The sequence below is a fragment of the Streptomyces sp. NPDC094448 genome, from assembly GCF_044763775.1.
In the GTDB taxonomy this organism is placed as follows: domain Bacteria; phylum Actinomycetota; class Actinomycetes; order Streptomycetales; family Streptomycetaceae; genus Streptomyces.
The window spans coordinates 115,344-173,014 of sequence record NZ_JBIWGU010000008.1 but is presented as its reverse complement, the minus strand read 5'-3'; the positions used below and the strand labels follow the sequence as shown (position 1 = coordinate 173,014).

General features: G+C 73.0%; 46 protein-coding genes (2 of these 46 cut by a window edge). 33 read left to right on the top strand and 13 right to left on the bottom strand.

Features of this window, described 5'->3' with window-relative positions:
• The 5 genes from ACIQ9E_RS17260 to ACIQ9E_RS17240 form a co-directional block, all read left to right on the top strand.
• Positions 1-929: the 3' portion of an NAD(P)H-hydrate dehydratase gene (locus tag ACIQ9E_RS17260; RefSeq protein ID WP_403707675.1), read on the top strand. The gene continues 571 nt to the left of window position 1, outside the view; the window shows 929 of its 1,500 coding nt (coding positions 572-1,500); its start codon lies off the left edge, out of view; its stop codon occupies positions 927-929.
• Between the two features lie 194 nt (positions 930-1,123).
• Positions 1,124-2,332: an alanine racemase gene (gene alr, locus ACIQ9E_RS17255; protein ID WP_403707673.1), complete on the top strand. Its 1,209-nt coding sequence runs from the start codon at positions 1,124-1,126 to the stop codon at positions 2,330-2,332.
• A gap of 169 nt (positions 2,333-2,501) precedes the next feature.
• The gene (locus ACIQ9E_RS17250; RefSeq protein WP_403707671.1) at positions 2,502-3,755 is read left to right on the top strand and encodes an alpha/beta fold hydrolase; all 1,254 of its coding nucleotides are present in this window, start codon (positions 2,502-2,504) and stop codon (positions 3,753-3,755) included.
• The gene (gene tsaE / locus ACIQ9E_RS17245) at positions 3,730-4,326 is read left to right on the top strand and encodes a tRNA (adenosine(37)-N6)-threonylcarbamoyltransferase complex ATPase subunit type 1 TsaE (protein ID WP_403707669.1); all 597 of its coding nucleotides are present in this window, start codon (positions 3,730-3,732) and stop codon (positions 4,324-4,326) included. The genes ACIQ9E_RS17250 and tsaE overlap by 26 nt, the downstream gene beginning before the upstream one ends.
• 280 nt (positions 4,327-4,606) lie before the next feature.
• Positions 4,607-4,831 (top strand): hypothetical protein, encoded by a 225-nt coding sequence (locus ACIQ9E_RS17240; RefSeq protein ID WP_403707667.1) that lies wholly within the window; start codon positions 4,607-4,609, stop codon positions 4,829-4,831.
• 167 nt (positions 4,832-4,998) lie between these two features.
• Here the strand turns inward: ACIQ9E_RS17240 and ACIQ9E_RS17235 are convergent, their stop codons facing one another.
• A complete protein-coding gene (locus ACIQ9E_RS17235) occupies positions 4,999-5,544 on the bottom strand; it encodes a hypothetical protein (protein ID WP_403707665.1) in 546 nt (181 codons plus the stop codon).
• A 162-nt stretch (positions 5,545-5,706) separates the two neighbouring features.
• Here ACIQ9E_RS17235 and tsaB point away from each other — a divergent pair, with 162 nt between their 5' ends.
• The 7 genes from tsaB (at position 5,707) to ACIQ9E_RS17200 (ending at position 11,088) form a co-directional block, all read left to right on the top strand.
• Positions 5,707-6,399, top strand: a complete 693-nt coding sequence (gene tsaB, locus ACIQ9E_RS17230; RefSeq protein WP_403707663.1) for a tRNA (adenosine(37)-N6)-threonylcarbamoyltransferase complex dimerization subunit type 1 TsaB — start codon at positions 5,707-5,709, stop codon at positions 6,397-6,399.
• 56 nt (positions 6,400-6,455) lie between these two features.
• Positions 6,456-6,932 (top strand): ribosomal protein S18-alanine N-acetyltransferase, encoded by a 477-nt coding sequence (rimI, locus tag ACIQ9E_RS17225; protein ID WP_403708143.1) that lies wholly within the window; start codon positions 6,456-6,458, stop codon positions 6,930-6,932.
• 3 nt (positions 6,933-6,935) lie between these two features.
• Entirely contained in the window at positions 6,936-8,078 is a 1,143-nt protein-coding gene (gene tsaD / locus ACIQ9E_RS17220) for a tRNA (adenosine(37)-N6)-threonylcarbamoyltransferase complex transferase subunit TsaD (RefSeq protein ID WP_403707661.1), read from the top strand.
• Positions 8,079-8,113: 35 nt separating this feature from the next.
• Positions 8,114-8,380, top strand: coding sequence for a hypothetical protein (locus ACIQ9E_RS17215; protein WP_403708140.1), 267 nt, complete (start codon positions 8,114-8,116; stop codon positions 8,378-8,380).
• A gap of 283 nt (positions 8,381-8,663) precedes the next feature.
• A complete protein-coding gene (locus tag ACIQ9E_RS17210) occupies positions 8,664-9,020 on the top strand; it encodes a YciI family protein (protein ID WP_403707659.1) in 357 nt (118 codons plus the stop codon).
• An 88-nt stretch (positions 9,021-9,108) separates the two neighbouring features.
• Positions 9,109-10,416 carry an RNA polymerase sigma factor gene (locus ACIQ9E_RS17205; protein ID WP_403707657.1) on the top strand — a complete coding sequence of 436 codons (1,308 nt, stop codon included), beginning with the start codon at positions 9,109-9,111 and terminating at the stop codon, positions 10,414-10,416.
• Positions 10,417-10,425: 9 nt separating this feature from the next.
• The gene (locus ACIQ9E_RS17200; RefSeq protein ID WP_403707655.1) at positions 10,426-11,088 is read left to right on the top strand and encodes a hypothetical protein; all 663 of its coding nucleotides are present in this window, start codon (positions 10,426-10,428) and stop codon (positions 11,086-11,088) included.
• A 168-nt stretch (positions 11,089-11,256) separates the two neighbouring features.
• On the opposite strand, the gene ACIQ9E_RS17195 is transcribed toward ACIQ9E_RS17200, so the two are convergent.
• Positions 11,257-12,516, bottom strand: coding sequence for an SAM-dependent methyltransferase (locus ACIQ9E_RS17195; RefSeq protein WP_403708136.1), 1,260 nt, complete (start codon positions 12,514-12,516; stop codon positions 11,257-11,259).
• A gap of 95 nt (positions 12,517-12,611) precedes the next feature.
• Here ACIQ9E_RS17195 and ACIQ9E_RS17190 point away from each other — a divergent pair, with 95 nt between their 5' ends.
• The 3 genes from ACIQ9E_RS17190 to groL all read left to right on the top strand — a co-directional run bounded on the left by ACIQ9E_RS17190 (position 12,612) and on the right by groL (position 16,555).
• A complete protein-coding gene (locus ACIQ9E_RS17190; protein WP_403707653.1) occupies positions 12,612-13,625 on the top strand; it encodes a polysaccharide deacetylase family protein in 1,014 nt (337 codons plus the stop codon).
• A gap of 879 nt (positions 13,626-14,504) precedes the next feature.
• A complete protein-coding gene (gene groES / locus ACIQ9E_RS17185) occupies positions 14,505-14,813 on the top strand; it encodes a co-chaperone GroES (protein WP_006347174.1) in 309 nt (102 codons plus the stop codon).
• A 119-nt stretch (positions 14,814-14,932) separates the two neighbouring features.
• On the top strand, positions 14,933-16,555 hold the full coding sequence (gene groL / locus ACIQ9E_RS17180) for a chaperonin GroEL (RefSeq protein ID WP_403707651.1): 1,623 nt from the start codon (positions 14,933-14,935) through the stop codon (positions 16,553-16,555).
• A gap of 98 nt (positions 16,556-16,653) precedes the next feature.
• On the opposite strand, the gene ACIQ9E_RS17175 is transcribed toward groL, so the two are convergent.
• The 3 genes from ACIQ9E_RS17175 to ACIQ9E_RS17165 form a co-directional block, all read right to left on the bottom strand.
• The gene (locus ACIQ9E_RS17175) at positions 16,654-17,628 is read right to left on the bottom strand and encodes a hydroxyacid dehydrogenase (RefSeq protein ID WP_403708133.1); all 975 of its coding nucleotides are present in this window, start codon (positions 17,626-17,628) and stop codon (positions 16,654-16,656) included.
• 136 nt (positions 17,629-17,764) lie between these two features.
• A complete protein-coding gene (locus ACIQ9E_RS17170) occupies positions 17,765-18,538 on the bottom strand; it encodes an SDR family NAD(P)-dependent oxidoreductase (protein WP_403707648.1) in 774 nt (257 codons plus the stop codon).
• A 51-nt stretch (positions 18,539-18,589) separates the two neighbouring features.
• Entirely contained in the window at positions 18,590-19,291 is a 702-nt protein-coding gene (locus tag ACIQ9E_RS17165) for an MOSC domain-containing protein (protein ID WP_403707646.1), read from the bottom strand.
• Positions 19,292-19,372: 81 nt separating this feature from the next.
• Between ACIQ9E_RS17165 and ACIQ9E_RS17160 the strand changes: the two genes are divergently transcribed.
• The gene (locus ACIQ9E_RS17160) at positions 19,373-20,311 is read left to right on the top strand and encodes a LysR family transcriptional regulator (RefSeq protein WP_403707644.1); all 939 of its coding nucleotides are present in this window, start codon (positions 19,373-19,375) and stop codon (positions 20,309-20,311) included.
• 97 nt (positions 20,312-20,408) lie between these two features.
• On the opposite strand, the gene ACIQ9E_RS17155 is transcribed toward ACIQ9E_RS17160, so the two are convergent.
• The gene (locus ACIQ9E_RS17155) at positions 20,409-20,756 is read right to left on the bottom strand and encodes a WhiB family transcriptional regulator (RefSeq protein WP_040914804.1); all 348 of its coding nucleotides are present in this window, start codon (positions 20,754-20,756) and stop codon (positions 20,409-20,411) included.
• 418 nt (positions 20,757-21,174) lie between these two features.
• Between ACIQ9E_RS17155 and ACIQ9E_RS17150 the strand changes: the two genes are divergently transcribed.
• The 4 genes from ACIQ9E_RS17150 (at position 21,175) to ACIQ9E_RS17135 (ending at position 25,688) form a co-directional block, all read left to right on the top strand.
• On the top strand, positions 21,175-21,786 hold the full coding sequence (locus tag ACIQ9E_RS17150) for a response regulator transcription factor (protein WP_003948568.1): 612 nt from the start codon (positions 21,175-21,177) through the stop codon (positions 21,784-21,786).
• 289 nt (positions 21,787-22,075) lie between these two features.
• Positions 22,076-22,651 carry a sigma-70 family RNA polymerase sigma factor gene (locus tag ACIQ9E_RS17145; protein ID WP_006347167.1) on the top strand — a complete coding sequence of 192 codons (576 nt, stop codon included), beginning with the start codon at positions 22,076-22,078 and terminating at the stop codon, positions 22,649-22,651.
• 244 nt (positions 22,652-22,895) lie between these two features.
• On the top strand, positions 22,896-24,398 hold the full coding sequence (gene guaB / locus ACIQ9E_RS17140) for an IMP dehydrogenase (RefSeq protein ID WP_366256902.1): 1,503 nt from the start codon (positions 22,896-22,898) through the stop codon (positions 24,396-24,398).
• 165 nt (positions 24,399-24,563) lie between these two features.
• Positions 24,564-25,688 carry a GuaB3 family IMP dehydrogenase-related protein gene (locus ACIQ9E_RS17135; RefSeq protein ID WP_006347165.1) on the top strand — a complete coding sequence of 375 codons (1,125 nt, stop codon included), beginning with the start codon at positions 24,564-24,566 and terminating at the stop codon, positions 25,686-25,688.
• Between the two features lie 183 nt (positions 25,689-25,871).
• Here ACIQ9E_RS17135 and ACIQ9E_RS17130 read toward each other — a convergent pair whose 3' ends face one another.
• Positions 25,872-27,125, bottom strand: a complete 1,254-nt coding sequence (locus ACIQ9E_RS17130) for a nucleotide sugar dehydrogenase (protein WP_403707641.1) — start codon at positions 27,123-27,125, stop codon at positions 25,872-25,874.
• Positions 27,126-27,591: 466 nt separating this feature from the next.
• On the opposite strand from ACIQ9E_RS17130, the gene ACIQ9E_RS17125 reads away from it, so the two are divergent.
• From ACIQ9E_RS17125 to ACIQ9E_RS17100, 6 genes are all read left to right on the top strand, one after another.
• The gene (locus tag ACIQ9E_RS17125) at positions 27,592-29,298 is read left to right on the top strand and encodes a glycerol-3-phosphate dehydrogenase/oxidase (RefSeq protein ID WP_403707639.1); all 1,707 of its coding nucleotides are present in this window, start codon (positions 27,592-27,594) and stop codon (positions 29,296-29,298) included.
• 488 nt (positions 29,299-29,786) lie between these two features.
• Positions 29,787-32,360 (top strand): protein kinase, encoded by a 2,574-nt coding sequence (locus ACIQ9E_RS17120; RefSeq protein WP_403707637.1) that lies wholly within the window; start codon positions 29,787-29,789, stop codon positions 32,358-32,360.
• A 135-nt stretch (positions 32,361-32,495) separates the two neighbouring features.
• A complete protein-coding gene (locus ACIQ9E_RS17115; protein ID WP_403707635.1) occupies positions 32,496-35,501 on the top strand; it encodes a protein kinase in 3,006 nt (1,001 codons plus the stop codon).
• Positions 35,502-35,790: 289 nt separating this feature from the next.
• Positions 35,791-37,653: a serine/threonine-protein kinase gene (locus ACIQ9E_RS17110; RefSeq protein ID WP_403707633.1), complete on the top strand. Its 1,863-nt coding sequence runs from the start codon at positions 35,791-35,793 to the stop codon at positions 37,651-37,653.
• A 294-nt stretch (positions 37,654-37,947) separates the two neighbouring features.
• A complete protein-coding gene (locus tag ACIQ9E_RS17105; protein WP_403707631.1) occupies positions 37,948-39,564 on the top strand; it encodes a succinic semialdehyde dehydrogenase in 1,617 nt (538 codons plus the stop codon).
• A 42-nt stretch (positions 39,565-39,606) separates the two neighbouring features.
• Complete coding sequence (locus ACIQ9E_RS17100) at positions 39,607-41,592, top strand: GMC oxidoreductase (RefSeq protein ID WP_403707629.1); 1,986 nt, start codon at positions 39,607-39,609, stop codon at positions 41,590-41,592.
• 128 nt (positions 41,593-41,720) lie between these two features.
• On the opposite strand, the gene ACIQ9E_RS17095 is transcribed toward ACIQ9E_RS17100, so the two are convergent.
• On the bottom strand, positions 41,721-42,842 hold the full coding sequence (locus tag ACIQ9E_RS17095; protein WP_403707627.1) for a hypothetical protein: 1,122 nt from the start codon (positions 42,840-42,842) through the stop codon (positions 41,721-41,723).
• 710 nt (positions 42,843-43,552) lie between these two features.
• The gene (locus ACIQ9E_RS17090; protein ID WP_403707625.1) at positions 43,553-43,894 is read right to left on the bottom strand and encodes a chorismate mutase; all 342 of its coding nucleotides are present in this window, start codon (positions 43,892-43,894) and stop codon (positions 43,553-43,555) included.
• A 583-nt stretch (positions 43,895-44,477) separates the two neighbouring features.
• On the opposite strand from ACIQ9E_RS17090, the gene guaA reads away from it, so the two are divergent.
• From guaA to ACIQ9E_RS17075, 3 genes are all read left to right on the top strand, one after another.
• Positions 44,478-46,061: a glutamine-hydrolyzing GMP synthase gene (gene guaA / locus ACIQ9E_RS17085; protein WP_403707623.1), complete on the top strand. Its 1,584-nt coding sequence runs from the start codon at positions 44,478-44,480 to the stop codon at positions 46,059-46,061.
• A 146-nt stretch (positions 46,062-46,207) separates the two neighbouring features.
• Positions 46,208-47,086: a class II aldolase/adducin family protein gene (locus tag ACIQ9E_RS17080; protein ID WP_403707620.1), complete on the top strand. Its 879-nt coding sequence runs from the start codon at positions 46,208-46,210 to the stop codon at positions 47,084-47,086.
• 99 nt (positions 47,087-47,185) lie between these two features.
• Positions 47,186-47,734 (top strand): DoxX family protein, encoded by a 549-nt coding sequence (locus ACIQ9E_RS17075; RefSeq protein ID WP_403707618.1) that lies wholly within the window; start codon positions 47,186-47,188, stop codon positions 47,732-47,734.
• Here the strand turns inward: ACIQ9E_RS17075 and ACIQ9E_RS17070 are convergent.
• Both ACIQ9E_RS17070 and ACIQ9E_RS17065 read right to left on the bottom strand, forming a co-directional pair.
• On the bottom strand, positions 47,641-48,144 hold the full coding sequence (locus ACIQ9E_RS17070; protein ID WP_403707616.1) for a hypothetical protein: 504 nt from the start codon (positions 48,142-48,144) through the stop codon (positions 47,641-47,643). The genes ACIQ9E_RS17075 and ACIQ9E_RS17070 overlap by 94 nt on opposite strands.
• On the bottom strand, positions 48,131-49,504 hold the full coding sequence (locus ACIQ9E_RS17065) for a PspC domain-containing protein (protein WP_403707614.1): 1,374 nt from the start codon (positions 49,502-49,504) through the stop codon (positions 48,131-48,133). The genes ACIQ9E_RS17070 and ACIQ9E_RS17065 overlap by 14 nt, the downstream gene beginning before the upstream one ends.
• A 235-nt stretch (positions 49,505-49,739) precedes the next feature.
• Here ACIQ9E_RS17065 and ACIQ9E_RS17060 point away from each other — a divergent pair, with 235 nt between their 5' ends.
• Complete coding sequence (locus tag ACIQ9E_RS17060; RefSeq protein ID WP_403707612.1) at positions 49,740-51,071, top strand: PspC domain-containing protein; 1,332 nt, start codon at positions 49,740-49,742, stop codon at positions 51,069-51,071.
• On the top strand, positions 51,068-51,787 hold the full coding sequence (locus ACIQ9E_RS17055; RefSeq protein WP_403707610.1) for a LuxR C-terminal-related transcriptional regulator: 720 nt from the start codon (positions 51,068-51,070) through the stop codon (positions 51,785-51,787). Before ACIQ9E_RS17060 ends, ACIQ9E_RS17055 begins: the two co-directional genes overlap by 4 nt.
• A 50-nt stretch (positions 51,788-51,837) precedes the next feature.
• Here the strand turns inward: ACIQ9E_RS17055 and ACIQ9E_RS17050 are convergent, their stop codons facing one another.
• On the bottom strand, positions 51,838-52,890 hold the full coding sequence (locus ACIQ9E_RS17050; protein WP_403707608.1) for an NlpC/P60 family protein: 1,053 nt from the start codon (positions 52,888-52,890) through the stop codon (positions 51,838-51,840).
• A 305-nt stretch (positions 52,891-53,195) separates the two neighbouring features.
• Between ACIQ9E_RS17050 and ACIQ9E_RS17045 the strand changes: the two genes are divergently transcribed.
• On the top strand, positions 53,196-53,549 hold the full coding sequence (locus ACIQ9E_RS17045) for a hypothetical protein (RefSeq protein WP_403707606.1): 354 nt from the start codon (positions 53,196-53,198) through the stop codon (positions 53,547-53,549).
• Between the two features lie 114 nt (positions 53,550-53,663).
• Positions 53,664-56,171, top strand: coding sequence for a DNA helicase PcrA (gene pcrA / locus ACIQ9E_RS17040; protein ID WP_403707604.1), 2,508 nt, complete (start codon positions 53,664-53,666; stop codon positions 56,169-56,171).
• A 52-nt stretch (positions 56,172-56,223) separates the two neighbouring features.
• On the opposite strand, the gene ACIQ9E_RS17035 is transcribed toward pcrA, so the two are convergent.
• Positions 56,224-57,671: the 3' portion of a M23 family metallopeptidase gene (locus tag ACIQ9E_RS17035; RefSeq protein ID WP_403707602.1), read on the bottom strand. 142 nt of this gene lie beyond the right edge of the window; the window shows 1,448 of its 1,590 coding nt (coding positions 143-1,590); its start codon lies beyond the right edge, outside the window; it ends in the stop codon at positions 56,224-56,226.

Here is a 57,671-nt window from a genome sequence, read left to right as displayed (position 1 = left end):
TCGGTACGGAGAAACCGGGCCTGCTGGCCGGACCGGCGCGCGAATACGCGGGCACGGTACGGCTCGTGGACATCGGACTCGGCGGAATCCTGCCGTCCGTGCCCGCGCTGGAGGCGCTCCAGCACACCGATGTGGCACATCTGCTGCCCGAACCGAACGCGGCCAGCGACAAGTACCGCCGCGGGGTGGTGGGGATCGTCGCCGGTTCGGCCCGCTACCCCGGCGCGGCCGTCCTCGCCGTCGCGGGCGCGCTGCGCGGCGGCGCCGGAGCCGTACGGTACGTGGGGCACGCCGCCGACGCCGTCATCGCCCGCTTCCCCGAATCCCTGGTCCACGCGGGCCCGCCGGGGAAGGCCGGACGGGTCCAGTCCTGGGTCGTCGGGCCGGGCCTCGGCGACGACCTCGAAGCGGTCGCGGAGGTGCTCGCGGCCCCCGTACCGGTCCTGGTCGACGCGGACGGGCTGCGGCGCCTCGCCGATGACCCCGCCCTGCTGCGCGACCGCACCGCCCCGACCCTGCTGACCCCGCACGCGGGCGAGGCCGCCGCGCTCCTGAACGCCACCCGCGAGGAGGTGGAGGCGGCCCAGCTCGCCGCCGTCCGCGAACTCGCCGCGCGCTACGGCGCCACCGTGCTGCTGAAGGGGGCGGCGACCCTGATCGCGGACCCCGACCCCCGTACCCCCGTCCGGGCCAACACCATGGGCACCCCGTGGCTCGCGACCGCGGGCAGCGGCGATGTCCTCGCGGGCCTCGCGGGCTCCCTGCTGGCGGGCGGACTGCCGGCCCGCGACGCGGGCTCAGCCGCGGCCTACCTCCACGGCCTCGCGGCCCGCCGCGCGGCGGCCGACGCGGTCCCGGTGACGTCGTACGAGGTCGCGGAGGCGCTGGGCCGCGCCTGGCGGGACGTCCGGGAGACAACCGGCGGATAGGGCGCCGGGGTCCGGGCGAGCGGACCCGGAAGGCGGTGCCCCCGGCCCCGTACCCCCTTCCCCGTCCCCCGGCCCCGGACCCGTCCCCCCGCCCGGTTCCCCGTACCCCGCGTGAGGAAGTGCACAGGCTCCGGCCCCATGTGCGGGCGTCGCCGCAAGGGGCACACCGGGGGCCTCTGAGAGACTGGGCCACAATGAACACCACGCCGACCTCCACAGACCCCCGTCGCGGCCCCTCCTCCCGGGCCCGGGCCGAGATCGACCTCGACGCGCTGCGCGCCAATGTGACGAGCCTGCGCGCCCGGACCGGCCGTGCCGCGCTGATGGCCGTGGTGAAGTCGGACGGATACGGGCACGGCGCCCTGCCCTGCGCCAGGGCCGCCCTGGAGGCGGGCGCCACCTGGGTCGCCACCGCCACGCCCGAAGAGGCGCTGGCACTGCGCGCCGCCGGACTCGACGCACCGCTGATGTGCTGGCTGTGGACCCCCGGCGGCCCCTGGCGCGAAGGCATCGAGGCCGGTCTCGACATGTCCGTGAGCGGGATGTGGGCGCTGGCCGAGGTGACCGCCGCCGCCCGGGAGGCCGGCCGGCCCGCCCGGATCCAGCTCAAGGCCGATACGGGACTCGGCCGCAACGGCTGCCAGCCCGCCGACTGGGCCGAACTCGTCGCCGCCGCCCGCGCCGCCGAGGCCGAGGGCGCGGTCCGGGTCACCGGCGTCTGGTCCCACTTCGCCCGCGCCGACGAGCCCGGCCACCCCTCCGTACGGCAACAGCTCGACACCTTCGGCGACATGCTGGCCCACGCGGAGGGCGAGGGCATCGACCCCGAGGTCCGCCATATCGCCAACTCCCCGGCCACCCTCACCCTCCCCGCATCCCATTACGACCTGGTCCGCACCGGAATCGCCATGTACGGCCTCTCGCCGTCCCCGGAGGTCGGCACCCACCGGGAGCTGGGCCTGCGGCCCGTCATGACCCTCTCCGCGAACGTCGCCCTGGTGAAGGGCGTGCCCGCCGGACACGGCGTCAGCTACGGCCACACGTACGTCACCACCGAGGAGACCACCCTCGGTCTGATCCCCGTCGGATACGCCGACGGCATCCCGCGCCACGCCTCCGGCCGGGGCCCCGTCCTCGTCGCGGGCGAACGCCATACGATCGCCGGCCGGGTCGCCATGGACCAGTTCGTGGTCGACCTCGGGGGCCGCAAGGTCCAGGAGGGCGCGGAGGCCGTGCTCTTCGGACCGGGCGACCACGGCGAGCCGACCGCCGAGGACTGGGCGCGCGCCGCGGACACCATCGCGTACGAGATCGTCACCCGGATCGGACAGCGGGTACCCCGTATCCACCTCGGGGCCGCCGAAGGACACGGTTCCGGGGACGGGCCCGCACCGTCCGCATAGGAACGGGCTCCGCGAGGAAGAGGAAAGGGCCGGGGGGCGGACAGCGGCACGACCGCCCGCCGGTACCGCGATCCACGGATACGCCCGCGCCCGGCGGTGGCTGCGGCTGCGCACGGGTACGGACACGGGTACGGGTACGGACACGGGTACGACGACGAGGAGCGGCACGGTGAGCGAGACCAGCACGGGGGACGCCCTCGCCGGAGCGGCGGCCGCGGTCTCCGCCGCCGCGGACGCCGCGAGCGGCACCGGCACGCCCGGCTGGCGCCGCGCCGGGATCGCGGGCATCGCGATAGGCGTGATCGCCGCGGGCGCGGCGGCGGGCGTCGCCGTCGAACGCCTCACCGTCGGCCGCGGCGTACGGAAGAAGGCCCGGCTCGCCCTCGATGCGACCGGCCCGTACGGAGCCCTGCGCGGCACCCCCGGCAAGGCCGTCGCCGACGACGGCACCCTGCTCTACTACGAGGTCGACGAGGTCGACCCGGGGGCCGCCGCCCCCCGCCGCCGCAGGCTCTTCGGCCGCCGCGCCCCCGCGCCCGTCACCGTCGTCTTCAGCCATGGCTACTGCCTCAACCAGGACTCCTGGCACTTCCAGCGCGCCGCCCTGCGCGGACTGGTCCGTACCGTCCACTGGGACCAGCGCAGCCACGGCCGCTCCGCCCGCGGCGTTGCCCAGCAGGGCCCGGAGCGGGTGCCCGTCTCCATCGACCAGCTCGGCCGCGATCTGAAGGCCGTACTCGACGCCGCGGCACCGGAGGGGCCGGTGGTGCTCGTGGGGCACTCCATGGGCGGGATGACGGTCATGGCGCTGGGGGAGCAGTATCCGGAGTACGTCCGCGAGCGGGTCGCGGGCGTGGCCTTCGTCGGCACCTCCAGCGGCCGGCTGGGCGAGGTCGACTACGGGCTTCCGGTCGCCGGGGTCGCCGCCGTCCGGCGGGTCCTGCCCGGGGTGCTGCGCGCTCTCGGCTCCCAGGCCGAGCTGGTGGAGCGCGGCCGCCGGGCCACGGCCGACCTCTTCGCCGGGCTGATCAAGCGCTACTCGTTCTCGTCGCGGGACGTCGACCCCACGATCGTCCGGTTCGCCGAGCGGATGATCGAATCGACCCCGATCGACGTGGTCGCGGAGTTCTATCCGGCCTTCGACGAACACGACAAGGCGGAGCGGCTCGGGGTCTTCGAGGAGCTGCCGGTGCTCGTCCTGGCCGGGGACCGGGATCTGGTCACGCCCAGCGCGCACAGCGAGGTCATCGCGGACCGGCTCCCCGACGCCGAACTGGTGATCGTGCCGGACGCCGGCCATCTGGTGATGCTGGAGCATCCGGAGGCGGTCACGGACCGGCTGGCGGATCTGCTCGCCCGAGCCGGGGCGGTACCGGCAGCGGCTAACGTTGGCCCGTATGGAAGCACCGCACAACCCGGCTGACGCCCCCGGGGCCCCCAGCCTCCCCGGCACCGCCCCGCAGAACACTTCGCAGAGCGGTCCGCAGAACGGTTCGCAGAGCGGTTCACGGCCGACCCGGGAGGCCCGGATCGCCGTCGACTCGGCGGCCCGGATGACGGAGCTGGGCCGCCGGCTCGCGGTCCGGCTGCGCCCCGGCGACCTGGTGATGCTCACCGGTGAACTGGGCGCGGGGAAGACGACGCTCACCCGCGGCCTCGGCGAGGGCCTCGGCGTCCGCGGCGCCGTGACCTCGCCGACGTTCGTCATCGCCCGGGTCCATCCGCCGCTGGGCGGGGGACCGGCGCTGGTCCATGTCGACGCGTACCGCCTGGGCGGCGGGCTCGACGAGATGGAGGACCTGGACCTGGACGTGTCGCTGCCGGACTCCGTCGTCGTGGTGGAGTGGGGCGACGGCAAGGTCGAGGACCTGTCGGACGACCGGCTGCACGTGGTGATCCACCGGGTGGTGGGCGATACGGACGACGACCGGCGGACCGTGACGCTGACGGGGTACGGCGCCCGCTGGGCGGACGCGGATCTCGCGCTGGACTGAGCCCGCCGGACCGCGGGATCCGGCTGCCGTACGTCTCCGCGCCCTCCGCCGCCCGTCCGGCCCGTCCGGCCCGTCCGGCCCGTCCGGCCCGTCCGCCCGTTCGCGCCCTGTGTTCGGGATCCCGGTTCCGGATCCCGTAATCCACGGATTTTCCGACAAGGCGTCGGGAAGATGTTGCGCGGGGCGTGCCGTGCGTGGTCACATGGTACGGACGCTTGGTTAGGTCTACCTAACCATCCGACCGCCGACCGTTCTGGTCCCCGTGATCCAGGAGGCAGCCATGCCGGCATCCGAGCGCGCGTCCGTGCTGCGGTGGCCCCAGCCGCCGTCCATGCGGGATCTGCTGGCGTCCTGCGCCGCCGCCGCGGCGGTCTCCACCCCGCCGAGCGCCCGCGAAAACGCGGCGGAGGCGGCTGCCGCCGGGCCCGGCGCCGAGTCCGAGGCCGAGCGCGGTTCCGGGTACGCGCCCCGGCCGTCCGCCCGGCTCCGGCGCGACGCGGCATAACACCCGCCGGGCGTCGTTTCCGGGCGACGCCGTCCGCCGAAATGCCGCGAGCGGTGTACGGCGGGGGACGCGGGTCCTTCGTACGGGCGGTTTTCGCGCCCGGCCCCGGCCGGCCCCGCGGCCCGGGTCAGGGAAGGGCGACGACGGTCAGGGAAGGGCGACGACGGTCAGGGAAGGACGACGACCTTGGTGCCGACCGTCGCGAAACCCCACATCGCGTTCCCGTCCTCGCGGGCCATCCGGACCCCGCCCGTCTTCTTCTTCGGATCGGGTGCCGCCATGGAGCCGTTGACCGCCGCGCTGAAGCCGACCGTCACCCCGTCCGCCTTCGCGAACCGCACCACATGTTCGATCGCGACCCCGTCCGATCCGGGGATCTTCCCCGCGCGCGAGGTCACCGAGTGCGGCCCCGGCGCCGGGTTCACGGTCGACGGCATCACCGCGAACGTCCTGCGGACCTTGTTGCCCTTCGCCTCGACCAGCCAGACCCGCCGGGCCTGGAGCGCGTAGACGACCCGCTCACCGGTGCCCGAGTTCAGCGGCAGCGCCAGCGGGTTCACCGGAGCCTTGGGCGCGCTCTTCCCCGGGCCCGTGCTCGCGCCCGGCTTCGCCTTCAGTTCGGAGACACTGGCCTCCGCCTTGAACGCCAGGAAACCGACACCCGCCAGAGCGGCCGCCGTGAACCCGGCTACCAGTCCCGAGCTGCGTGCCACCTGCGCCACCTTTCGGATGTTCCGATGTCCGGATGTTCGGATCCCCCAGCCCGTCGGACTGAACGACTGTCGCATGGGATGTTTCCGTGGCGACGGTAGCAGCAGGCCTCCCCGTCCGAGGGTGAGCCGTGCCCGGGGGCGGGGGAGCCGTAGGCTGTTCGCGTGCTCCTGCTTGCCGTAGATACCGCCACGCCCGCCGTCACCGCCGCTCTCCACGACGGCACGAAAGTCCTCGCCGAGTCCAGCCGGGTGGACGCCAGGCGCCACGGCGAACTGCTGCTGCCCGCCGTCGACCGGGTGCTGGCCGAGGCCGGGGCCACCCTGGACGCCGTCACCGCCGTGGTGACCGGTGTCGGCCCCGGCCCGTACACCGGACTGCGGGTCGGTCTGGTGACCGCGGCCACCTTCGGGTCGGCGCTCGGCGTGCCGGTCTACGGGCTCTGCACCCTGGACGGCCTCGCCTACGCGGCCGGCCGGGACGCCGGGGTCACCGGCCCCTTCGTGGTGGCGACGGACGCCCGCCGCAAGGAGGTCTACTGGGCCCGGTACGCCTCGCCGCGCGAGCGCCTCACCGGCCCCGCCGTGGACCGGCCCGCCGATATCGCGGAGCAGCTCGCGGGCCTGCCCGCCGTCGGCGCCGGTGCCCTGCTCTACCCGGACGCCTTCCCCACCGTGGTGCCCGGCGCCCCGGAGCACGTCTCGGCCGCCGCGCTGGCCGCGCTGGCCGCCGAGAAGCTCGCCGAAGGCGGGGACGCGGGCCCGGCCGAGGGGGCGTTCCTGCCGCCGCAGCCGCTGTATCTGCGCCGCCCGGACGCGCAGGTCCCCAAGAACTACAAGGTGGTCACACCGCAGTGACCGCCGCGCCCGACCCGGCCGGGCCCCGGCCTCCGGACCAGCCCGTACTGCGCGAGATGCGCTGGTGGGACCTGGAGCAGGTACTGGCGCTGGAGAACGACCTCTTCCCGGAAGACGCCTGGTCCGCCGGGATGTTCTGGGGCGATCTCGCCCATGCCCGCGGACCGCGGGCGACCCGCCGCTTCGTCGTGGCCGAGGAGCCCGGCCCCCCGGGGGAGGACGGCCGGATCACCGGTTACGCCGGTCTCGGCGCGGCGGGCGGACTCGCGGACGTGCTGACGATCGCGGTCGCCCGGGAACGCTGGGGCACCGGGCTCGGCGCCGCGCTGCTCACCGATCTGCTCCAGCACGCCACCGCCTTCGAATGCGACGAGGTCCTCCTCGAAGTGCGGGTGGACAACATCAGGGCACAGAAGCTGTACGAGCGCTTCGGCTTCGAGCCCATCGGAATCCGCCGCGGCTACTACCAGCCCGGCTCCATCGACGCGCTCGTCATGCGCCACCAGGTGCACGGCACGGCAAGGGAATGTTGAGTGATGGCTGACGAACCGCTCGTACTCGGTATCGAAACGTCCTGCGACGAGACCGGCGTCGGCATTGTGCGCGGGACGACCCTGCTCGCCGACGCCGTGGCGTCCAGTGTCGACACGCACGCCCGCTTCGGCGGCGTGGTCCCCGAGATCGCGTCCCGCGCGCATCTGGAGGCGATGGTCCCCACCATCGAACGCGCCCTGAAGGAAGCGGGCGTCTCCCCGCGCGACCTCGACGGGATCGCGGTCACCGCGGGCCCCGGCCTCGCGGGCGCGCTGCTGGTGGGCGTCGCGGCGGCCAAGGCGTACGCGTACGCCCTGAACAAACCGTTGTACGGGGTGAACCACCTCGCCTCCCATATCTGCGTGGACCAGCTGGAGCACGGCAAGCTGCCCGAGCCGACGATGGCGCTGCTGGTCTCCGGCGGGCACTCCTCCCTGCTGCTGGCCCCGGATATCACCAGTGATGTACGGCCGCTGGGCGCAACCATCGACGATGCGGCGGGCGAGGCCTTCGACAAGATCGCCCGGGTGCTCGATCTGGGCTTCCCCGGCGGTCCGGTGATCGACCGGCTGGCGAAGGAGGGCGACCCGGCGGCGATCGCCTTCCCGCGCGGGCTGACCGGCTCGCGCGACCCGGCGTACGACTTCTCCTTCTCGGGGCTGAAGACGGCCGTGGCCCGCTGGATCGAGGCGAAGCGGGCGGCGGGGGAGGAGGTGCCGGTACGGGATGTGGCGGCGTCCTTCCAGGAGGCGGTCGTCGACGTGCTCACCCGCAAGGCCGTCCGGGCCTGTCTGGACGAGGGCGTCGACCATCTGATGATCGGCGGCGGTGTCGCGGCCAACTCGCGGCTGCGGGCGCTGGCCCAGGAGCGGTGCGAGCGGGCGGGCATCCGGCTGCGGGTGCCGCGGCCGAAGCTGTGCACGGACAACGGCGCGATGGTGGCGGCGCTGGGGGCCGAGATGGTGGCCCGCAACCGTCCGGCCTCGGATCTGGAGCTGTCGGCGGACTCGTCCCTGCCGGTGACGGACCCGCATGTACCCGGCGAGCACGCCCACGACCACAGTCCCGGCCATGGCCACAGCCACAGTCACTCCCATGACCACGACCATGTGCACGAGATCAGCAAGAAGAACCTCTACTCGTGACGGACGGCGCGCGGGAGGGCGGGGAGGCGGGCGGTATGACGACGGTCGCGCTGATGTGGGAGGCGAAGGCGGCCCGCGGCCGGGGCGCCGAGCTGCTGGAGTGGGCCCGGGGGCAGGCCCTGCCCCGGGAGCCGCTGCGGCGGGAGACCTTCGGTGCCGGGGACGACCGGGTGCTGGTGGTCACCTGGTGGGAGACGGACGGCGGCCCCGCGACCCGGCCTCCCGAGCTGCCCGATCCGGCGCCGGAGCTGCTCGACCGGCCCGTGCACCGCTGGCGGTTCACTTCGCTGGGGCTCGGCTGACGGACCCGGGAAACCCTCCCAGGACCCGGGAAACCCTCCCCGGACCCGTCCGGAGCCTGCGCAAAGCCTTCTCGGACCCGCACGGAGGAGCCTTCCCGGACCCGCCCGGACTGCCCGGAAAAAATTTCCGGAGAAAAGTCCGGCGGAGTGTCGAGACTGCCGTCGTCCGATCGACGGAAGGGTGAGAGGCGGGGAAACACCCCGCACCACCTCGCTCACCGAACCGCCGGACCAGCGCCGCCCACCGGGCCGCCCGGTACCGCGACCAGCACCAGGAGTTGTCATGCCCCGCTTTCTGACTCTCGTCCGCATCGACGAGAACAACCTGCCCGAGGACGGTTTCTCCCCCGAGATGGGGGAGCGGATGGACGCCCTGCTGAAGGAGATCACCGAGGCCGGCGTGATGCTGGACACCGCCGGTCTCACCCCCACCTCCCAGGGCCGCCGGGTCACCTACTCCGGCGGGAAGCTGTCCAGCACGGACGGCCCCTTCACCGAGACCAAGGAGGTCGTCGGCGGCTACTCCATCATCCAGGCCAAGGACCTGGCCGAGGCCGAGGAGTGGGCCGGCCGCTTCCTCAAGGTCCACGACGAGGTCTGGACGGTGACCTGCGAGATCCGGCAGATCGCCGAGAACTGAGCACCGGCGCCGGGAGACCCCGGAGGCACGGCCTCCGGGGTCCCGTCCGGCTTGCCGCCGCCGCCGTCTGTTGCTCTGATGGGTGGCCGTGACGACGGCAAGCGCAGTGGAAGCGGTGTTCCGGATCGAGCAGGCGCGAGTGATCGCGGCCGCCGCCCGGATCGTCAGGGATGTCGGTATCGCGGAGGAGATCGCGCAGGACGCGCTGGTCTCCGCGCTCGAAAAGTGGCCCGATTCCGGTGTTCCCGAGAAACCGGGCGCCTGGCTCACCGCGGTCGCCAAGCGCCGCGCGGTCGATCTCGTACGCCGCAGGGAGAACTACGCGCGGAAGCTGGCCGAGGTCGGCCGGTCCCTGGAGCACGCGGCCGAACCGCCGCCCGCCGAACCGTCGCCCGACAGCGGCCCCGAGGCCGATATCGACGACGATCTGCTGCGGCTGATCTTCACCGCCTGCCATCCGGTGCTGCCGACCCGGGCCCGGATCGCCCTGACCCTGCGACTGCTGGGCGGGCTGACGACCGAGGAGATCGCCCGCGCCTTTCTGGCCTCGGAAACGGCCGTCGCCCAGCGGATCGCCCGCGCGAAACGGTCCCTCGCCGCGGCGGACGTGCCCTTCGAGGTGCCGTACGGCCCCGATCGCGCGGCCCGGCTCGACTCCGTACTCGAAGTCGTCTACCTCGTCTTCAACGAGGGCTACTCGGCGACCAAGGGCGACGACTGGCTCCGCCCGGCGCTCTGCGAGGACGCGCTGCGGCTGGCCCGGGTGCTCGCGGCCCTGCTGCCGGACGAGCCCGAGGTCCACGGCCTCGCGGCCCTGCTGGAGCTCCAGGCCTCCCGGATCCCGGCCCGTACCGGGCCCGACGGCAGTCCGGTGCTCCTCGCCGACCAGGACCGGGCGCGCTGGAACCGGCTGCTGATCCGCCGTGGCTTCGCCGCGCTGGACCGGGCCGCGGTGCCGGGCGTACCGGCGGGTCCGTACGTCCTCCAGGCCGCGATCGCCGCCTGCCATGCGCAGGCCCTGCGGTACGAGGACACCGACTGGGCCGTGATCGTCACGCTCTACGGGCAGCTCGCGGCCGTCCGGCCGTCCCCGGTGGTGGAGCTGAACCGGGCGGTGGCCGTCGCCATGGCGGAGGGGCCGGAGGCCGGTCTCGCGCTGGTGGACGCGATCGCCGGGGACCCGGAGCTGAAGGACTACCACCTGCTGCCGAGCGTACGCGGTGACCTGCTGGCCAGGCTGGGACGGTGGGAGGCGGCCCGGGAGGAGTTCCTCGGGGCGGCCGCGCTGGCCCGCAACGACCGGGAGCGCGGACTGCTGCTGGCCCGTGCGGAACAGGCGGAACAGGCGGAACGGACGGCCGGGGGTCCCGGCCCGGATGTCGTTCCCGGCGGATAGTCTCCGCGCATGTCTGAGCTGCCTTCGCCGCCACCGGATCCCGACGGACCGCACGGCATAGCCCCCTGGCCGGACCGGGGCTCCCTGCTCGACGAGCGGCGCCGGGTCCTCGACGAGCTGACGCGCCGGTCGGTCGGCCCGTTCCGGCTCCTCGGACTGGTCCTGGTGGTCCTCGCGTTCGAACTGGGCTGGGGGCTGGTCGGCGTCGGGCTGATGTCCCTGGACGACACCATCGACGGGTTCAACCTGGTCTTCGCCGGATTCGTCGGCCTGGTCGGAGTGGTGATCCTGGTCCCCGCGCTGGCCGTGGCGGTGTCCGAGGCCCGCGAGGCCCGTGCCGTACGGGCGCTGCTGCGCGCCTGGACCGCGCTCGACCGCGACCCCCGGGGGGACGCGCGGTACGGCCGGGGATGGCTGAACGCCGCCTGGCTGATGGTGTCGTTGGGGTTCGTCGTGGCCGGTCTCGCGGCCTGCGCCGGGCTCCCGGACTCCCTGGAGGACGGCGGGGGCCGCACCCCCCACAGCACCCTGGTGTACGTGATGGGCGCGGGCATCGCCCCGGTCGTCGCGGGCCTCGCGGGCCTGGTGAACGCGGTCGCCCACCTCCACTGGCTGGCCGGGCTCCTGAACCCGGTCCCGGCCGCCCGCCGCCCCGGTGGCGCCCACCGCTGACGGGCCCGCCCCGTTCGGCTTTCGGGGGCATGCCCCGCCCGGGAGCGGGACGCCCGGCCCGCGACGGGCCGCCGGGCACGAGCCGCCCCGCCCCGGGCGTACGGCGCTACCTCTCCCGGGGGACGAGGTGCCCCGCGAGGCGCTGTCCCGCCCCCGGGCGTACGGGCGCTACCGCCCGGACCCGGCTCCCGCCGGCCGGCCGATCAGCATCGACGGCGCGCCGTCGACCCTGGTCAGAAAGACCGTCGCCGCGTTCGGACCCTGCGGCTTCACCTTCCGCCGCACCTCCTCCGGCTCCACCGCCGACCCTCGCTTCTTCACCGTCAGCGACCCCACCCCGCGCTCCCGCAGCAGCGCCTTCAGCTTCTTCAGGCTGAACGGGAGCACATCGGTGATCTCGTACGCCGTGGCCGACGGCAGCGGGCGCAGTTCGTCCGCCGTCACATAGGCGATCGTCGCGTCGATCAGACCGCCGCCCGCGACCCCGGCCGCGACCTCGGCGACCAGATGCGCGCGGATGACCGCCCCGTCCGGCTCGTACAGATAGCGGCCGACGGGACGGACCTGCGGATCCGGCAGCCCCCGCCCGACGAGGGTGTACGAGGCCGACGGCCCGGAGCCCGTGCCCGGGCCGGACAGCAGGGTCGCGGCGACCCGGCCCGGCGCCGGATCCTCGGTCCCCCGCCACAGGACCGCCTCCTTGACCTCGCCCTCGTACGAGATCCACTCCGCCGCGAAGTCCCCGGGGATCAGCTCGTGCGGAACCCCCGGCGCGATCTTGAGCGCGGCGACCGGCCGGCTCCGGGCCGCTTCGATCGCCCAGGACAGCGGTGGTGAGTACGCCTCCGGGTCGAAGATCCGGCCCCGGCCGCCGCGCCGCGCGGGGTCGGTGAACACCGCGTCGTACGCCGAGACGTCGACCTCCGTGACGTCCGCGCAGCGCACCTCGACCAGTTCGCCGAGGCCGAGGGCGTCGGCGTTGGCGCGGACGGTGGCGGCCGTCAGCGGATCGCGGTCGACGGCCAGTACCCGGATGCCCGCCCGGGCCAGCGCGATCGCGTCACCGCCGATACCGCTGCACAGATCCGCGGTGCTGCGGACGCCGAGGGCCGCCAGCCGGGCGGCGCGATGGGCCGCGACGGGCGCGCGGGTGGCCTGCTCGACACCGTTCGGGGTGAAGAACATGCGGTAGGCGTCCGCCGCGCCGAATTTGGCCACCGCCCGCTGCCGGAGCCTGGCCTGTCCGAGCGCGGCCGACACCCGGTCCGCCGGATGGTCGCGGCGCAGCCTGGTCGCCAGGGCCAGCTCCCGGGCGGGGTCGTAGTCGCGCAGTTCGTCGAGGAGGGCCCGGCCCTCGGGGGACAGGAGGCCGGCGAGGGGTTCGGGGAGCGGGATGGCGGCGTCGTTCACCCGGCCATTCTCGGCCAGGTGCGGGCCGTGGCTGGGCCAGGTGGGTCACGGACCGGCGGTGACGGCGGTGTCGTACGGATCCTGCGGGGGGTCTGCTGTCAGGATTCAGCGCCATGCGGCTAGTACGACAAAACGGAAAGATGGGTGCAATGGGTTCGGATGGGTGGGGGGCGGCCGGGCGCCGCCCGAGGGCCCGCGGGGCGCTGCGGGGGCGTGTGGTCGCCGCCGCGCTGCTGGCCGGTGTACTCGGCTCCGGCTGTACCGTCCCCGGGCCCGGGGAGCACGGCGGCGCCCAGCCCCACCCCGGGGCTCAGGCGGAGGCGTCCCAGCTCGAACGGGCCGAGAAGGACGCCCACCGGTCCGGGCCCGCCGGTTCGCGCGCCGCCTATGTGGACCAGGTCGAGAAGGTGCAGAAGGCCAGGGCGGCCGCGATCGGCAGATGGGGCCTGGACAAGGTCCCCCTGCCCGCCCCCCAGCCGCCCGCCGCCAAACCCTTCCTCAACACCCGCAAGGGCTTCGAGGTCGAAGGCGGGGCGGCCCTCCCGCCGGTCTTCACCACCGTCCCGGTGAAGGAGAAGGTCGTCTTCCTGACGGTCGACGACGGAGCCGAGAAGGACCCCGACTTCATCCGGATGATGAGCGAACTGAAGATCCCGTACAGCGCCTTCCTCAGCGACTACGTGATCAACGACAACTACGGCTACTTCCGGCGTATGCAGGACGAGGGCGTCGCCCTCCACAACCACACCCTCAACCACCGCTATATGCCCGGACTCTCCTACGAGGCCCAGAAGAAGGAGATCTGCGGGCAGCAGGACAACCTCCGGCGGCTGTACGGGAAACGCCCGCCGCTCTTCCGGCCGCCCTACGGCAACTACAACGGCGACACCCTGCGCGCCGCCCAGGAGTGCGGGGTCAAGGCCGTACCGCTCTGGGCCGCCGAAGCCTTCCCCGACCATATGGAGTGGCGGGAATGGGACCGCGACCTCCACCCGGGCGACATCATCCTCACCCACTTCCGCGGCACCGGGGACTGGAAGGGCTCCATGCCCGATATGGTCCGCCAGGTCATGAAGACGGTCACCGACAAGGGATACGCCGTCGCCCGCCTAGAGGACTACGTGTGAGACCGGGCACGGCCGCACAGCTCGCGGCCGTGCTGGCCGCGGGGGCGCTGCTGGGCTGCTCCGGCTGCGCCTCCCCGGCCGTCGACCCCATCGAACGGCTGGGGAGGCGGGCGGTCCACTCCGGCGAGGCCCCGGCGGCGTCCCCGGCCCTGGCCCCCCGGACCTCCAAAGCGCCCGCGGGCCGGGCCCGTTCCGGACCGGAGCCCACGGCGGTACGGGGCAGAGCCCCCGCGACGGACCCCGCGGGCCGACCGGGCCCCGGGCCGCGGTCCGGAGACCCACGGGGCAGAGCCCCCGCGACGGACCCCGCGGGCCGACCCGGACCCGGGCCGCGGTCCGCGGAAGTACGGGGCGGGCCGGCGGTTCCGGCCGGGGGCCGCACGGGTGCCCGGGGCGCACCGGCGGAGCCCGGGGCGGTACGGAGCCGTGCTCCGCTCCGTACCCCCGCCTCCGGGCCCCCGGCCGCCCCCGCCTTCCATGCCCCCGCACTCGCCGAACCGGCCGGGCGCCTGCTGGACCGGCTCCACGGCACCCGCCGCCCCGCACCCCACCCGGGCGGCGCGCTGCGGGCACCCCGGGACCGGTAGCGCCCCCGAGGGCCGTACCGCCTTTTCCGGGACGCCCGGAAAAGGCGGGGAAAGCGGGGCGCGGAGCCCCTTCGCCCCCGCACGCCGATCCGCGACCGGTTCCGCCGACGGCGGACGCATTGGCACTCCGCTTGACCGAGTGCTAATCGCGGTCATAGTCTCGGGTCTGGCACTCCCCACTGGAGAGTGCCAACACAGCGACGGGCAGGTCCGGCACCCGCGACGACGGATCCACCTGGTCGCCACCTCAGACAGTTAACCCCGTGAGATCTCCGAAGGGGGAGGTCGGATCGTGACGACCGCCAGCTCCAAGGTTGCCATCAAGCCGCTTGAGGACCGCATTGTGGTCCAGCCGCTCGACGCCGAGCAGACCACGGCCTCCGGCCTGGTCATTCCGGACACCGCGAAGGAGAAGCCCCAGGAGGGCGCCGTCCTCGCGGTCGGCCCGGGTCGCTTCGAGAACGGCGAGCGCCTGCCGCTCGACGTCAAGGTCGGCGACGTCGTGCTCTACAGCAAGTACGGCGGCACCGAGGTGAAGTACAACGGCGACGAGTACCTCGTCCTCTCGGCCCGCGACGTGCTCGCGATCGTCGAGAAGTAAGCCGAGCAGTCTCCGCTTGTTCTTGATCTGCGCCCCTGGCACCCGCTGACTCTCACTAGCACGGGCGCTGGGGGCGCAGTTTTTCGCAGTACGTCTCAGAAGAGGACAGAAACGCTCCCATGGCGAAGATCCTGAAGTTCGACGAGGACGCCCGTCGCGCCCTTGAGCGCGGCGTCAACAAGCTTGCCGACACGGTCAAGGTGACGATCGGCCCCCGCGGCCGCAACGTCGTCATCGACAAGAAGTTCGGCGCCCCCACCATCACCAACGACGGTGTCACCATCGCGCGCGAGGTCGAGCTCGACGACCCGTACGAGAACCTCGGTGCCCAGCTCGTCAAGGAGGTGGCGACCAAGACCAACGACATCGCGGGTGACGGCACCACCACCGCGACCGTGCTGGCCCAGGCCCTCGTCCGCGAAGGCCTGCGCAACGTCGCCGCCGGCGCCTCCCCCGCCGCCCTGAAGAAGGGCATCGACGCCGCGGTCAAGGCCGTCTCCGACGACCTGCTCGCCACCGCCCGTCCCATCGAGGACAAGGCCGACATCGCCGCCGTCGCCGGGCTCTCCGCCCAGGACCCGCAGGTCGGCGAGCTCATCGGTGAGGCGATGGACAAGGTCGGCAAGGACGGTGTCATCACCGTCGAGGAGTCCAACACCTTCGGCCTGGAGCTGGACTTCACCGAGGGCATGGCCTTCGACAAGGGCTACCTCTCCCCCTACATGGTCTCCGACCAGGAGCGTATGGAGGCCGTCCTCGACGACCCGTACATCCTGATCAACCAGGGCAAGATCGGCTCCATCCAGGACCTGCTGCCGCTCCTGGAGAAGGTCATCCAGGCCGGCGGCTCCAAGCCGCTGCTGATCATCGCCGAGGACGTCGAGGGCGAGGCGCTCTCCACCCTCGTCGTCAACAAGATCCGCGGCACCTTCAACGCCGTCGCCGTGAAGGCCCCCGGCTTCGGCGACCGCCGCAAGGCGATGCTCCAGGACATGGCCACCCTCACCGGTGCCACCGTCGTCTCCGAAGAGGTCGGCCTCAAGCTCGACCAGGTCGGCCTCGACGTCCTCGGCACCGCCCGCCGCGTCACCGTCACCAAGGACGAGACCACCATCGTCGACGGCGGCGGCAGCAGCGACGAGGTCGCCGGCCGCGTCAACCAGATCAAGGCCGAGATCGACGCCACCGACTCCGACTGGGACCGCGAGAAGCTCCAGGAGCGCCTCGCCAAGCTCGCCGGCGGCGTCTGCGTGATCCGGGTCGGCGCCGCCACCGAGGTGGAGCTCAAGGAGAAGAAGCACCGCCTCGAGGACGCCATCTCCGCGACCCGCGCCGCGGTCGAGGAAGGCATCGTCTCCGGCGGAGGCTCCGCCCTCGTCCACGCCGCCAAGGTCCTCGAAGACAACCTCGGCAAGCAGGGCGACGAGGCCACCGGTGTCGCCGTGGTCCGCCGCGCCGTCGTCGAGCCGCTGCGCTGGATCGCCGAGAACGCCGGCCTGGAGGGCTACGTCATCACCTCCAAGGTCGCCGAACTCGACAAGGGCCAGGGCTTCAACGCCGCCACCGGCGAGTACGGCGACCTGGTGAAGGCCGGCGTCATCGACCCGGTCAAGGTCACCCGCTCCGCCCTGGAGAACGCCGCCTCCATCGCCTCCCTGCTCCTCACGACCGAAACCCTGGTCGTCGAGAAGAAGGAAGAGGAGCCGGCCGACGCGGGCCACGGCCACGGTCACTCGCACTGACCTTTTTGAAGGCTCCGCAGGTCCTTGAACGGGCCCGATCCGGTATCACCGGGTCGGGCCCGTTCCCGTTTCCCCGTTCCCGTTTCCCTGTTCCCGAGTTACGCGGAACGGGCCAGCGACTCCCTCGTCACCGGCTCCGCGAACGGCAGCCCGTTCGCGTACCGCTCCAGCTCGTCCAGCGCCAGCTCCGCCATCCGGTGCAACTCATTGCCCAGCGAACCCGCCAGATGCGGGGTCAGCAGCACATTCGGCAGCGAGTAGAGCGGAGAATCCCGCGGCGGTACCTCGGGCTCGGTCACGTCCAGCACCGCGTACAGCCGCCCCGACACCAGCTCCCGCACCAGCGCGGCCCCGTCCACCAGGGAACCCCGCGAGGTGTTGATCAGCGTGGCACCGTCCGGCAGCAGCCCCAGCCGGCGGGCATCCAGCAGATGACGGGTCTCCGGCAGCTGCGGCGCATGCACCGAAACGGTGTCGCTCCGGGCGCACAACTCGTCCAGACCCACCGGAATCGCCCCCGGCGGCGCGGGTGTGTACGGGTCGTACAGCAGCACATCCAGATCGAAGGACCGCAGCAGCTCGACCACCCGCCGGCCCGTCCGGGACGCGCCGACGATGCCGACCGTACGGCGGTGGTTGCCCAGCCCCGTCAGTTCGGCACCCCAGTCATGGGCGGCCCGCAGCTCCGCGTACCGCCGGGCCGACGAAAGGACCCGCTTCCCCGCGAACAGAATCGCCGCCAGCGTGTACTCCGCGACCGGGACCGCATTCGCCGATGCCGCCGACGACACCGCGACCCCCCGCTCCCAGCAGGCGTCCGTGAGGTGCTCCTTCACCGAACCCGCGGCATGCACCACCGCCCGCAGCGCGGGCGCCGCCGCCAGCGCGCCGGAGTCGAGAACCGGTGCGCCCCAGCAGGTCAGCAGCACCTCCGCGGCGGCGAGAGCATCCCGTACCGCCGGTGAGGGAGACCGCAGATCATGGGCGACCAGGCCCGGATCGGTGCGGGCCAGGGCCATGAGCCGGGCCGACTGCCGTGGAGTGAAGAGCCGGGCCGGGACCTCCGGCCGCATGGCCAGCAGCACCCGCGGCCCGGCCCCCGCCGTCCGGGGGCGTCCGCCGGTCCGCCGCGGGACCTCGCCGTACCCCGCACCGACCACGCCGACCGCCTCCCTGTCTCCCGCCGGGGCCCGCGGCCCGGCCGCGGCCCTACCGTGGCCCGTACTTCCGGCCGGTCCTCGACGACACACCGCCCAGCAGCCCGCGCGGCGCCAGCTTCACCACACCCATCAGCGCCTTGTACCGCGGATCCGGGATCGACACCGGCTTCCCACGCGCCAGATCGGCGAGGGCCGCCGACACCAGCTTGTCCGCGTCGAGCCACAGCCACCCCGGGATGTTCTCCGTCCCCATCCCCGCCCGCTCATGGAACTCGGTACGGACGAAACCGGGGCAGAGCGCCATCAGCCGTACGCCCGAACCCGCCAGGTCCCGCGCCACGCCCTGGGTGAACTGGACCACCCACGCCTTGGACGCACCATAGGTGCCCCGCGGTACAAAAGCCGCCACCGACGCCACATTGACCACACCGCCCCGGCCCCGCTCCCGCATCGGCTCCACCGCCGCCGACGTCAGCCGCAGCACCGCCTCGCAGTGCACCTTGAGCATCGTCAGCTCATCGGCCATGGAGACTTCGAGGAAGCGGCCCTTGTTGCCGAAGCCCGCGTTGTTGACCAGCAGATCCACCGCGTTCCTGCGGTCACCGAGCCGCCGCTCGACAGCCGCGATGCCGTCCTCCGTGGACAGATCGGCGGTCAGCACCTCCGCCTCGATGCCGTGCCGGTCGTGGAGTTCGGTGGCCTGGGCCCGGAGCCGTGCGGTATCGCGGGCCACCAGGACCAGATCATGTCCGTCGGCGGCGAGCCTGCGTGCGAACGCGGCGCCGATGCCGGCGGTCGCGCCCGTAATCAGTGCGGTCGTCATAAGCGGCACGTTAGTGCCCCGGACCGGTAGCCGCGTACGCCCGTCCCGGACTCAGCCCGCCGAGCGGACCGCGTCCCGCTTGCGCAGATACTCCTCGGCCTTCTCCACCAGCACCGGATTGAGCGCGTCCCCGGCCGCCAGCAGCGACGGCAGCAGCTCCCGTTCGGTGCTCGCCGCGCGGAACGCCATGCCCACCGTGACACCGTGGTCCGGGCGGTGGACTATCCCGACCGGATCGCCCGCCCGGATCTCCCCCGGCTCGACGACCTTCAGATAGGCACCGGGCTTCGCCCGCTGGGTGAACCGCTTCAGCCAGCCCTTCTCCGGCAGACCCAGCTCGCCCAGCCAGCCCGCGAAGGTACGGCAGGGGATCCGGCCGCTGGTCACCTCCAGCACCACCCGCTCACCGATCCGCCAGCGCTCACCGATCCGGGCGCCGCTGACGTCCAGACCGATCGTGGTGAGGTTCTCGCCGAACGAACCGTTGGCGATCGGCTGCCCCAGCTCCCGCTCCCAGAAATCGAGATCCTCGCGGGCGAAGGCGTACACCGCCTGATGGGTGCCGCCGTGATGGACGGTGTCGCGGACCAGGTCCCCGGCCACCCCGCTGCCGTTCTCCCCGGCGGGCGGCCCCGGATCCGCCACCAGGACCGGCCCCTCGACCGGCCGCTTGTCGATTCCGGTGACCCCGCCCGGGGTGTTCGTGTAGTCGACGCACTTGGGACGGCCCACATTCACGGTCAGCAGCTTCATGGACCAACGCTAAACCCTCGGCACCCCAAAGCTTCCAGCCATTTATTCTCTCCTGACCCAAGAGTCGCTTATATTCAAGGGGTGATCGAAGCCCGTCATCTCCGAGTCCTGCGCGCGGTGGCCACCACCGGCTCCTTCTCCGCGGCCGCCCGCGCCCTGGGCTGCACCCAGCCCGCGGTCAGCCAGCAGATGAAGGCGCTGGAGGCCTCGGCGGGCACCCCCCTGCTGATCCGGACCGGCCGTGAGATGCGGCTGACCCAGGCCGGTGAGGCGCTGGTCCGGCACGCCACCGGCATCCTCGCGGGGCTCACCGCCGCCGAAGAGGAGGTCGCCGCCATCGCCGGGCTGCGGGCCGGGCGGGTGCGGCTGGTCTCCTTCCCGAGCGGCAGCTCGACCCTGGTCCCCACCGCGCTGGCCGCGCTCCGGGCGGCCCACCCCGGCACCCGGGTCTCCCTCGTGGACGCCGAGCCGCCGCGCTCGGTCGAGATGCTGCGCGAGGGCGACTGCGATGTGGCACTGGCCTTCCGCTACGGGGACCGGGGCGCCGCCGCGGGGACCCCGGCGGGCACCGAAGCCCCCGCCGGGCCGGACGCCGAATGGGACGATCTGGTGGTCCGCCCCCTCCTCTCCGACCGGCTCGTCGGACTCGTCCCCGAAGGCCACCGTCTCGCCGGCGCCGGTACGGTCGCCATCGGCGACCTCGCCGACGACCCGTGGATCGCGGGCTGTCCCCGCTGCCGCCGCCAGCTCGTCGACGTCTGCGAGAGCGCCGGATTCACCCCCCGGATCGACTTCGCGACCGACGACTATCCGGCCGTCGCCGGACTGGTCGGCGCCGGACTGGGCGTCGCCGTCCTGCCCGAACTGGCCCTGGAGTCGGTACGGGCCAGGGGTGCCGTCACGGTCGCGCTCGCACCGCGGGTGGAACGGGAGATCGTCGCCCTCACCCTGCCCGACCTGTCACAGGTCCCCGCCGTCGCGGCCACCCTGGACCAGCTCACCCTGGCCGCCGCCCGCTGACCCGCCTGCCGGGCGCCTCCTGGGGCGGCGCGACCGGCCCACGGGCATACGAATGCCCGGAAAGAAACGTTTCTCCGGTGGTCGGGTGCGGTACGGATCAGTGCCGCGCCGTCGCCCCCTGCGCCCCGCCCGCGGTGCCCGCGCCGCTGGTCGCCGGGACCAGCCGGTGCCGCGCCCGCCCCATCAGCTCCTCGCGTTCGTCCTCGGTCAGCCCGCCCCAGACGCCGTACGGCTCCCGCACCGCCAGGGCGTGGGCCGCGCACTGCGCCCGCACCGGGCACCGCATGCACACCTCTTTCGCGGAATTCTCGCGAGCGCTCCGGGCGGCACCCCGCTCGCCCTCGGGGTGGAAGAACAGGGAGCTGTCCACCCCGCGGCAGGCGGCGAGGAGCTGCCAGTCCCACAAGTCGGCGTTCGGTCCGGGAAGGCGGGAGAAATCTGCCATGGCTTGCCCCTTGAATCCGTGCTCAGTGGGTCCGGTCAGGTCGTGCGGGTGAGCCGCTGTGCACGCGCCGCATCGAAGTCCGCACCATGTCTCACGACCGTACATCTACTATCTAAGTAGATGTAAATATGATTCATTGGGAATCTAGCCCCAGACACTATCTAAAGTGAAGAAAAAGCATCTAAATGGGGCATAGCTTTCAGGTAAACCCCGCCGCCGCACGGTCCCGCAGGGAGTGCCGAAGAGGTTCCGGGAACCCGTAACTCTTTCGAGTGACCGTCGTTGGTAGGTCGGAGGCGGTTGAAGAACGAGCGCTCGGGCGCATGTCCGAGAGCGTTCAACCGCACAGGTGACGATACGTACCAGCCTGGAGGCTCAAGGTGACGCGCTTTAGCTGCGAGCGCCACGGAGGTCAGTCATGACGTCCGTCCTCGTCTGCGACGACTCCCCGCTCGCCCGAGAGGCGCTCCGCCGCGCGGTGGCAACCGTGCCCGGCGTCGAGCGTGTGACGACCGCGGCCAACGGCGAGGAAGTCCTCCGCCGCTGGGGCGCGGACCGCTCGGACCTCATCCTGATGGATGTCCGAATGCCCGGTCTCGGCGGGGTCGAAACCGTCCGGCGGCTGCTTTCGGCCGATCCGGGCGCCCGGATCATCATGCTCACGGTCGCCGAGGATCTCGACGGGGTGGCCCTCGCGGTCGCCGCCGGCGCCCGCGGCTATCTGCACAAGGACGCCTCCCGCGCAGAGCTGCGCGCGACCGTCACCCAGGCACTGGCCGACCCGACCTGGCGGCTCGCCCCCCGGCGGCTGCGCTCGGCCGAGATGGGAGCCGCCCCCACCCTCACCGCGCGCGAGATCCAGGTGCTGGAAGGCATGAGCCACGGCCGGTCCAACGCCGAGATCGGCCGGGAGCTGTTCCTCTCCGAGGACACCGTCAAAACCCATGCCCGCAGGCTCTTCAAGAAGCTGGGCGCTTCGGACCGGGCGCACGCCGTCGCGCTCGGATTCCGCTGGGGTCTGGTCCGCTGAGCCCATGCCCCGCCCGGCAGGATCCGCAAGGGACGACCTAGCCGGGCACGGGTCCCGAGAGCATCGCGTACCCCGCTCGCCGTACGGTGGTGGGCGGGGAGACGGAGCGCAGTGGGCGCCGGTTTCCCGCGCGATGCCGCATCCTTGAGATGTGGAGTTCCTCGGGGAGTCGGTCGAGCGGAAGGGGAGGGCGGCGGTGATGAGTTCCGGCGTACCTGCTCATAACGCTTCGGTGCACAACATGGGGCGCGGTGCCACGGAAGAGCGGCCACCGAGGCACCATGGACCGATGCGTGACGACAGAAGCACGGTGATCGGTGCACTCGTCCATCGCGCCGTCGACGGCGACGAACGGGCCACGCACGATCTGCTCGCGCATGTCCACCCCCTCGCGCTGCGCTACTGCCGCACCCGGCTCAGCCGGCTGCCCGGTGACGCCCGCCACTTTGTGGAGGACCTCGCGCAGGAGGTCTGTGTCGCGGTGCTGATGGCGCTCCCGAAGTACCGGGACACCGGCCGGCCCTTCGAGGCCTTCGTCTTCGCCATCGCGTCCCACAAGGTCGCGGACCTCCAGCGGGCGGCCATGCGGCACCCCGGCTCGACGGCCGTGCCCTCCGACGAGATGCCGGAGCGGCCCGACGACTCCCTCGGCCCGGAGGAGCGGGCGCTGCTCAGCAGTGATGCCGAATGGGCGAAGAAGCTGCTGGCCAATCTGCCCGAGACCCAGCGGGAGCTGCTGGTGCTGCGGGTCGCCGTGGGGCTGACCGCCGAGGAGACCGGCCAGATGCTGGGCATGTCGCCCGGTGCCGTCCGGGTCGCCCAGCACCGCGCCCTCAGCAGACTGCGGGCCCTCGCCGAGCAGTAACCGTCCTCGTGTCCGCACCTCCGCCGGCGCCACCCGGATCCGGATGCGGTGCCGTGGTGCGTACGGCAGGGGTACGAGGCCCGAGGCCCGGCCCTACGCCGTCCGCGGGACGGCGTCCACTTATGCGTATGACATGTGGACCATCACACAAACCAGCCGGGTGATCTTGGTCGTGGAATGAGACGGCTCCGCGGGCCGTTAGCATGGACATCCGCACCGATCAAGGCCATTTGGGGAAGGTGTCATGACCAACGTCGACGGAGTGCCCGAGAAATTCGCGACACTCGGGCTGACCTACGACGATGTGCTGCTGCTGCCGGGTTCCTCCGATATGGCCCCCGACCAGATCGACACCTCCTCGTACATCTCCAGGAACGTCCGGGTGAACATCCCGCTGCTCTCCGCGGCGATGGACAAGGTCACCGAGTCCCGGATGGCCATCGCCATGGCCCGCCAGGGCGGCGTGGGCGTACTGCACCGCAATCTCTCCATCGCCGACCAGGCCAACCAGGTCGACCTGGTCAAGCGGTCCGAGTCCGGCATGGTCACCGACCCGATCACGGTGCATCCCGATGCCACGCTCGCCGAGGCCGACCAGCTCTGTGCCAAGTTCCGGATCAGCGGTGTCCCGGTCACCGACCGTGGCGGAAAGCTGCTCGGTATCGTCACCAACCGCGATATGGCCTTCGAGTCGGACCGCAGCCGCCAGGTGCGCGAGGTCATGACCCCGATGCCGCTGGTCACCGGCAAGGTCGGGATCTCCGGCGTCGACGCCATGGAGCTGCTGCGCCGCCACAAGATCGAGAAGCTGCCGCTGGTCGACGAGGCCGGCGTGCTCAAGGGCCTGATCACGGTCAAGGACTTCGTCAAGGCCGAGCAGTACCCCAACGCCGCGAAGGACGCGAACGGCCGGCTGCTCGTCGGCGCGGCCGTCGGTGTCGCCGGTGACGCCTTCGAGCGGGCCCAGGCGCTGATCGAGGCCGGCGTCGACTTCATCGTCGTCGACACCGCGCACGGCCACTCCCGGCTGGTCGGCGACATGATCGCCAAGATCAAGTCGAACTCCTCCGGTGTCGATGTCATCGGCGGCAACGTGGCCACCCGCGACGGCGCGAAGTCGCTGATCGACGCGGGCGCCGACGGTGTCAAGGTCGGTGTCGGACCGGGCTCCATCTGCACCACCCGGGTGGTCGCCGGTATCGGCGTCCCCCAGGTCACCGCGATCTACGAGGCCTCGCTGGCCGCCCGGGAGGCCGGGATCCCGGTCATCGGCGACGGCGGCCTCCAGTACTCCGGCGATATCGCCAAGGCCCTGGTCGCGGGCGCCGACACCGTGATGCTCGGCTCCCTGCTGGCCGGCTGCGAGGAGTCCCCGGGCGAGCTGCTGTTCATCAACGGCAAGCAGTTCAAGTCGTACCGCGGCATGGGGTCCCTGGGCGCCATGCAGTCCCGCGGCGAGCAGCGCTCCTTCTCCAAGGACCGCTACTTCCAGGAGGGCGTCGCCTCCGACGAGAAGCTGGTCCCCGAGGGCATCGAGGGACAGGTCCCGTACCGCGGTCCGCTCTCCGCCGTCGTCCACCAGCTGGTCGGCGGGCTGCGCCAGTCGATGTTCTACGTCGGCGGCAGCACGGTCCCCGAGCTCCAGTCCCGGGGCCGGTTCGTCCGGATCACCTCGGCGGGGCTCAAGGAGAGCCACCCGCACGACATCCAGATGACCGTCGAGGCGCCGAACTACAGCCGCAAGTAACCACCGCGCACCGGCACCCGGCCTCCGTGCCCCGTGGCGGCGTGCGGGCCGTCACGTCCGTGGAGGGGCGGTACGGGGCGTTCCCAGGAACGCCCTGGGCCGCCCCTCCGTCATGCGTCGGGGATACTGGTGGGTGCTGACACAGAGGGAAAGGTTCCGGACAAGGTGACTGAGATCGAGATCGGGCGCGGCAAGCGCGGACGTCGGGCGTACGCGTTCGATGACATCGCCGTCGTGCCGAGCCGGCGCACGCGGGACCCGAAGGAGGTCTCGATTGCCTGGCAGATCGACGCCTACCGCTTCGAGCTGCCCTTCCTCGCCGCTCCCATGGACTCCGTGGTCTCCCCGCAGACCGCGATCCGCATCGGTGAGCTGGGTGGCCTCGGCGTACTGAACCTCGAAGGACTGTGGACGCGGTACGAGGACCCGCAGCCGCTGCTCGACGAGATCGCCGAACTGCCCGAGGAGACCGCGACCCGCCGCCTCCAGGAGATCTACAGCGCCCCCATCAAGGAGGAGCTGATCGGTCTGCGGATCAAGGAGGTGCGCGACGCGGGCGTCGTCACGGCCGCCGCGCTCTCCCCGCAGCGGACCGCGCAGTTCTCCAAGGCGGTCGTCGACGCCGGCGTCGACCTCTTCGTCATCCGCGGCACCACGGTCTCCGCCGAGCACGTCTCCGGCGCCGCCGAGCCGCTGAACCTGAAGCAGTTCATCTACGAGCTGGACGTTCCCGTCATCGTCGGCGGCTGCGCCACCTACACGGCGGCCCTGCACCTGATGCGGACCGGCGCGGCCGGTGTCCTCGTCGGCTTCGGCGGCGGCGCCGCCCACACCACGCGCAACGTCCTCGGCATCCAGGTGCCCATGGCGACGGCCGTCGCCGATGTCGCCGCGGCCCGCCGCGACTACATGGACGAGTCCGGTGGCCGCTATGTGCACGTCATCGCCGACGGCGGTGTCGGCTGGTCCGGCGATCTGCCGAAGGCCATCGCCTGCGGTGCTGACTCCGTGATGATCGGCTCCCCGCTGGCCCGCGCCACGGACGCGCCCGGCCGGGGCCGCCACTGGGGCATGGAGGCGGCGCACGAGGACGTACCGCGCGGAAAGCTCGTGGACCTCGGCATCGTCGGCACCACCGAGGAGGTCCTCAGCGGCCCCTCGCACACGCCGGACGGTTCGATGAACTTCTTCGGCGCGCTGCGCCGGGCGATGGCCACGACGGGCTACAGCGAACTGAAGGAGTTCCAGCGCGTCGAGGTCACGATCGCGGACTCGCAGCACAAGCGCTGAGCTTCACCGGCGAAGGGCCCGGCAACCCCACGGGGAGTGCCGGGCCCTTCGGCGTGTCCGGGCGTTCGTTCGGTTCCGCAGGTCCGGCTGCTCCGGCGGATCGTCCCGCCTGATCACGACGGTAACAGCGGGCCGGCCGGACACCGGAGTGGGTTCCGCCCGGTTCGGGCGGTGCGTGGTGGGTCAGAGCCGGTGCGCGGCCCCGGCCGGGGTGGCGCCCCGGGTGTCGAGGAGGAGCTGTGCCTTCGCGGCCAGGCCCTGGAGGTCGTAGGTGTGGTGGTGCTGGAGGAGCACGGTGAGATCGGCGTCGCCGACGGCCTCGTAGAGCGCGTCGGCCCGGGGGACCGGAGTGCCTCGTACGCTCCAGGCCGGGACATACGGGTCGTGGTAGCCGACCGTCGCCCCCAGTTCCGCCAGTGTCTGGGCGATCTCGGCCGCGGGGCTGCCCTGGACATCGGCGATATCGGGTTTGTACGTGACGCCGAGCAGCAGCACCCGGGCGCCGCGCGCCGACTTTCCGTACTCGTTGAGGAGCGCGGCGCAGCGGCGCGTCACATAGCCCGGCATCCGGTCGTTGATCTCGCGGGCGAGACCGGTCAGCCGCAGCCCGGGGGCGGGGTCGGTGGCGCCGGCCGGCCCGGGGCGCAGCAGGTTGCCGGGGTCCGGCGGGGCGCCGTGGCCGCCGAAACCGGGCCCGGGGCGGAAGGCCAGAAAGCCGTACGGTTTGGTCTCGGCGCAGCGGATGGCGTCCCAGAGGTCGACGCCGAGGTCATGGCAGAGGACCGCCATTTCATTGACGAGGGCCGTGTTGACCAGGCGGAAGGTGGTCTCCAGCAGTTTTACGGTCTCCGCCTCGCGGGGGCCGCGGGCGCGGACGACCTTCTCGGTGAGCCGGCCGTAGAAGGCGGCTGCGGCCTCGGTGCAGGCGGGGGTGAGGCCGCCGATGACCTTGGGAGTGTTGGCGTAGTCGTGGGTACGGCTGCCGGGATCCACCCGTCCGGGCGAGTAGGCGAGATGGAAATCGCGGCCGGCCCGCAGCCCCGAGCCCGCTTCGAGGAGGGGGCGCAGAAATGTCTCGGTGGTACCGGGCCTGACGGTGGACTCCAGCACGACGGTGGTGTGGGGGCGGAGCCGGGCGGCGAGGGTGCGGGCGGCGTCGGCGAGGGTGCTGAGATCGGGGTCGCCGCCGGGGTCCAGAGGAGTGGGGACGCAGAGCACGACGGTGCGGACCCGGCCCAGTTCGGCGGGGTCGGTGACGGTTCTGAAGCCGCCCTTGACCATGCGGCGCACATCGGCGGGGGTGCGGCCGGCCGCGGGTTCGGCGAGCCGGCGGGGGTCGGGGTCGTAGCCGACGGTCGCGAGACCGGCGGCGACGGCGGCCTGGGCGAGCGGGAGCCCGTCGTGGCCGAGTCCGACGACGGCGAGATCTGCGGGCATGGTGTGGCCGTCCTTCCCGTAACCGGTGGGGAGTGTTCGCGCAAGCCGGGTGGGCGGAATGAGCGAGTGCAATGTCAGACTAGGCGTAAATATGACCGTTATGCCGGATTTTGTGGATGTGGGATACGGAGTGTTATCCACAGGCGGTGGCTGAAGTCGCGGAGTGCGGACAGAATCGTGGTGTGAGTCCGGCCGGATCATGGAGTGACGCAGGCCGGGGCCGGGTGCGGACCCGGCTGCGGTCCGGCGTGGCGGCGGCCGGGGCAGGGTGCGAACCGCCCGGAGGACGGTCCGGTACCGGCCGGGTCGCCGGGCGCGGCGCATGGGCGCGGTCTGCGCGGGCACGCGCAGACGAGGGCCCGCGCCGGTGCCGTCCGCGGTGTCGCCGTTCAGGCGCCGCCGCGGGGCGGGACCCCGGGCGGGACAGGACCCCGGCGGGGCAGACGGGGGCGACGGGAGGCACGCAGTGAAGACAGCGGCACTTGGACCCGAGGAGCGCGCCGAGGCGCTCGCCGCCATGGCGGAGCGGGAGCTGGACATCCTGGTCGTCGGCGCGGGTGTGGTCGGCGCGGGGACCGCCCTGGACGCGGTGACCAGAGGACTCTCCACCGGTCTCGTGGAGGCCCGTGACTGGGCCTCCGGCACATCGAGCCGGTCCAGCAAGCTCATCCACGGCGGGCTGCGCTATCTGGAGATGCTCGACTTCGCGCTGGTCCGCGAGGCGCTGAAGGAGCGCGGACTGCTGCTGGAGCGGCTGGCCCCCCATCTGGTGAAGCCGGTTCCGTTCCTCTATCCCCTCCAGCACAAGGCCTGGGAGCGGGTCTACGCGGGCGCGGGCGTCGCTCTGTACGACGCGATGTCGGTCTCCTCCGGCCACGGCCGGGGCCTGCCCGTGCACCGTCATCTCTCCCGGCGGCAGGCCCTGCGGGTGGCGCCCTGTCTGCGGAAGGACGCCCTTGTCGGCGCCCTCCAGTACTACGACGCCCAGATGGACGACGCCCGTTTCGTCGCCGCCCTGGTACGCACCGCCGCGACGTACGGCGCCAAGGCCGCAAGCCGGGCCCGGGTCATCGGTTTCCTGCGGGAGGGCGAGCGGGTCGTCGGCGCCCGCGTCCAGGATGTGGAGGGCGGCGGCGAGTACGAGATCAGGGCCCGTCAGATCGTCAATGCCACCGGGGTGTGGACGGACGACACCCAGGCGCTGATCGGGGAGCGCGGCCAGTTCCACGTCCGGGCCTCCAAGGGCATCCACCTCGTCGTCCCCAAGGACCGGATCCACTCCACGACCGGGCTGATCCTGCGGACCGAGAAGTCGGTGCTGTTCGTCATTCCCTGGGGCCGCCACTGGATCGTCGGGACCACGGACACCGGCTGGGACCTCGACAAGGCCCATCCGGCCGCCTCCAGCGCCGATATCGACTATCTGCTGGAGCATGTGAACTCCGTGCTGGCCGTCCCCCTCACCCGCGACGACGTCCAGGGCGTCTATGCGGGCCTGCGGCCGCTGCTGGCCGGGGAGTCGGACGCCACCAGCAAGCTCTCCCGGGAGCACACCGTGGCCCACCCCGTGCCCGGACTCGTGGTGGTGGCCGGCGGTAAGTACACGACGTACCGCGTCATGGCGAAGGATGCGGTCGACGAGGCGGTCCACGGCCTCGACCAGCGGGTCGCCGCCTGTGTCACGGAGGAGACACCGCTGGTCGGAGCCGAGGGCTACCCCGCCCTGTGGAACAAGCGCGCCCGGATCGCCGCGCGTACGGGCCTCCATGTCGTCAGGGTCGAGCATCTGCTCAACCGTTACGGTTCGCTGGCCGAGGAAGTCCTCGCCCTGATCGCCGACGACCCCGGTCTCGGGGAGCCGCTGGCCGCCGCGGACGACTATCTGCGCGCCGAGATCGTCTATGCCGCGTCCCACGAAGGGGCCCGCCATCTCGACGACGTCCTCACCCGCCGGACCCGGATCTCCATCGAGACTTTCGACCGGGGGACCCGCAGCGCCCGCGAGTGCGCGGAGTTGATGGCACCGGTGCTGGGCTGGGACGCCAAACAGATCGAAAAAGAGGTCGAGCATTACGAGAAGCGGGTCGAGGCCGAGCGGGAATCGCAGCGCCAGCCGGACGATCTGACGGCCGACGCGGCACGGCTGGGAGCGCCGGACATCGTTCCCCTCTGAACGGGCGCCGGAATTTCCCTCCGAGCGGGCGCCGGAATATTGCGGAATGCGCTCGACATCGTTTGCGGTGCCTGTCGGATTCGTCTCGGGGGCGGTCCGGCCTGGCGGGCTTCCCGTTGTTCCGGGGGGTGTTACGGCCCGGGACGGCGGGCCGCCGCGCCCGGTGCCCCGGGCCCGGGGAGCACCCGGCGGGGGATCCGGAATCGGGTGGAGTGGACCCGTTCCACCGCCCTGTTCCCCCGGTATGCGGGGAGCCGAAGGCGGTGCGCGGTGGGGGACGGGGCCCCGTCCGGGGTGGGGGCCCGCCGGGTTCCGTACTACCCTCGCCACCACCTCGGGGAGCGCGGCGCGGTGAACGGGAACAGGAAATGACCCGGAAGAGGCGCCCCTTCCCGGGTGAGGGACAATGAATGCTCTGCCAGGGCGTGTTACCGCATCGCGCGGGAGCGACAGGCGCGGGCGAAGACCAGGGATCGCAGAGGGGACGCATGTCGGAGGCAGAGCAGTCGCGGAAGCCCCAGCGGAACGGCTCCGAGGAGCGTCCGTCTGCGGCGGCACGGAGCGGCGGTGACGAGGCCGGCGCCCGGTCCGTTCCGGGCGGGGACGCCGAAGCGCCCGCCGCCGCGGACGGCCGGGCCGGCGCCCGCGGCACCGCGGCGGAGGGTCCGGCCGCCGGATCCGGTGCGAAGACCCCCGCTGCGGCCGGCCGGAGAACTCCGCCGGACGCCGAATCCCCCTCCGGTGCAGGGCAGTCGTCCGAGGGCGGGGAGGCCCCCGGACCCGGCCGGGCGGCCCGGACACCCGCGACCCCCCGGCGGACGGCGGGCAGGACCCCGGCGGGGAACGGGCCCGCGGACACCGACGGCGGAGAGGGCACCGTCGCCACGGACACCACGAAAGCGAACGCCGGAAAGGCCGGGGCGGCGAAGCGGACCGCCGCGGAACCGGTGATCGGGACCCAGGCCGACCGGCGGGCCGAAGAGAAGCCGGGCAAGGCACCGAAGACCGCACCGCAGACCGAGCCGAAGACCGCGCCGAAGACGGCACCGCAGACGGCCTCCAAGGCCGCTTCCGCGGCGGCGGCGAAGCCTGCTCCCGGCGCCGCCGGACAGCCGGACGGGCCCGCGGAGAAGGCCGGTCGGGCCGCCGCGGCCGGCGCTGCCGCCGGGGACCGGGGAGCCGGGAACGGGAAGCGCGCCACCGGGCCCGCGGCCGGGACCGCCGGTGGGAAGACCACCGGATCCGGGGACTCCGAAGGACGGCTGCTCGCCGGGCGGTACCGCCTCGGCGGGGTGCTCGGCCGCGGCGGCATGGGCACCGTGTGGCGCGCCGAGGACGAGACCCTCAGCCGGACCGTCGCCGTCAAGGAGCTGCGCTTCCCCCACCAGATCGACGAGGACGAGAAGCGACGGCTCATCACCCGGACGCTGCGCGAGGCCAAGGCGATCGCCCGGATCCGTAACACCAGCGCCGTCACGGTCTACGACGTGGTCGACGAGGACGACCGGCCGTGGATCGTGATGGAGCTGGTCGAGGGCAAGTCGCTGGCCGAAGTCATCCGTGAGGACGGCACCCTGACGCCCCGCCGGGCCGCCGAAGTCGGCCTCGCGATACTGGACGTACTCCGCTCCGCGCACCGCGAGGGCATCCTCCACCGCGATGTGAAGCCGTCGAACGTCCTGGTCGCGAACGACGGCCGGGTCGTACTCACCGACTTCGGCATCGCGCTGGTCGAGGGCGACCCTTCGATCACCTCCACCGGCATGCTCGTCGGAGCCCCCTCGTACATCTCGCCCGAGCGCGCCCGCGGCCACCGGCCCGGCCCCGCCGCCGACCTCTGGTCGCTGGGCGGGCTGATCTACGCGAGCGTCGAGGGAGCCCCGCCGTACGACAAGGGTTCGGCGATCGCCACCCTCACCGCCGTGATGACCGAACCCCTCGACCCGCCGAAGAACGCGGGCCCGCTGGAGGAGGTCATCTACGGGCTGCTCGCCAAGGACCCGGCGCAGCGGCTCGACGACGCAGGTGCCCGCGCCCTGCTGACCCGCGCCCTCAACGCGCCCGACACCGCAGCGGAGGCCCCGCTCCCGCCCGATGCCACCCGGGCCATGACGCTGCCGACGATCCCGCCGCCCGAGCCGGCGGCCCCCGCCCGCACCGAACGGCCCCGCGGCCCCGTCCGCCCTACCCGTAACGCCGCTCCCGCCGCGGCAGGCGCCGCCCGCCCGCCGCAGCAGCCCCCGAACCCCCCGGTACAGCGCGCCGCGCCCCGGCGCGCGCCCCTCACCGACGTGGTGCCCCGCCGCACGCTGGTGCTCCTCGCGGTCGGTATCGCGCTGGCCGTCCTCGGCACCGTCATGTACTTGACGATCGGCAGGGACAACGGCGGCGACGGGACCGGGAGCGCCGGCGGCGACCGGACCACCTCCGCCGGAACAACCCCCGAAACCGGGACGAAGGACGGCAAGCCCGCGGGCGGCGCGGAGAAGCCCGCCGATACGGCCGACGGCAAGGGCACGGGCGACGGGGCGACCGGCAAGGACGGCTCGACCGGCGCTTCCAAGCTTCCGGCGAGCCCGGCCGCCCCGGCGAAGGGCGCCCTGCCCGCCGGTTACGCCGAGAAGACCGACACCCGGTTCCGGTTCTCCATGGCGATGCCTGCGGGTTTCCAGCGCACCGGCATAGCCGGGGCGAATTCGGGCGGTATCTACAACACCGCCCAGGGCGCCTTCCCGAGGGTCCAGGTCGACTTCAACTCCAGCCCCGGCACCGACGCCGCGGCCGCCTGGGAGGATTCCGTCGCCTCGGCCAAGGCCAGGAGCACCAACTACAGCCACCTGGGCATCAAGGCCGTCCAGTACAACGGCTACCGGACCGCCGCCGACTGGGAATTCGAGCGCGACCACAACGGCAAGCGGATGCGGGTGCTCAACCGCGGTTTCGTCGTCGACGACAAGCGGGGCTACTCCATCATGGTGTCCTGCCCGGTCGCCGAATGGGACGCGCCCGTCTGCAAGACGCTGCGGGAGACCGCGTTCGCGACATTCAAGCCCCAGGACTGACCGGTACACGTATCGTGAGAAGGCGCGGACGGCACCTACCGTTGGGCGCCGCCGGCCGGCCGGAGCACCCGCCCTCGGGGTGAAGGCAGGGACGGCGGCGCGGAAGCTGCCGCTCCGCCGTGAGGACCGTTGACCGTGGGCACGAGGGGAGGCGATATGGACGACTACACGGGCAGGGTGCTCTCCGACCGCTACCGCCTGCCGCTGCTCCCGCCCGACGAGTACGAACCCGCCGAGCTGCGCGCCTTCGACACCTACAGCGGCCAGGAGGTGCTGGTCCGTCAGGTGCCGCTGCCGGAGACGGTGGACGCCGAGTTCGTCGGCCCCGACGAATTTCCCGGACCGGCGGGCAGCGCAGGGGTGCCGGGCGCCGGGCGCTCCGCGGGCCGTACCACCGTCCGGTCCACCGATCCGGCCGTGCTGCGGGCGGTCGAGGCGGCCAGGGCCGCGGCGCAGATCCCCGACCATCCCCGGCTGGACCAGGTCTTCGATGTTTTCGCCGAGGACGGTTCGCTGTGGATCGTCAGCGAGTGGGTCGAGGCCCGGCCGCTCGCGGTGTTCCTGGCGGACCAGCCGCTGACGCCCTACCGCGCCGCCGAAGTCGCCTCCGATGTGCTGACCGCGCTGGGTGCGGTGCACGCGTACGGCTGGACCCACCGCAACATCACCGCCCGCACGGTCCTGGTCTGCGAGGACGGGCGCGTCGTGCTCACCGGCCTGGCCGCCGGGGCGGCGGAGGAGGCGCTGTGCGGCTATGCGCCGGTACCGGTCGCCGTGCCCCCGGCCCCGTATCCGGACTTCGAAGGCGCCGAAGAGGTGGGTGGCTTCGCCGGTGAGTACGGGGACCAGGAGGAGCACGGGGAGCACCAGGAGTACCAGGGCGAGTTCGCCGGCGAGGACGGTGCCGACGACGAGCACGACGACGAGTACGACGAGTACGAGGACGCCGGCGAGGAGTACGAGCAGGGGGAGTACGACGACGGGGACGAGCCCGCGGGGGCGGAGGTCTCCCCGCGGGACGGCGCCGGCGCTTCCTGGCGGGCGGCCCGGTCGGGCGCCATCGCGGCGTACCGCGCGGGCGCGGCCGCGGGCCGGGGCGGCGAGCATGCTCCGGGCGGCGGCGACCGGCCGGTGCAGTCGGGCGACGACCCGGACTGGTGGGCCCGCGAGCCCGGCACCCCCGATGCCCCCGGCACCCCCCGTGCCCACGGCCCGGCGGCCCCGGGCCCGGGTGCGCAGGCCCCGTCCCGTACCGAACACGAAGGCCCCCGGTACCGCGACCATGTGACCACCACCGGCGCCGACACCTCCGACGCCCCCGACGCGCCCGACGCGCCCGACGCGCCCGGGGAGCACGCGCCGCACCACCACGATCCGTACGGACACGTGGCGTACGGACGCGACCCCTACGGAACCGGCGGACCGGACGCGCCCGGCCCCGCCCATCTCACCGGCAGCTGGCAGGACGGCCCGCTCACCGGCGGCGACGGGCCGCGCCCGGTCCCCGCGGGCGGCACCTCCGTACCGCCGCCGCTCCCCGTCGTCCCCGACCACAACCCCCACCGGTACAGCGACCCGTACGGAGTCCGGGCCCTGCCCCCCGCGGGCACCACCCCCGGCAACGGCCCCGTCGGCCCCGCCCCCGGCGACGGCCCCGCTCCCGGCGGGCTGCCCGCCCTGCCCGTGGCGCGCGCCGGACGGCCCGGCGGCGCCCCCGCCCCCCGCGGCGACCGCCCCGCCCTCCCCCCGGCCCAGCCGCCGGGCCCGGACCGCGGCGGCGCGGGCCATGAAGCCCTCCGGGCCGACGCCCGGCGCGCCCCCGCCCCCGCGAGCGTCCCCGCCCAGTCCGCCCCCGGCCGCTGGGACGAGGATCCGGCACCCGCGCCGCCCGTCCACCGGGGCCCGGCGACCCCGCTCGCCGCCGAACGGGCCCGGCAGGCCAGGATCACCGTCGTCGGCGCCGTCACCGAACGCTGGGCACCCGAACAGGCCGGGCCCGTCCACGAGAACTGGCAGCTCGCCGCCCCCGTCGGCCCCGCCACCGACCTCTGGGCCCTCGGCGCCCTGCTCTACCGCTCCGTCCAGGGCCATGCCCCCTACCCCGAGGAGAGCGCCGCCGAGCTGGTCCAGCTCGTCTGCGCCGAGCCGCCCGCCTTCGCCGAGGAGTGCGGGCCGCTCCGCCCGGTCGTCGAGTCACTGCTCCGCCAGGACCCGACGGAACGCCCCGACGCCGAGGAACTGCGCGGCTGGCTGCGGTCCCTGGTCCGCTCCGCCCCCGAACCCGACGCGGGCCTCGACGTGGTGGCGCTCCCCGCCGCCCCGCCCGGCGGCGGCGCCGGACTGCCCATCGTCCGCCGCCGCGGCGAGGTGGTCCGCAGACGCCGTGGCGGCTCCACCGAAGTCGTCCACGGCAGGCACCGCCACAAGAAGCCCCCGCGCCGCGAGCGCGGCCCGGCGTCACTGGGCCGCAGCCTGCTGGTCGGCGTGCTTCTGCTGCTCACCGGCGCCGTGCTGTACGCGGTGCTGTTCCTGCCGAAGGCCGGTGAGGACGGTGACAGCACCCTGCCGCAGGGCAACCCCCGGCCCACCCCCAGCGGTGCCGAACAGCCCCCGCCGTCCGCCCCGGCCGGGGAGAAGACGGGCAGTGCGGCGACCCCCGACGCGCCCCCGGCACCCGGCTCCGGTCCGCTGCCGAAGGGGTACGAACAGCGCACCGACCCCGAGGGCTTCACCGTCGCCGTGCCGCAGGGCTGGCAGCGCCGCCCGATGAACGACGCGGGCCAGATCCGCTACGGAGACGGGGACTTCACCCTGATCGTGGTCCCCGGCCGGGACCGCGTCCGGGACGGCGAGGACCCCCTCGACTACCAGCGCGACCGCGAACGGGAGCTGGAGCCCTTCCGCAGTTCGTCCTGGTCGACGTCGAGCGGGCTGCGCCGGATCGAGGTCGGGCCGCGGGTGATGGCGGAGGGCCAGTACACCTGGCAGGACAGCAGCGGACGCGAGGTGTACGTCCGCAACCGCGTCGTCGTCATCGAGGGCCGCTACCACGTCCTCCAGGTCATCGGCCCCGGCGACCGCCGCGAGAGGGTCTCGGAGGCGTACGACCAGGCGGTCGCCGTCTACCGCAGAAGCGGCTGACGGGCCGTCGCCGTAGCGTGGGCGTGCGACCGCTGAGGAACCGTTTGATTCCTGAGGTCGTCCCCACCCATGGCACGGATGACAACCCGGCGTCCGGCCCGGCGTCCGATCCGGCCGGGGTCGGCGTCCGATCCGGTGCCCGGTTTCGGGCCGGGATCGGGGAACGATCGCAACGGCATGGCGAGTTGTCGAAAGAGGCGCCGTGACAGCGCGGCGACGGATCGGTGGTTTCATCGGGGCAACGGGGGCGGCCAGTGCACGGAGAACGGGGCGGGGAGACGTCGGCGACGTGGAGAACAGGCAGAACGCAGGCGGGGGGCTGGTGCTCGCCGGCCGGTACCGGCTGGGCGATTGCATCGGCAAGGGCGGCATGGGCCGGGTCTGGCGCGCCCGTGACGAGGTGCTGCACCGCGTCGTCGCCGTCAAGGAGCTGACCGCCGGGATCTACGCCGCGGAAGCGGACCGGGTTCTGCTCCATGCGAGGACGCAGAAGGAGGCGCGGGCCGCCGCCCGGATCACCCACCCCAACGTCGTCACCGTCCACGACGTCCTGGAGCACGACGGCCGGCCGTGGATCGTCATGCAGTACGTCGAGGGCCGTTCCCTCGCCGACGAGGTCAAGAAGTCCGGCAAGGTGCCCCCGCTGGAGGCCGCCCGGATCGGGCTGCGGGTCCTGGGCGCGCTGGGTGCCGCGCATGCCGCCGGGGTGCTCCACCGGGACGTCAAACCGGCCAATGTGCTCCTCGCGCGGGACGGCAGCGTGCTGCTCACCGACTTCGGGATCGCGGCCATCGACGGCGATTCGACCATCACCCGCACCGGCGAGATCGTCGGCTCCATCGACTATGTGGCGCCCGAGCGGGTCCGGGGCGCCGACCCGGGGCCCGCCTGCGATCTGTGGTCCCTGGGCGTCACCCTGTACGCGGCGCTGACCGGCGAGTCGCCCTACCGCCGTACATCGCCGCTCGACACGATGCGGGCCGTTGTGAGCGAGGAGCCGCGGCATCCCGCGGGTGTCGGTCCGCTCGGGCCGATCGTGATGGCGCTGCTGGCGAAGGACCCGGAGTCCCGGCCGCCCGCGGCCGAGGCCGAACGGCTTCTGTCGGCGGCGGTCACGGAGCTGGAGAGCACGGGAGGGGTGCCGGGGCCCGACCGCCCCGCCACCGCAGCCACGGCTGCCACCAGGGTCTTCCCGCCGGACTCCGCCCGTGCCACCGGCCGGAGCGGTGGCACCGGCGGCCTCCCGGCCGCGGACGATTTCCTCGCCGCCGACGGCTTCCCGGGCAGGGGCGAGGGTACGGGCACGGGGGGTGCTTCGAGTACGGGCCGGGACACCAGCCCGGGTGGCAGCGCCTCCGTACCCCCGCCGACTCCCACGGCCGTCGCGCCCGCGGCCCCGGCCGGTCCCCCCGCCGCTCGGGAGCCGGGCCGCCGGGGCCGCGGGCAGGCCCGCCGGGCGGCCGGAGCCGACGGGCGCCGCGGCCGGATGCGGCTCGCTGCGATCGTCGTCGCCCTCGCCGCGTTCGTCGGCGCGGGCGCCGGAGTCCTGGCCATGCGGTACGCGGACGGCGGCGACGAGCCGGAGAGGAACGCCCGCAAACCGGCCACCGTGGCCGTCGGCGAGGGTCCCGCTTCCGGCAGCCCCACCGGATCCGGACCTTCCCCTTCCGTCGGGGCCTCCCCGGCCGAGCAGATCCCCCACGGCTGGAAGCGGGTGAAGGATCCGCTCGGCTTCTCCCTCCTCCTCCCGGAGAAGTGGCAGCGCGTGTCAGAGAAGGACAACCAGGTCGACTACTCGCCCGACGGCGGTTCCCACCTGCTGCGGATCGGTATCGCCGAGACCCCCCGGTTTCCCGATCCGTACGACCATCTCGTGGCCATCGAGCGGGATCTGAAGAGACTCCCGGACTACCGGCAGCTGTCGCTGGAGCGGAACACCTTCCAGGGCCACCAGGACGCGGCCCTGCTGGAGTTCAGCTGGACCGAGAAGGGCAAGTTCGCCGGTCCGCGGCGGGCGATCGACCAGTTCTCCATCGACGCGGGCGGTACGGAGTACGCGCTGTTCCTCGCCGGACCGGCGGGCTCCTGGCATACCGTCAAGGAGGACTTCGACGGAATACTGAAGGGCTGGCGGGGCCGCGGCGCGAGCTGACGGCCCGTACGGGCCCGTGCCGGGAGCCCGGACCGGGGGACAGTGCGGCCCGTGGCGGAAGCCGGACCCCGGCCCGCGGCCGCCCGGCGCTCTCGCCGGGTCCGCCGCTCCGCGGGTCGGCCCCTCACCGGGTCGCCCCTCGGCGGACCGCCGCCCGTCCCACTCCGGCCAAAGTTTCGAACAAGCCGCTGATCAGGCCTGATGCGCCAGTCGACGCCGGCGCTTCGGTACGGGTCCGGCCAAGCTGTTACCGGCGGGTACCCAACGGGGGGCCCGAGGCATACCCTCGGCCCTATGAAGGACGCGAAGGCCCCGGCCACCACCCCCGGCACCAACCCCCGAGCCGCCGCACCGGCCGGCGCCCGTACGGCCGCGGACGTGGTCACGCCCGAGGTGGTCGCCCAGCTGTCCAGAGGGGTCCTGGGCTCCGGTCTGACGGCCAACCACACCCCCTTCACCGGCGAGCGGCTGGCCGAACTGCCCGAGTCCACGCCCGAGGACGTGGCCGAGGCATTCGCCAGGGCGCGTGCCGCCCAGCCCGCCTGGGCGGCCGTCCCGGTGCGCACCCGGGCCGCCGTCCTCCTCCGCTTCCACGATCTGGTGCTGGAGCGCCAGGCCGAGGTCCTCGACCTCATCCAGCTGGAGACCGGCAAGGCCCGGCTCCACGCCCACGAGGAGATCCAGGCCGTCGCGGTCGCCGCGCGCCACTACGGCCGCCGGGCCGCCGGTTATCTCCGCCCCCGCCGCCATACGGGCGTCGTCCCCGTCCTCACCAAGACCACCGAACTGCGCAGGCCGCGCGGGGTCGTGGGCCAGATCGCGCCCTGGAACTATCCCCTGGAGCTGTCCGTAGGAGATGCGCTGCCCGCGTTCGTCTCCGGGAACGCCGTGGTGATGAAACCGGACACCGAGACCGCCCTGACCGCCCTCTGGGCGCGGGATCTGCTGGTCGAGGCGGGGCTGCCGGAGGCCGTCTTCCAGGTCGTTCTCGGTGCGGGCCCGGTGATCGGCCCCGAGGTGGTCCGGCACGCGGACTACGTCTCCTTCACCGGCTCCACCCGCACCGGCCGCGAAGTCGCCCGGAGCGCGGCGGAGCGGCTGGTCGGCTGCTCCCTCGAACTCGGCGGCAAGAACGCCATGCTCGTCCTGCACGACGCCGATGTGGAGAGGGCGGCGGCGGGCGCGGTCCGCGCCTGCTTCTCCTCCGCGGGCCAGCTCTGCATCTCCATCGAGCGGCTGTACGTCCACGAGTCGGTCGCCGATGCCTTCATGGCACGGTTCACCGCCCGGACCAGGGCCATGCGCCTCGGCAACTCCCTCGCGTACGGTGCCGAGATGGGCTCCCTGGTCGGCGAGCGCCAGCTCGAAACCGTGGTCCGCCATGTCGACGAGGCCGTCGCCAAGGGCGCGACCGTCGTCACGGGCGGGGTCGCCAGGCCCGATATCGGGCCGCTGTTCTACGAGCCGACCATCCTCGAAGGCGTCGCGGAGCCGATGGCCGTCTGCACCGAGGAGACTTTCGGCCCGGTGGTCTCCGTCTACCGGTTCACGGACGAGGACGAGGTCGTCGAGCGCGCCAACGCCACCCCGTACGGTCTCAACGCCAGCGTGTGGACGCGCGACGGCAGGCGGGGCCATGCCGTCGCGGCCCGCCTGAACTGCGGAACGGTCAATATCAACGAGGGGTACGCCCCCGCGTACGGCAGTGTGCAGTCCCCGATGGGCGGGATGAAGGACTCCGGTCTGGGGCGGCGCCACGGCTCCGAGGGCATCCTCAAGTTCACGGAGGCGCAGACCGTGGCGCAGCAGCGGGTGATGCCGATGGGCCCGGCGTTCGGCCTGGACGACGAGAAGTACGCGGCGCTGATGAACCGGTCGCTGCGGCTGATGAAGGTGTTCCGGCTGCACTGACCGGGTTCCGCCGCCCCGTCCCGTCGTACGGAGGAGAGCATGATGTCCGCGGTACCACCGTTCGGCAGCACCGGCGCTCCTGCGACCGGAGCGGAGCCGCGCGACGACCGCGGACCCGGCTGTGAGCACAGCGGCGAACAGGACTACGACTACGACTACGACTACAACTACGACTACGACGTGATCGTGGTCGGCTCCGGGTTCGGCGGTTCGGTCGCCGCGCTGCGGCTCGCGGAGAAGGGCTACCGGGTCGGGGTCCTCGAAGCGGGCCGCCGCTTCACCCGCGAGACCCTGCCCAGGAACTCCTGGGATCTGCGGAACTTCCTGTGGGCCCCGGCGCTCGGCCTCTACGGAATCCAGCGCATCCACCTCCTCGGGAAGGTGATGGTGCTCGCGGGCGCCGGGGTCGGCGGCGGTTCCCTCAACTACGCCAACACGCTCTACGTCCCGCCCGCCGCCTTCTTCCGCGATCCGCAGTGGAAGGACATCACGGACTGGGAGGGTGAACTGGGGCCGTACTACGAGCAGGCCCGCCGGATGCTCGGCGTCCGGCTGAACACCACGACCACCGCCGCCGATGTGCACCTCCGGGCCACGGCGGAGGCGATGGGCATCGGCGGCACCTTCCATAGGGCCCCGGTCGGCGTCTTCTTCGGCGACGGCCACGACGGCGACCCGGCCGGCGACGGCAACCGGGCCGGTGACGGCAACCGGGCCGGTGACGCGGGCGGCCGCGGGGTGCGGGCGGCGCCCGGCGAGGAGGCGGCCGACCCCTACTTCGGCGGAGCCGGACCGGCCCGCCGCGCCTGCATCCAGTGCGGCGAGTGCATGACCGGCTGCCGCCACGGCGCCAAGAACACCCTCAACGAGAACTATCTCCATCTCGCCGAAGGCGCCGGTGCCGTGGTCCATCCGATGACCACCGTCGTCAGCCTCACCGAGGACGGGCGCGGCGGCCACGCCGTCGGTACGGTGCCCACCGACCGCCGCCGGAAGGGGAAGGGCCGGGTGTTCCGGGCCCGCCGGGTCGTCGTCGCGGCCGGGACCTACGGCACCCAGAGCCTGCTGCACCGGATGAAGGACACCGGCGCGCTCCCCGGTCTCTCGCGGCGGCTCGGCGAGCTGACCCGTACCAACTCCGAAGCGGTCGTGGGGGCGCAGACCGACGACCGGCGCTACCGGGCGCGCCACGGTGCGCCGCGCGTCGACTTCACGCGCGGGGTGGCCATCACCTCGTCCGTCCATCCCGACGAGCACACCCATATCGAACCCGTGCGGTACGGGAGGGGCTCCAACGCCATGGGGCTCCTCACCACCTTCCAGGTGCCCTACCGGTCGGGCCCCGGCGGCCCGCGCTTCGGCCGCGGCCGGATCGCGGGCTGGCTGGGCCGGATGGTCCGGCACCCGGTGATCGCGCTCCGCTCGCTCTCGTACCGCCACTGGTCCGAGCGGACCCTGATCTGGCTGGTGATGCAGTCCGTGGACAACTCCCTCACCGCCTACCGCAGACCGTCCGGTATCGGAAAGGGGCTGCTGACCGCCCGGCAGGGCCACGGCGCGCCCAATCCGGCGCAGCTCGCCGTCGCCACCCGGGCGGCGAGCGTGCTCGCCGACGAGATCAACGGCTTCGCCGGGTCGAACGTCGGTGAGCTGATCGGCACCCCGCTGACCGCGCACTTCCTCGGCGGCTGCCCGATCGGCGCGGACGCGGATTCGGGAGTGGTCGACCCGTACCACCGGCTGTACGGCCATCCGGGCATATCCGTCGTCGACGGCGCGGCCGTCACCGCGAACCCGGGCGTCAATCCGTCGCTGACGATCACCGCGCAGGCGGAGCGGGCGATGGCGCTCTGGCCCAACCGCGGCGACGCGGATCCGCGTCCGGCGCAGGGGGAGCCGTACCGCGGGCTCGCGCCGGTGGCGCCGAGGGATCCGGCCGTCCCGGCGGAGGCGTTCGGCGCGCTGCGGCTGCCGTTCCTGGGCATGCCCGCGGTTCCGCCGGGAAACGGTGCGGCCGGGGAGCCGTAGGCGGGTACGGCTGCCGGACAGAGGAGCAGACGGGACAGCGGGGCCGCTGCGCCCCCCTCCGAGCGCAGCGGCCCCGCTGTGTCCTGGGCCGGTCACCCAGGGGCCCGGCGGGCCGTGGGCGACCGGGTTCAGGCGGTCGCGCCGCCCCGGCGGCGCTTCAGCGCGAAGACGACACCGGCACCGGCCAGTACGGCGACGCCGCCCGTGATCCCGATGACCGGGAGCGCGTCGGACGAGCCGGTCGCGGCCAGGTTGCCGGTCACCGGAACCTCCTTGCGCCCGCCCTGGGGCTCGCTGCCGCCGGAGGAGCCGGGCTTTCCGGTCGTCTCCGGCTTGCCCTTGCCGGGCTTGCCCTCGGCGTCGCCGCCGGACGGCTTGCTGCCCGCCGGGAGGATCTCGAAGCCGTACTCGACGTCCTGGCCGTACTCGCAGTTGTTCTTCTCGTCGACGTGCACACCGAGGGTCATGAGGAAAGCGACTCCGGCCGGGGCCTTGCCGTCGACCTTCAGCCGCAGCTCCAGCTCGGCGTACTCGCCGGCCTCCAGCTTCTCGGTGTCACCGAGGTAGCCCTCCTCGACGTCGAACTTCTCCCAGGCGCCGTTGTACTTCGCCTGGAGGGTGACGTACTTGAGGGTCTCGTCCTCGTAGTCGTGCGTATAGGCCTCGACGAGCAGATAGGCCGTAACGGAGTCCATCGCCTTCTTGGAGTCGTTGGCCACCCGGTAGGAGAAGTTCTGCCAGCCGCTGCCCGCGACCACCTTCGACGGCAGACCGCGCAGAGTCGTCTTCAGGTCCTTGGACTCGACCTCGGTGGCGCACTCGTCCGCGCCGCCCTCCTCGCCTTCCGGGCCCTCTTCCCCGGGCTTGGGCGACTGGCCGCCGCCGGGGGAGGCGCTCGGCTCACCCGGCTTGCCCGGCTCGCCGCCGGTACCGGGCTCGGCGGGCTTCTGCTCGCCCCCGCCCTCGCCCGCGCCGCCGGTCCCCGGCTTGCCGTTCTCCCCCTGGCCGGGCTCGGTGCCACCGGCCGCGCCGCCCTCGGGGGAACCCTCGCCCGCCGGTCCGCCCTGCTGTCCGGCCGGATCCTTCGCCGGATCCGACTCCGGCTCGGCCGGGGCGGCCGGGGTGTTCGTACCGGTGGTGGACGAGGGATCGGTCACCCCCGTGGCCAGCGCGGCCGGAGCCGACAGCAGGGCGAGGGGGGCCAGGACGGCGGACGCCGCGGCGACGGCCGCGGCACGACGGAGCTTCATAAGACCTCGGTGTTCGGCGGGTTCGAATACCGCGGGGCGGCATTCGATCAGGGAATATCCGCTGACTCCCGTGCCGCGGCGGACGCGAAAACACGGAAGTGATCACAGATACGCCAAGAACGACCGAGAAGTGGCCGAAAAGGTTGTAGAAAAACTGACGAGAAATTTATGTGGTCCGTATCACCGGCGGCGGGCGCGGTCTCCGGGAGCCGGGGCGCCCGGCCTGGGCGGACCCGGGAGAGGGCCCCGCGGGACGCGTGCCGCGGGGCCCTGTGCGGCGCCGAGGGGGGGGTGTGCGCCGCGGGGGAGGGGCCGGGGTGGTGCGGGTGCTTCGGTGCTTCGCCGGGCCGGAGGTCGGCGCTCCGTGGTCCGGAGCGCCGGCGGGATCGGCCGGGGCCCTTGGCGCTGGGCGGTCGCGGGACCGGGGTACGGCCGTCCGGACGGGACTGCGGCCGGTTCCGGGCGTCCCCGGAACCGGCCGCCGGAGTGACCGGGCTGCTGTCCCCTGCCGACCGGTCACGCGCGCTGGCGCGAGGTCCCACGACGTACTCGCGTACGTCACACGCGCCAGCGGAGCCACGCGTGGTTCTCCCTGCGGGGCCGCCCCTGGCTGGCACGGCACCGGGACCAACGAAGCCCCGTCCCCGGCGGTCACGCGCCGTACGGGTGAGAGCGCATCCGAACTCAGTTACGGCTGCGGGGGTACGGCGTCAGACCCGGCCCCGGCACAGCTCCAGGATCGTCAGCGCGAGCGTCGTACCGGGCTTGCCGAGCGCGTCCCGGAAGTGGGTGAGGACATCCATCTCGCGGGAGAGGCTGACCCGGCGGCCACCGGAGGCGACCCGGGCGTCCTGGATGACGGCGGAGATCGCCATCCGTTCCTGGACCAGGCCGATGATCCGGTCGTCGAGCGCGTCGATCCGCTCCCGGGCGCCGGTGATCAGCTCCGCGGCCTCGGGGGTGCGGGCGCCGGTGATCTCGGCGGGCGTCTGCGGAGTCTGGGTGGTCTGCGGGGTCCGGGCGGTCTGGGGGAGGGCGGTGGAGGTGGACACGGGGGCTCCTCGGAGGGGTGGGGCGCCCCGGCCGGAAAGGGTCCGAAGTCCGGAAACGACAGAGCGCCCCGGACCGTTCCCGGCCGGGGCGCTCTGTCGAAGTCGCTTGTCAGTAGCTCAAGCAGCACGACCATGGCAGCCGGACGGGCCGGTGCCATAGGTAAAGACGAAGGTCGAGTGCTGATGCATGGCAGCCAGTATGCGCCCGCGCCCGCCGGACGCCAAAAACCGGGCCCGGATCGTGAGACGCGCCACCCCGGCCGCCGAACCGGCCACCCCCTGTGCCCCCCCAACCCCGCCCCGACCACAGCCACAGCCGCCCGGCCGGACCGCAGCCGCCCCGCCGTATCGCGGGCCTCGGGATTCGCCGGGGTCCCGCCGTACCGCGGCCGTCCCGGCCGCCGACCTGTGCCCCGCCCCTCCCCGGCCTCGGGCCGCCCGCCCCGCACCCCGTGCGCCGGGGACCCGCTGTGGGCCCTTGCGTACCATCCGTGTGCGGGCCGCCGAGGCGTCCGGCCCCCGGGAGAACCCCAGTAGAATCGGATACACCGACCCCCCGCCAGCTCCCGCCGGAAGGCCGCCAGTGTCCTCTGCGTCCCCCGCCGCGCCCGATGTCGTACTCGTCGTCGACTTCGGCGCGCAGTACGCCCAGCTCATCGCCCGCCGCGTCCGTGAGGCCCGGGTCTACTCCGAGATCGTGCCGTCCACCATGCCGGTGGCCGAGATGCTGGCGAAGAAGCCCAGGGCGATCATCCTCTCCGGCGGCCCCTCCTCCGTCTACGCCGAAGGCGCGCCCCGCCTCGACCGGGCGATCTTCGAGGCCGGGATCCCGGTCTTCGGCATGTGCTACGGCTTCCAGCTGATGGCCACGACCCTCGGCGGCACGGTCGACAACACCGGTTCCCGCGAGTACGGCCGTACCCCCCTGACGGTCACCAAGCCCGGCTCGACCCTCTTCGAGGGCACGCCCGCCGAGCAGCCGGTGTGGATGTCGCACGGCGACGCCTGCTCCGCCGCGCCCGAGGGCTTCACCGTCACCGCCGCCACCGACGTCGTGCCGGTCGCCGCCTTCGAGAACGACGAGAAGAAGCTCTACGGAGTGCAGCACCACCCCGAGGTGATGCACTCCACCTACGGCCAGCAGGTGCTGGAGCACTTCCTCTACCGGGGTGCGGGCATCGAGCCCTCGTGGACCACCGGCAATGTGATCGACGAGCAGATCGCCGCCATCCGGGAGCAGGTCGGCAGCAAGCGCGCCATCTGCGGACTCTCCGGAGGCGTGGACTCCGCCGTGGCCGCGGCCCTGGTCCAGAAGGCCATCGGCTCCCAGCTCACCTGCGTGTACGTCGACCACGGCCTGATGCGCAAGGGCGAGACCGAGCAGGTCGAGAAGGACTTCGTGGCCGCCACCGGCGTCCAGCTGAAGGTCGTCGACGCCCAGGAGCGGTTCCTGACCGCGCTCGCCGGGGTCAGCGACCCCGAGGAGAAGCGGAAGATCATCGGCCGGGAGTTCATCCGGGTCTTCGAGCAGGCGCAGGCCGAGATCGTCGCCGAGGGCGCGGCCGGCGGCGAGGACGTCGCCTTCCTCGTCCAGGGCACCCTCTACCCCGATGTCGTCGAGTCCGGCGGCGGCACCGGCACCGCCAACATCAAATCCCACCACAATGTCGGCGGACTCCCGGACGATCTGGAGTTCGAGCTGATCGAACCGCTGCGGAAGCTGTTCAAGGACGAGGTCCGGATGGTCGGCCAGGAGCTGGGCCTGCCCGACGAGATCGTCCAGCGGCAGCCGTTCCCCGGCCCCGGCCTCGGTATCCGGATCGTCGGCGAGGTCACCCGCGAGCGGCTCGACCTGCTGCGCGAGGCGGACGCCATCGCCCGTGAGGAGCTGACCGCGGCCGGGCTCGACCGCGAGATCTGGCAGTGCCCGGTGGTCCTCCTCGCCGATGTCCGCAGCGTCGGCGTCCAGGGCGACGGCAGGACCTACGGCCACCCGATCGTGCTCCGGCCGGTCTCCTCCGAAGATGCGATGACCGCGGACTGGACCCGGATGCCGTACGAGGTGCTCGCCCGTATCTCGACGCGGATCACCAATGAGGTCGCCGACGTCAACCGGGTCGTCCTGGACGTCACCAGCAAGCCGCCGGGGACCATCGAGTGGGAGTGAGCCCCCTCGACGGGGCTCCCTGAGCACCCCCCGGGGCAAGGCCCCGGCGCGCCCCCGCGGAAGAGTCCGCGGGGGCGCGCCGCGTTCCCGGCCGCCGGGGGCGGATGCCTCTGGTCACCTCGGGGGCCGCGCGCTACCGTCCGCGCATGACGCAGCAGAAGCCCGCGCCTCCGCCCGTCTCCGTACCCCCCGCCGCTCCTCCGGGCCCCGCGCCCGTACCCGTACCCACTGAACGGCTCGGCTTCGACCTGCCGCCCGTCCACGACACCCCGGCCGCCGAACGGGCCCACCGCAAGGAGCGGCTCGCCGGGGCGCTGCGGATCCTCGGCAGGTACGGCTGCGAGGACGGCGTCTCCGGACATATCACCGCCCGCGATCCCGAATGGGCCGACTGCTTCTGGGTGAACCCCTTCGGACTGCCGTTCTCCCTGGTCACCCCGGCCGATCTGGTGCTGTCCAATGCGCGCGGCCAAGTCGTCGACGGGCAGCGGCACATCAACCAGGCCGCCTTCGCCGTCCATGCGGCGGTGCATCTCGCCCGGCCGGACACCGTCGCCGTCGTCCACACCCACACCGTCCACGGGCGGGCGCTCGCCGCCCTCGGTGAACTTCTCGAACCCCTCACCCAGGAGGCGTGCGCCTTCTACGAGGACCATGCGCTGGTGAACGCGTATACCGGGGTCGCCTTCGACGAGGCGGAGGGCCGCCGGATCGCCGCCGCCCTCGGCCCCCGCAAGGCCCTCGTCCTGCGCAACCATGGACTGCTGACCACCGGCGGCTCGGTCGACGCGGCCGTCTGGTGGTTCCTGTCCCTGGAACGCTGCGCCCAGGTGCAGCTCACGGCACGTGCGGCCGGGAAGCCCGTGCCCATCGGACACCGTGACGCGGTCGCCACCCGCGAGCAGTTGGGCACCGACCTCGCCGCCTGGGTCAGCTTCCAGCCGCTGTGGCGCGAGCTGACGGCCGGCGGTGGCTCCGGACCGGGGTGGGACAAGGGCGGGAAAGAGGGGCATCAGTTCCGGTGAGCCGTCCGGGTCCCCCGTACGTATGGTCTGTGACGGCGACCGGGTACGACGAGGTCCGGCGGGCTGCGACGGGCCGATCCGGAGGGAGACTGACGGGCGATGGCGCACACACGGCGGCAGGGCGGTACGGGGGCGGACCCCGGAGGCGGCGGTCTCCGCTCCCGGTCGCGGGGGTGGTGGCAGCGGGCGCGGGAGCTGGGCGTCCGTCATGCCCTGCTGCCCCTGCGGATCTTCCTCGGAGTGACCTTCGTCTACGCCGGGCTGGACAAGCTCGGCGACAAGGCGTTCCTGGCGGCGTCCGGCTCCGGCTCCATCGGTGAGCTGATGCGGAGCGTCAGGGACGGGTCCGCCGTACCCTGGCTGGTCGACCGGGCCCTGGCGGACCCGGTGGCCTTCGGCGAGGCCATCGCCTGGGGCGAGATCGCCGTGGGCGTCGGCACCCTCGTCGGCCTGCTGGCCCGGCTCGCCGCGCTCGGCGGGGCGCTGATCTCGCTGAGCCTCTGGCTGACCGTCAGCTGGCCGACCGAGCCGTACTACTACGGCAACGACCTGGCCTATCTGATGGCCTGGCTGCCGCTGGTGCTCGCCGGGGCGGCCGCGCCGTCCCTGGACGCGCTCATCGCGACACGGCGGCGGCGCAGGGTGTAGTGGGTGAGGCCCGCTCCGGCGGCCAGCGCCAGACCGCCGAAGACCACCGGGAACACCATGAACCACGGCGTGCTCCAGCTTCCGGCCGCATCGCCCGCAAACAGCAGGGCCGCGGCCAGGGCGGCGAGCCCGGCGACGGCCCGGCCGGGGCGGAAGCCGTGCAGCAGCGGGCGCACCGGCCCGCCGCCGGGGCCCGCCGCGGCCGCCCCGGGGCCGGGGCGGCCAAGGCTCAGGGAGAGACCGCCGGGGCCGGTGCTCTCCGGGTTTCCCGTGTTGCGCGTGGTCCCCGCGCTTTCCCCGGGGTACGAGGGGCCCTCGCCGCCCTCGCCGGGTGCGGGGACCACGCCGCCGGGTCCCCGGCCCGTGGAGCCGCCGGGAGCCGTCCGGCCCGTCTCGTCAGGATGTTGCACGGGCCACCTCCACCTGTCCGATTCCGACCTGGATATGCAGTTCGACCGTGCCCCCCTGCGGCGCGGCGCCCGGAGTCTTCCCGGCGGGCGGGGGCAGGGTCACCCGGCGCTCCTGACCGGGGGAGACATCGATATCGTCCTTCGGATCCTCCGGCAGTCCGATATCCCCGACACCGGCCTCGGCCCGCAGTTTCACTTCGGCGTTCGCCGGGACGATCACCTTCGCCTTGCCCAGCCCCACCTTCGCGCCGGTCTTCACCGTCTCCCCGGCCGTCAGCGGCAGTTTCGACAGATCCAGCACGGCGACCCCGGCGCCCAGCTCGTACGAAGGCTGTACGGCGGCGACCGCGGCCGGCCGCCAGGTCCTGCGCTGCCAGTCCGTACCGATGTCCTTGGGGAGCGCGGCGGATCCCGCCAGCAGCAGGGCGGTGACGACCGTCAGCAGGACCGTGCCCAGGCCGGTGCGGCCCAGGAACGAACTGACCACCAGGCCCAGACCGAAGACGCCCAGCGCGGCCACCAGACCGATCTGGAGGCTGGTGCCCAGCGGATTGCCGTCCCAGCTCAGGGCGATGCCCAGGACACAGGCCGACACCGCAAGCCCGAACAGCGACCCGCCGATCGACCGGGGCCCGCCGCGTTCCCCGGCCCGCCGGTCCCGCGAGCCGCTCCCCGGCCCGGCCTCAGGAGCCGTCTCCCAGGCGTCCTCCGGACCCCACAGATACTCCGACCGCGGCGGCGGCGGGTGGCCGTCCTTGCCGATCGGATCCCGCCACCACGAAGGGCTTTCCGGCGCGGGCGGCGCCTTGGTCTCCGGCGGCGCGTCCGGAACGGCGTGCGCTGCCCCGGCGGCCCCCGGCGCACCGGGCCCGGCGTCCGGCGGCGGCGACGTACGGCGGCGGGACCAGACGGCGACACCGACGGTGGCGACCGCGAGCTGGACGGCGAAACCGATCGTCGCCGGGCTGGTCAGCATGGTCAGAAACAGCCCGCAGCCGATCAGCTTCAGCAGCACGGCGGTCAGCGCCGTACCTTCGACACGGCCGCCCAACAGCCTGCGGCCCTCCGACTCCTCCTCGCCCTCGGCGGGGATCAGCAGCCACGCGAAGCCGTAGAAGATCAGACCGAGACCGCCCGTCAGCGCGAGCACCCCGACGACCACCCGGAAGATCACCGGATCGACGTCGCAGTAGCGGCCGAGACCGCCGCAGACACCGCCGACGACCCGGTGGCGCTGCTCCCGCCGCAGATACCGGACCCGCGGATACGCCCCCGGGCCTTCCCCGGCCGGGGTCTCCTCGGGCCCGGCGGGCGTCTCGTCGGACGGGCCGGGGTGCGCGGTCGGGGTCGGCTGCTTCATAGCTCCATGGTGACGGCACCGGGCCGCCGAAGGGACCGGGGGCGACCCTGGCCCGACCCTGAAATCCACCGGCCCGACCGTAAGGCGCTCCCCGCCCGTACGGTGCCCCGGCCGGGCCCCGCACACCGGTCCCCCCTCCTGCCCACCCGCCCTCGCCCCCTCCCGTACCGCCTCAGGGACGTTCTCGGGGTCGCCCCTGATACCCGCGGCCCGGCGTTCGTGTGACGATCGGTGCATGCCCGTCGCCCCGCCCCGCCCCACCGCCGAGCCCCCGCGCGCCGAACGCGCCGACCGCTCGGCGCGCTCCGCCGTACCCGAGGACGGCACTCCGTGGCGCAGGCTCTACCGCAGCGCCGACGGCCGGCTCCTCGGCGGGGTCGCCCGGGGGCTCGCCGGGCATCTGGGCGTGCCCGTCGCCTGGGTGCGGCTGGCCTTCGTCGGACTGCTGCTCGCCGACGGCCTCGGCATCCTGCTGTACGCGGCGTTCTGGGTCTTCGTCCCCCTCGGTATCGGCGGCCGGGCCGTCGCCCAGCACCGCCCCCTCTTCGAGACCGCCGACGACGGCCGCCGCCGGCTCCGCAAACCCGACCAGGGGCAGCTCTTCGCGCTGATGGCCTTGGCCATCGGCTGTCTGATCTTCGCCGGTGACCTCAACACCGCCGACCGCGCCCACCGCTACCTCTGGCCGACCCTGCTGATCGGCGCCGGTGTGGTGCTGGTGTGGCGGCAGGCAGACAACGCCCGCCGGGCGAGCTGGACCGCCGCCGACTCCCGGCACCGCCGTCTGTTCCAGATCGTCCGGGCCCTCGTCGGGGTCGGGCTCGTCGGTATGGGCCTGACCGTGTTCATGGTCGTCCGGGGCTCCGCCGCCCAGCTCGGCAACGTCCTCACCGCCGCCATCGCCGTCATCGCCGGTATCGCCCTGCTCGCCGGACCCTGGCTGGTCCGGATGACGCAGGACCTCTCCGAGGAGCGGACGATGCGCATCCGCGCCCAGGAGCGGGCCGAGGTCGCCGCCCATGTCCACGACTCCGTCCTGCACACCCTCACCCTGATCCAGCGCAACGCCGACGACGCGGGCGAGGTCCGCCGCCTCGCGCGGGCCCAGGAACGCGAGCTGCGCAACTGGCTCTACAAGCCGGAGGGCACCGGCAAGGAGGAGGACGAGGAGCCCGGCACCCTCGCCGAAGCGGTGAAGAAGGCCGCGGCCGAGGTCGAGGACAAGCACGGTGTTCCGCTGGAGGTCGTGGTCGTCGGCGACTGCCCGCTCGACGACGGGCTCTCCGCCTGTATGCAGGCCGCCAGGGAAGCGATGGTCAACGCCGCCAAGTACGGTGGCGAAGGCGGTCCCGTCCAGGTGTTCGCCGAGGTCGACGGCCGGACGGTCTTTGTCTCGGTCCGCGACCGCGGACCCGGGTTCGACCCCGAATCCGTCCCCGGGGACAGAATGGGCGTACGGGAGTCGATCATCGGCCGGATGCAGCGCAACGGCGGTACGGCCCGGCTCACCTCGGCGCCCGGGGAGGGCACGGAAGTGGAGCTGACCATGGAGAGGGCGGACGTATGACACCGCAGCAGGCAGGGCAGGCCGGTCCGGCGGAGGAGGGGTCCGGGGGCCCGGAGCGGCGGGTACGGGTCGTCCTCGTCGACGACCACCGGATGTTCCGCACCGGTGTCCAGGCCGAGATCGGCCGGACCGAGACCACCGGGGTCGAGGTCGTCGGCGAGGCCGCCGACGTCGACCAGGCCGTGACCGTCATCACCGCGACCCGCCCCGAGGTCGTCCTCCTCGACGTCCACCTCCCGGGCGGCGGCGGTGTGGAGGTGCTCCGCCGCTGCGCCCCGCTGATGGGCGCGGCCGAACACCCCGTCCGCTTTCTGGCCCTGTCGGTTTCGGACGCGGCCGAGGATGTCATCGGGGTCATCCGGGGCGGCGCCCGCGGCTATGTCACCAAGACCATCACCGGTACCGACCTGGTCGATTCGATCTTCAGGGTCCAGGAAGGGGACGCCGTCTTCTCCCCCCGGCTGGCCGGTTTCGTGCTCGACGCCTTCGCCTCCACGGACGCCCCGCCGGTCGACGAGGACCTCGACCGGCTCACCCAGCGGGAGCGCGAGGTACTCCGGCTGATCGCCCGGGGGTACGCGTACAAGGAGATCGCCAAGCAGCTCTTCATCTCGGTGAAGACGGTCGAGTCCCATGTCTCGGCGGTGCTGCGCAAACTCCAGCTCTCCAACCGCCACGAACTGACCCGCTGGGCGACGGCCCGCCGGCTGATCTGACCGGACGCCGTCCCGGGCACGGGCCCGGCACGGGGCCGGGCCCCGCTCTCCTACCCGGGCCGGGTGGCCCCCGCGAACGGCATCTCGTCGACGGAGGCGATCCGCACCGTCGAGCCCGGCCGGGGCGCGTGGATCATCCGGCCGCCGCCGACGTACAGACCGACATGGCTGAGGCCCGGATAGAAGAAGACCAGATCGCCCGGGGCCAGTTCGGAGCGGTCGATCCGGCGGCCCGCGTCGATCTGCGTGTACGTGGTCCTCGGCAGCGACACCCCGGCGGCGCGCCAGGCCGCGCGGGTCAGCCCCGAGCAGTCGTACGAGGCCGGACCGGTGGCACCCCACACATACGGCCTGCCCAGGGCGGAGTAGGCGTACGCGACGGCCCGCGCCGCGTGCGACGAGGCCGCCGTCGCCACGGGCGGGCGGGACCCCGGCCGGTCGGCGCCCGGTGCGTCGTAGGCCGCGCGCTGCCGGGTGTCCAACTCCTTGAGCAGCCCGTCGGCGGCGGCCAGCTTCCGCTGTACCACGGCCTTGCGGCGGGCCAGTTCGGCCTGCCGGGAACGGAGTTCGCCCACCCGGTGACCGGCGCGGTCCCGCAGCCGGTCCAGCTCGGTGAGCCGGTCCCGGACGTCCGCCACGGCCGCCGCCTGCCGCTGCCCGACGAGCCGGTCCACCGCGGCCCGCTCCAGAAAACCGTCCGGGTCGGACTCCAGGGCGAGCCGGATCACGGGGTCGACGGCCCCGGCGCGGTACTGCGCCCCGGCGATCGAACCGAGGGCGTCGCGCCCGGCGTTGAGCCGCTCCGCCCGGCGGGCGCTCTCGTCCCGCAGCTCGTCCAGCGCGTCGCGGGCCCGGTCGGTCCGCTCCTTCGCGCCGTTGTACTCCTCGGTGGCGGCCTCCGCCTCCTGGTAGAGCTGGTCGACCCGGGCTTTGATCTGCGCGGGGGTGAGCACGGTGTCGGCCGTGCCGGTGCCGTTGAACGCGGTGGCGGTGGCCGCACCCGCGAGCGCCAGGGTGGTGGCGGTCCTGGCGGCGGGCCGGGCGGCGAAGGGGTAACGCCGCGCCTGCTTCGGTTTGCGGTGCGCTGCCACGAGGGCGTCCACGTCCTTTCCGTGATGACCGCGTCTCCGCGGTTCCCCTGGTCTCCGTGCCGGAGCCGTTTCCGGGCGGCGGAGGCTTGTGGCCCCCACCGCCCGGTACGGGGGAGTCGTCCGGGGCAGGACGCTAGGCGTGAGGTAACGATCCGGAGGCGGAACGACCGATTCTGTTCGAAGGTGTACGGCTCCGCCCGCTTTCCGTGACCGTTCCCTCACCATGAGTGCAGGGCAGGGGCCTCCCCTGACCGAAGCGGCGAATGAGGCTCCCCTGACCGAAGAGCGGTGATATGGCGGCGGCTAGGCTCCGCCCCATGGACGTACTCATCAATGTGTTCCTGGCGCTGCACATCATCGGAATCGCGTCCCTGCTCGGCGGCTTCCTCACTCAGATGACGGCGTTGAGCGAGGGCACCGCCCGCTTCACCCCCGCGATGCTCCACGGCGCGCTGACGATGCTGATCACGGGCGTCGCCCTGGTCGGGCTCAACCAGGCCGACGACCAGACGGTGAACAACGTCAAGATCGGCATCAAGATGGCCGTCCTGGTGGTGATCCTGGCGCTGGTGTACGTCAAGCGGGACGACGAGCGGGTGGAGAAGCCGCTCTTCGGCGCCGTCGGCGGTCTGACCACGGTGAACATCCTCATAGCCACGGTCTGGACCTGAGCCGTTCCGGCCGGGCCGCACCGCCCGGTCCCCGGGCCGGGGACCGGGGCGGTCGCCGGGAGTTCCGCGGGACGGCCACCCGCTGTCGGTGCCCCGGCATAGACTCGGAGAGCGATGAGCAGCCTCTTTGACGAAGACTTCCTGGCGAACCTCCAGCCCGAGGAGGAGCCCCCGCCGCCCGAGGACCGCGAGGGTCCCGAGCAGCAGGCCCGGGAGGAGGTTCCGGACGACCTCTTCCAGGGCGCTTTCGACCTGCCGCCCGAGCGTGACGCGTACCACCGCGACGGCGCCCCGCGTACGGTCGTCGACCCCGCGGCCCTCCTCGAAGGACTCAACGACGAGCAGCGCGCCGCCGTCGTGCACTCGGGCTCGCCCCTGCTCATCGTCGCCGGAGCCGGCTCCGGCAAGACCCGGGTGCTCACGCACCGCATCGCCCATCTGCTGGCCACCCGGCACGTCCACCCCGGCCAGATACTGGCGATCACCTTCACCAACAAGGCCGCCGGGGAGATGAAGGAGCGCGTCGAGCAGCTCGTCGGCCCGCGCGCCAACGCGATGTGGGTCTCCACCTTCCACAGCGCCTGTGTCCGGATCCTGCGCCGCGAGTCCAAGAAGCTCGGCTTCACCTCGTCGTTCTCCATCTACGACGCCGCGGACTCCAAGCGGCTGATGGCCCTGGTCTGCCGGGACCTCGACCTGGACCCGAAGAAGTTCCCGCCCAAGTCGTTCAGCGCCAAGATCTCCAATCTGAAGAACGAGCTGATCGACGAGGAGAGCTTCGCGGATCAAGCCGCTGGGGGTACCTCCCAGGCCGAAGGCTCTGGGGGAGGGTTTGAGAAGACCCTCGCCGAGGCCTACCGGATGTACCAGTCGCGGCTCCGCGAGGCCAACGCCCTGGACTTCGACGACATCATCATGACCACGGTCCACCTCCTCCAGGCCTTCCCGGATGTGTCGGAGCACTACCAGCGGCGCTTCCGCCATGTCCTCGTCGACGAGTACCAGGACACCAACCACGCCCAGTACACCCTGGTCAGGGAGCTGGTCGGGACCGGCAGGGAGGATCTGCCCCCCGCCGAGCTGTGCGTGGTCGGCGACGCCGACCAGTCGATCTACGCCTTCCGCGGTGCCACCATCCGGAACATCCTCCAGTTCGAAGAGGACTATCCGGACGCCACCACGATCCTGCTGGAGCAGAACTACCGCTCCACCCAGACGATCCTCTCCGCCGCCAACGCCGTCATCGAGCGCAACGAGAGCCGCCGCCCCAAGAACCTCTGGACCAACGCGGGCGACGGCGCGCGGATCACCGGCTATGTCGCCGACACCGAACACGACGAGGCCCAGTTCGTCGCCGACGAGATCGACCGGCTCACCGACGCGGGCGACGCGAAGGCCGGCGATGTCGCCGTCTTCTACCGCACCAACGCCCAGTCCCGGGTCTTCGAGGAGATCTTCATCCGGGTCGGCCTGCCCTACAAGGTCGTCGGCGGTGTCCGGTTCTACGAGCGCAAGGAGGTCAGGGACGTCCTGGCCTACCTGCGGGTGCTCGCCAACCCCGAGGACAACGTCCCCCTCCGCCGGATCCTCAACGTCCCCAAGCGCGGTATCGGTGAACGCGCCGAGGCGATGATCGACGCCCTCGCCCTCCGCGAGAAGATCACCTTCCCGCAGGCGCTGCGCCGGGTCGACGAGGCGTACGGAATGGCCGCCCGCTCCGCCAACGCAGTGAAGCGGTTCAATGTCCTGATGGAGGAGCTGCGGACGATCACGGAGTCCGGGGCGGGCCCCGCCGTCGTCCTGGAAGCCGTCCTGGAGCGGACCGGCTATCTCGCCGAACTCCAGGCCTCGACCGACCCCCAGGACGAGACCCGTATCGAGAACCTCCAGGAACTTGCCGCGGTGGCACTGGAGTTCGAGCAGGCCCGTTCGGACGAGGAGGGCGCGGGGACGCTCGCGGAGTTCCTGGAGCAGGTCGCGCTCGTCGCCGACTCCGACCAGATCCCCGACGAGGACGAAGAGGGCTCCGGCGTGATCACGCTGATGACCCTCCACACCGCCAAGGGCCTGGAGTTCCCCGTCGTCTTCCTCACCGGCATGGAGGACGGCGTCTTCCCGCATATGCGGGCCCTCGGCCAGACCAAGGAGCTGGAGGAGGAGCGCCGGCTGGCGTACGTCGGGATCACCCGGGCCCGCGAGCGGCTGTATCTGACGCGGTCCTCGATGCGCAGCGCGTGGGGCCAGCCGTCGTACAACCCGCCGTCCCGGTTCCTCGAAGAGATCCCCGTACAGCATCTGGAGTGGAAGCGCACCGGGCCGATGGCACCCCCCGCCACCGCGTCGAAGCCCTTCGGCGGCGGCTCCCGGCTGCCGTCGATGCCCTCCGCGAACGCGGGCGGGCGCCGCTCCGCCGCCTCCGGATTCGCCACCGGGCGCGGTGGGGCCTCGGAACGGCCGGTGATCGCGCTCGCGATCGGAGACCGGGTCACCCACGACCAGTTCGGCCTCGGGACCGTCGTCGGTGTCGCGGGCGCGGGCGCCAATGCGCAGGCGACGATCGACTTCGGAGACCCCAAGCCGAAGGTACTGCTCCTGCGCTACGCACCGGTGGAGAAGCTGTAGAAAGCCGGCAGCCCCGGGCGGTCCGGCCGCCCGGGGCGGGTTGCCCCGTCTGTCAGACCGGGTTCAGACCCTTGCTCTGGAGCCAGACCAGCGGATTGATGTGCGAGCCGCCGTTCGGCCGGACCTCGAAGTGGAGGTGCGGGCCGGTGGAGTTCCCGGAGTCCCCGGCATAGCCGATGACATCACCGGCCTTCACCTTGCCGTAGCGCACTTTGGACGACGCCAGATGGCAGTACCACGTCTCGGTACCGTCAGGAGCGGTCAGGATGACCATATTTCCGTAGGCCCGGTTGAACTGCGTACGGACCGTGCCGTCGGTCGCGGCCATGACCTCGGTGCCGTAGTCGACGGGGAAGTCGATACCCGTGTGCAGGGCCATCCAGTTGACACCGGACTGGCCGTAGTAGGTGCTCAGGCCCTTCTGCTTCACCGGCAGGGCGAACTTGGGGCGGAGCGCCTCCCGCTTCCTGGCCTCCTCCTCGCGCTTCTGCCGCTCCGCCTCCTGGCGGGCCTTCAGGTCGATGCGCTCCTGGGTACGGGAGGCGCGGTCACCGAAGTCGCGGGCCTCGGCGCTGAGCGCGGCGAGCTGGGTGTCCACCCGGGAGTTGGCCGCGATCTGCTCCGTCGAGGTGTCGGCGGCGGCCAGGGTGGTGGTGTCCTCTTTCTGCTGCGGCTCGGCGCCGATATCGCCCACGGAGGCGGCGGCGATACCCGCCACGCCCATCACACAGGCGGACGGGACGGCGACCGTCAGCAGCGCCGAACGCTTGGCGGGGGTACGGCGCCGGCCGCGGCCCGCGCTGCCCGCGCGGCGCACCGGGCGCGGGGTGACCGGAGCGACACCGTTGATCGAACCGTACCCGGGCTCGTCCTCGCCGCCGTCGTGTTCCTGCAGCCCGTCGTAGCCGGGACCGGATCCGGCCTCGGGCCCGGCGGGATCGTGGTGCGGGTCCCCGTCGACCACGGGAACGACGGCGGTGGCATCGGCCCCGGCGTCGGCCGACCGCGTCAGCTGCTCCATCAGCTCCGGGTCGAACTCCTGCGTACCGAAATCGTGGGCCGCGAGGTCGTGGGCCGTGAAGTCCTGGGCGCCGGTCTCCGGGGTGCCGAAGTCCTGAGCCGCGAAGTCCTGGTGCGTACCGGCGAGTTCCTGCTCGGGCGCGTACTGCTGCGGTACCAGCGGGAGGGGTTCGACATCCGCGGCCGTGTTCCACGCGGTGGCGTCGTACGCCCCCGACTCGAAGGTGGGCGCCCCCCAGGAGCCGCTGCCGTCGTAGGCATAGGCGGCGGCCGGATCCTGGGCCGCGGCATCCGCGGCCTGGCTCCAGGCGGTGGCGTCCCACTGGCCGGTCGTACCGTACGTCGACTCGTACCCTCCCCCGGAGGCTTCGGCCTGGGAGGTACCCCCAGCCGCCCGGTCACCGGCCGGCGTGTCGTACGAGCCCGGACCGTAGGAGTCGTAGCCGCCGTACTGCGGGGCCGCGGACGGCTGGGAACCGG

Excerpts from the sequence above, each read along its gene's own strand:
- alr (WP_403707673.1), top strand. The coding sequence starts at position 1,124 with ATGAACACCACGCCGACCTCCACAGACCCCCGTCGCGGCCCCTCCTCC.
- tsaE (WP_403707669.1), top strand. The coding sequence starts at position 3,730 with ATGGAAGCACCGCACAACCCGGCTGACGCCCCCGGGGCCCCCAGCCTC.
- ACIQ9E_RS17240 (WP_403707667.1), top strand. The coding sequence starts at position 4,607 with ATGCCGGCATCCGAGCGCGCGTCCGTGCTGCGGTGGCCCCAGCCGCCG.
- rimI (WP_403708143.1), top strand. The coding sequence starts at position 6,456 with ATGCGCTGGTGGGACCTGGAGCAGGTACTGGCGCTGGAGAACGACCTC.
- tsaD (WP_403707661.1), top strand. The coding sequence starts at position 6,936 with ATGGCTGACGAACCGCTCGTACTCGGTATCGAAACGTCCTGCGACGAG.
- ACIQ9E_RS17215 (WP_403708140.1), top strand. The coding sequence starts at position 8,114 with ATGACGACGGTCGCGCTGATGTGGGAGGCGAAGGCGGCCCGCGGCCGG.
- ACIQ9E_RS17210 (WP_403707659.1), top strand. The coding sequence starts at position 8,664 with ATGCCCCGCTTTCTGACTCTCGTCCGCATCGACGAGAACAACCTGCCC.
- ACIQ9E_RS17200 (WP_403707655.1), top strand. The coding sequence starts at position 10,426 with ATGTCTGAGCTGCCTTCGCCGCCACCGGATCCCGACGGACCGCACGGC.
- ACIQ9E_RS17190 (WP_403707653.1), top strand. The coding sequence starts at position 12,612 with ATGCGGCTAGTACGACAAAACGGAAAGATGGGTGCAATGGGTTCGGAT.
- groL (WP_403707651.1), top strand. The coding sequence starts at position 14,933 with ATGGCGAAGATCCTGAAGTTCGACGAGGACGCCCGTCGCGCCCTTGAG.
- ACIQ9E_RS17175 (WP_403708133.1), bottom strand. The coding sequence starts at position 17,628 with ATGCGGCCGGAGGTCCCGGCCCGGCTCTTCACTCCACGGCAGTCGGCC.
- ACIQ9E_RS17170 (WP_403707648.1), bottom strand. The coding sequence starts at position 18,538 with ATGACGACCGCACTGATTACGGGCGCGACCGCCGGCATCGGCGCCGCG.
- ACIQ9E_RS17165 (WP_403707646.1), bottom strand. The coding sequence starts at position 19,291 with ATGAAGCTGCTGACCGTGAATGTGGGCCGTCCCAAGTGCGTCGACTAC.
- ACIQ9E_RS17155 (WP_040914804.1), bottom strand. The coding sequence starts at position 20,756 with ATGGCAGATTTCTCCCGCCTTCCCGGACCGAACGCCGACTTGTGGGAC.
- ACIQ9E_RS17150 (WP_003948568.1), top strand. The coding sequence starts at position 21,175 with ATGACGTCCGTCCTCGTCTGCGACGACTCCCCGCTCGCCCGAGAGGCG.
- ACIQ9E_RS17145 (WP_006347167.1), top strand. The coding sequence starts at position 22,076 with ATGCGTGACGACAGAAGCACGGTGATCGGTGCACTCGTCCATCGCGCC.
- guaB (WP_366256902.1), top strand. The coding sequence starts at position 22,896 with ATGACCAACGTCGACGGAGTGCCCGAGAAATTCGCGACACTCGGGCTG.
- ACIQ9E_RS17130 (WP_403707641.1), bottom strand. The coding sequence starts at position 27,125 with ATGCCCGCAGATCTCGCCGTCGTCGGACTCGGCCACGACGGGCTCCCG.
- ACIQ9E_RS17120 (WP_403707637.1), top strand. The coding sequence starts at position 29,787 with ATGTCGGAGGCAGAGCAGTCGCGGAAGCCCCAGCGGAACGGCTCCGAG.
- ACIQ9E_RS17105 (WP_403707631.1), top strand. The coding sequence starts at position 37,948 with ATGAAGGACGCGAAGGCCCCGGCCACCACCCCCGGCACCAACCCCCGA.
- ACIQ9E_RS17100 (WP_403707629.1), top strand. The coding sequence starts at position 39,607 with ATGTCCGCGGTACCACCGTTCGGCAGCACCGGCGCTCCTGCGACCGGA.
- ACIQ9E_RS17095 (WP_403707627.1), bottom strand. The coding sequence starts at position 42,842 with ATGAAGCTCCGTCGTGCCGCGGCCGTCGCCGCGGCGTCCGCCGTCCTG.
- ACIQ9E_RS17080 (WP_403707620.1), top strand. The coding sequence starts at position 46,208 with ATGACGCAGCAGAAGCCCGCGCCTCCGCCCGTCTCCGTACCCCCCGCC.
- ACIQ9E_RS17075 (WP_403707618.1), top strand. The coding sequence starts at position 47,186 with ATGGCGCACACACGGCGGCAGGGCGGTACGGGGGCGGACCCCGGAGGC.
- ACIQ9E_RS17065 (WP_403707614.1), bottom strand. The coding sequence starts at position 49,504 with ATGAAGCAGCCGACCCCGACCGCGCACCCCGGCCCGTCCGACGAGACG.
- ACIQ9E_RS17060 (WP_403707612.1), top strand. The coding sequence starts at position 49,740 with ATGCCCGTCGCCCCGCCCCGCCCCACCGCCGAGCCCCCGCGCGCCGAA.
- ACIQ9E_RS17055 (WP_403707610.1), top strand. The coding sequence starts at position 51,068 with ATGACACCGCAGCAGGCAGGGCAGGCCGGTCCGGCGGAGGAGGGGTCC.
- ACIQ9E_RS17045 (WP_403707606.1), top strand. The coding sequence starts at position 53,196 with ATGGACGTACTCATCAATGTGTTCCTGGCGCTGCACATCATCGGAATC.
- pcrA (WP_403707604.1), top strand. The coding sequence starts at position 53,664 with ATGAGCAGCCTCTTTGACGAAGACTTCCTGGCGAACCTCCAGCCCGAG.